This window comes from Streptomyces flavidovirens DSM 40150, assembly GCF_000429085.1.
Lineage (GTDB): Bacteria > Actinomycetota > Actinomycetes > Streptomycetales > Streptomycetaceae > Streptomyces > Streptomyces flavidovirens.
Window position 1 is genome coordinate 346,030 of the sequence record NZ_AUBE01000005.1, and the last position, 57,671, is coordinate 403,700.

45 protein-coding genes and 4 pseudogenes (2 of these 49 only partly in view) are annotated in these 57,671 nt (G+C 71.1%); 32 read left to right on the plus strand and 17 right to left on the minus strand.

Translation table 11 applies throughout. The annotated features are described in order from the left end of the window. Together G412_RS0110770 and G412_RS0110775 are read left to right on the plus strand one after the other, a co-directional pair. On the plus strand, positions 1-2,182 hold the 3' portion of the coding sequence (locus tag G412_RS0110770) for an NHLP family bacteriocin export ABC transporter peptidase/permease/ATPase subunit (protein ID WP_028812107.1). 86 nt of this gene lie to the left of the window's left edge; 2,182 of the gene's 2,268 nt are visible here — the last part of the coding sequence; its start codon lies off the left edge, out of view; the stop codon is at positions 2,180-2,182. Between the two features lies 1 nt (position 2,183). Next, on the plus strand, positions 2,184-5,018 hold the full coding sequence (locus G412_RS0110775) for an NHLP bacteriocin export ABC transporter permease/ATPase subunit (protein WP_028812108.1): 2,835 nt from the start codon (positions 2,184-2,186) through the stop codon (positions 5,016-5,018). A gap of 6 nt (positions 5,019-5,024) precedes the next feature. Here the strand turns inward: G412_RS0110775 and G412_RS0110780 are convergent, their stop codons facing one another. Both G412_RS0110780 and G412_RS0110785 read right to left on the minus strand, forming a co-directional pair. Further along, positions 5,025-5,720, minus strand: a complete 696-nt coding sequence (locus G412_RS0110780; RefSeq protein WP_028812109.1) for a type 1 glutamine amidotransferase domain-containing protein — start codon at positions 5,718-5,720, stop codon at positions 5,025-5,027. A gap of 42 nt (positions 5,721-5,762) precedes the next feature. Then, positions 5,763-6,086 carry a putative quinol monooxygenase gene (locus tag G412_RS0110785; RefSeq protein ID WP_028812110.1) on the minus strand — a complete coding sequence of 108 codons (324 nt, stop codon included), beginning with the start codon at positions 6,084-6,086 and terminating at the stop codon, positions 5,763-5,765. A gap of 313 nt (positions 6,087-6,399) precedes the next feature. Between G412_RS0110785 and G412_RS0110790 the strand changes: the two genes are divergently transcribed. Genes G412_RS0110790 through G412_RS0110810 form a run of 5 tightly spaced genes read left to right on the plus strand, consistent with a single transcriptional unit; the run spans position 6,400 to position 10,641 of the window. Next, positions 6,400-7,974 carry a sensor histidine kinase gene (locus tag G412_RS0110790; protein ID WP_037648319.1) on the plus strand — a complete coding sequence of 525 codons (1,575 nt, stop codon included), beginning with the start codon at positions 6,400-6,402 and terminating at the stop codon, positions 7,972-7,974. A gap of 4 nt (positions 7,975-7,978) precedes the next feature. Further along, positions 7,979-8,389 (plus strand): roadblock/LC7 domain-containing protein, encoded by a 411-nt coding sequence (locus G412_RS0110795; RefSeq protein ID WP_028812112.1) that lies wholly within the window; start codon positions 7,979-7,981, stop codon positions 8,387-8,389. Continuing rightward, positions 8,386-8,754: a DUF742 domain-containing protein gene (locus tag G412_RS0110800; RefSeq protein ID WP_028812113.1), complete on the plus strand. Its 369-nt coding sequence runs from the start codon at positions 8,386-8,388 to the stop codon at positions 8,752-8,754. The genes G412_RS0110795 and G412_RS0110800 overlap by 4 nt, the downstream gene beginning before the upstream one ends. Continuing rightward, the gene (locus G412_RS0110805; RefSeq protein WP_028812114.1) at positions 8,735-9,355 is read left to right on the plus strand and encodes a GTP-binding protein; all 621 of its coding nucleotides are present in this window, start codon (positions 8,735-8,737) and stop codon (positions 9,353-9,355) included. Before G412_RS0110800 ends, G412_RS0110805 begins: the two co-directional genes overlap by 20 nt. Further along, positions 9,352-10,641, plus strand: coding sequence for a cytochrome P450 (locus tag G412_RS0110810; protein WP_028812115.1), 1,290 nt, complete (start codon positions 9,352-9,354; stop codon positions 10,639-10,641). The genes G412_RS0110805 and G412_RS0110810 overlap by 4 nt, the downstream gene beginning before the upstream one ends. A gap of 57 nt (positions 10,642-10,698) precedes the next feature. Here the strand turns inward: G412_RS0110810 and G412_RS0110815 are convergent, their stop codons facing one another. Both G412_RS0110815 and G412_RS0110820 read right to left on the minus strand, forming a co-directional pair. Beyond that, complete coding sequence (locus tag G412_RS0110815; protein ID WP_028812116.1) at positions 10,699-11,724, minus strand: 7-epi-alpha-eudesmol synthase; 1,026 nt, start codon at positions 11,722-11,724, stop codon at positions 10,699-10,701. Positions 11,725-12,003: 279 nt separating this feature from the next. Continuing rightward, complete coding sequence (locus tag G412_RS0110820) at positions 12,004-13,797, minus strand: ABC transporter ATP-binding protein (protein WP_078606912.1); 1,794 nt, start codon at positions 13,795-13,797, stop codon at positions 12,004-12,006. Between the two features lie 595 nt (positions 13,798-14,392). On the opposite strand from G412_RS0110820, the gene G412_RS0110825 reads away from it, so the two are divergent. The 7 genes from G412_RS0110825 (at position 14,393) to G412_RS0110855 (ending at position 22,250) form a co-directional block, all read left to right on the plus strand. Next, complete coding sequence (locus G412_RS0110825) at positions 14,393-14,962, plus strand: TetR/AcrR family transcriptional regulator (protein WP_028812118.1); 570 nt, start codon at positions 14,393-14,395, stop codon at positions 14,960-14,962. A gap of 111 nt (positions 14,963-15,073) precedes the next feature. Beyond that, positions 15,074-16,258 (plus strand): GDSL-type esterase/lipase family protein, encoded by a 1,185-nt coding sequence (locus tag G412_RS0110830; RefSeq protein ID WP_028812119.1) that lies wholly within the window; start codon positions 15,074-15,076, stop codon positions 16,256-16,258. A gap of 149 nt (positions 16,259-16,407) precedes the next feature. Continuing rightward, positions 16,408-17,955, plus strand: a complete 1,548-nt coding sequence (locus tag G412_RS0110835; RefSeq protein ID WP_028812120.1) for an MFS transporter — start codon at positions 16,408-16,410, stop codon at positions 17,953-17,955. A gap of 151 nt (positions 17,956-18,106) precedes the next feature. Beyond that, positions 18,107-19,066, plus strand: a complete 960-nt coding sequence (locus G412_RS0110840) for an alpha/beta hydrolase (RefSeq protein WP_028812121.1) — start codon at positions 18,107-18,109, stop codon at positions 19,064-19,066. Then, positions 19,059-20,225, plus strand: a complete 1,167-nt coding sequence (locus tag G412_RS0110845) for an acyltransferase family protein (protein WP_028812122.1) — start codon at positions 19,059-19,061, stop codon at positions 20,223-20,225. The genes G412_RS0110840 and G412_RS0110845 overlap by 8 nt, the downstream gene beginning before the upstream one ends. A 31-nt stretch (positions 20,226-20,256) precedes the next feature. Beyond that, the gene (locus G412_RS0110850; RefSeq protein WP_028812123.1) at positions 20,257-21,585 is read left to right on the plus strand and encodes a sensor histidine kinase; all 1,329 of its coding nucleotides are present in this window, start codon (positions 20,257-20,259) and stop codon (positions 21,583-21,585) included. Beyond that, complete coding sequence (locus tag G412_RS0110855; RefSeq protein ID WP_028812124.1) at positions 21,582-22,250, plus strand: response regulator; 669 nt, start codon at positions 21,582-21,584, stop codon at positions 22,248-22,250. Before G412_RS0110850 ends, G412_RS0110855 begins: the two co-directional genes overlap by 4 nt. A 9-nt stretch (positions 22,251-22,259) precedes the next feature. Here the strand turns inward: G412_RS0110855 and G412_RS0110860 are convergent, their stop codons facing one another. Beyond that, positions 22,260-22,871 (minus strand): TetR/AcrR family transcriptional regulator, encoded by a 612-nt coding sequence (locus tag G412_RS0110860; RefSeq protein ID WP_028812125.1) that lies wholly within the window; start codon positions 22,869-22,871, stop codon positions 22,260-22,262. Positions 22,872-23,014: 143 nt separating this feature from the next. On the opposite strand from G412_RS0110860, the gene G412_RS0110865 reads away from it, so the two are divergent. Together G412_RS0110865 and G412_RS0110870 are read left to right on the plus strand one after the other, a co-directional pair. Next, a complete protein-coding gene (locus G412_RS0110865) occupies positions 23,015-24,397 on the plus strand; it encodes a purine-cytosine permease family protein (RefSeq protein ID WP_106964066.1) in 1,383 nt (460 codons plus the stop codon). A 184-nt stretch (positions 24,398-24,581) separates the two neighbouring features. After that, positions 24,582-26,234, plus strand: coding sequence for an amidohydrolase (locus G412_RS0110870; RefSeq protein WP_028812127.1), 1,653 nt, complete (start codon positions 24,582-24,584; stop codon positions 26,232-26,234). On the opposite strand, the gene G412_RS0110875 is transcribed toward G412_RS0110870, so the two are convergent. After that, positions 26,229-27,317 carry a magnesium and cobalt transport protein CorA gene (locus tag G412_RS0110875; RefSeq protein WP_028812128.1) on the minus strand — a complete coding sequence of 363 codons (1,089 nt, stop codon included), beginning with the start codon at positions 27,315-27,317 and terminating at the stop codon, positions 26,229-26,231. The genes G412_RS0110870 and G412_RS0110875 overlap by 6 nt on opposite strands. 428 nt (positions 27,318-27,745) lie before the next feature. On the opposite strand from G412_RS0110875, the gene G412_RS0110880 reads away from it, so the two are divergent. Further along, positions 27,746-29,239, plus strand: coding sequence for a UDP-N-acetylmuramoyl-L-alanyl-D-glutamate--2,6-diaminopimelate ligase (locus G412_RS0110880; RefSeq protein WP_028812129.1), 1,494 nt, complete (start codon positions 27,746-27,748; stop codon positions 29,237-29,239). Here G412_RS0110880 and G412_RS33940 read toward each other — a convergent pair. Next, positions 29,226-29,813, minus strand: coding sequence for a hypothetical protein (locus G412_RS33940; protein WP_157839076.1), 588 nt, complete (start codon positions 29,811-29,813; stop codon positions 29,226-29,228). The two genes, G412_RS0110880 and G412_RS33940, sit on opposite strands and share 14 nt — an antisense overlap. On the opposite strand from G412_RS33940, the gene G412_RS0110890 reads away from it, so the two are divergent. Further along, on the plus strand, positions 29,812-30,780 hold the full coding sequence (locus G412_RS0110890) for a DUF4331 family protein (protein WP_028812130.1): 969 nt from the start codon (positions 29,812-29,814) through the stop codon (positions 30,778-30,780). The genes G412_RS33940 and G412_RS0110890 overlap by 2 nt on opposite strands. A gap of 216 nt (positions 30,781-30,996) precedes the next feature. After that, on the plus strand, positions 30,997-32,424 hold the full coding sequence (gene rox / locus G412_RS0110895; RefSeq protein ID WP_028812131.1) for a rifampin monooxygenase: 1,428 nt from the start codon (positions 30,997-30,999) through the stop codon (positions 32,422-32,424). Positions 32,425-32,501: 77 nt separating this feature from the next. Here the strand turns inward: rox and G412_RS0110900 are convergent, their stop codons facing one another. The 4 genes and pseudogenes from G412_RS0110900 to aroQ all read right to left on the minus strand — a co-directional run bounded on the left by G412_RS0110900 (position 32,502) and on the right by aroQ (position 35,811). After that, on the minus strand, positions 32,502-33,173 hold the full coding sequence (locus tag G412_RS0110900) for a TetR family transcriptional regulator (protein ID WP_028812132.1): 672 nt from the start codon (positions 33,171-33,173) through the stop codon (positions 32,502-32,504). Between the two features lie 66 nt (positions 33,174-33,239). Next, positions 33,240-35,054 (minus strand): bifunctional sugar phosphate isomerase/epimerase/4-hydroxyphenylpyruvate dioxygenase family protein, encoded by a 1,815-nt coding sequence (locus tag G412_RS33945; protein ID WP_051338261.1) that lies wholly within the window; start codon positions 35,052-35,054, stop codon positions 33,240-33,242. 33 nt (positions 35,055-35,087) lie between these two features. Beyond that, a pseudogene (locus tag G412_RS41720) lies at positions 35,088-35,208 on the minus strand (shikimate dehydrogenase); the annotation flags it as partial. 147 nt (positions 35,209-35,355) lie between these two features. Beyond that, on the minus strand, positions 35,356-35,811 hold the full coding sequence (gene aroQ / locus G412_RS0110910) for a type II 3-dehydroquinate dehydratase (RefSeq protein ID WP_028812133.1): 456 nt from the start codon (positions 35,809-35,811) through the stop codon (positions 35,356-35,358). Positions 35,812-36,278: 467 nt separating this feature from the next. On the opposite strand from aroQ, the gene G412_RS33950 reads away from it, so the two are divergent. Further along, positions 36,279-39,812 (plus strand): phosphodiester glycosidase family protein, encoded by a 3,534-nt coding sequence (locus tag G412_RS33950; RefSeq protein ID WP_244282901.1) that lies wholly within the window; start codon positions 36,279-36,281, stop codon positions 39,810-39,812. A 140-nt stretch (positions 39,813-39,952) separates the two neighbouring features. Here G412_RS33950 and G412_RS0110920 read toward each other — a convergent pair whose 3' ends face one another. The 3 genes and pseudogenes from G412_RS0110920 to dhaK form a co-directional block, all read right to left on the minus strand. Further along, the gene (locus G412_RS0110920; protein ID WP_028812134.1) at positions 39,953-40,363 is read right to left on the minus strand and encodes a PTS-dependent dihydroxyacetone kinase phosphotransferase subunit DhaM; all 411 of its coding nucleotides are present in this window, start codon (positions 40,361-40,363) and stop codon (positions 39,953-39,955) included. Between the two features lie 191 nt (positions 40,364-40,554). After that, positions 40,555-41,160, minus strand: a pseudogene (gene dhaL, locus G412_RS33955) (dihydroxyacetone kinase subunit DhaL); the annotation flags it as partial. 24 nt (positions 41,161-41,184) lie between these two features. Beyond that, positions 41,185-42,177, minus strand: a complete 993-nt coding sequence (gene dhaK, locus G412_RS0110930) for a dihydroxyacetone kinase subunit DhaK (RefSeq protein WP_028812135.1) — start codon at positions 42,175-42,177, stop codon at positions 41,185-41,187. 297 nt (positions 42,178-42,474) lie between these two features. On the opposite strand from dhaK, the gene G412_RS0110935 reads away from it, so the two are divergent. Further along, positions 42,475-43,278 carry a hypothetical protein gene (locus G412_RS0110935; RefSeq protein ID WP_037648324.1) on the plus strand — a complete coding sequence of 268 codons (804 nt, stop codon included), beginning with the start codon at positions 42,475-42,477 and terminating at the stop codon, positions 43,276-43,278. Between the two features lie 672 nt (positions 43,279-43,950). Continuing rightward, on the plus strand, positions 43,951-46,227 hold the full coding sequence (locus tag G412_RS33960; RefSeq protein ID WP_051338263.1) for an FG-GAP repeat domain-containing protein: 2,277 nt from the start codon (positions 43,951-43,953) through the stop codon (positions 46,225-46,227). Between the two features lie 138 nt (positions 46,228-46,365). On the opposite strand, the pseudogene G412_RS0110945 reads toward G412_RS33960, so the two are convergent. Beyond that, positions 46,366-46,699 (minus strand): annotated as a pseudogene (locus tag G412_RS0110945) (transposase family protein); the annotation flags it as partial. Between the two features lie 184 nt (positions 46,700-46,883). Here G412_RS0110945 and G412_RS0110950 point away from each other — a divergent pair. Then, positions 46,884-47,651, plus strand: a complete 768-nt coding sequence (locus tag G412_RS0110950) for an NPP1 family protein (protein ID WP_028812138.1) — start codon at positions 46,884-46,886, stop codon at positions 47,649-47,651. A gap of 100 nt (positions 47,652-47,751) precedes the next feature. Here the strand turns inward: G412_RS0110950 and G412_RS33965 are convergent, their stop codons facing one another. Further along, the gene (locus tag G412_RS33965; protein WP_037648327.1) at positions 47,752-47,934 is read right to left on the minus strand and encodes a hypothetical protein; all 183 of its coding nucleotides are present in this window, start codon (positions 47,932-47,934) and stop codon (positions 47,752-47,754) included. A 253-nt stretch (positions 47,935-48,187) separates the two neighbouring features. Here G412_RS33965 and G412_RS33970 point away from each other — a divergent pair. The 3 genes and pseudogenes from G412_RS33970 (at position 48,188) to G412_RS0110975 (ending at position 50,052) form a co-directional block, all read left to right on the plus strand. Then, a pseudogene (locus tag G412_RS33970) lies at positions 48,188-49,020 on the plus strand (alpha/beta fold hydrolase). Between the two features lie 245 nt (positions 49,021-49,265). Then, on the plus strand, positions 49,266-49,754 hold the full coding sequence (locus G412_RS0110970) for an isochorismatase family protein (RefSeq protein ID WP_078606907.1): 489 nt from the start codon (positions 49,266-49,268) through the stop codon (positions 49,752-49,754). A 73-nt stretch (positions 49,755-49,827) separates the two neighbouring features. Then, a complete protein-coding gene (locus tag G412_RS0110975; protein WP_028812142.1) occupies positions 49,828-50,052 on the plus strand; it encodes a hypothetical protein in 225 nt (74 codons plus the stop codon). A gap of 22 nt (positions 50,053-50,074) precedes the next feature. Here the strand turns inward: G412_RS0110975 and G412_RS0110980 are convergent, their stop codons facing one another. Continuing rightward, the gene (locus G412_RS0110980) at positions 50,075-50,926 is read right to left on the minus strand and encodes a (2Fe-2S)-binding protein (RefSeq protein WP_028812143.1); all 852 of its coding nucleotides are present in this window, start codon (positions 50,924-50,926) and stop codon (positions 50,075-50,077) included. A gap of 183 nt (positions 50,927-51,109) precedes the next feature. Between G412_RS0110980 and G412_RS0110985 the strand changes: the two genes are divergently transcribed. The 6 genes from G412_RS0110985 to G412_RS0111010 form a co-directional block, all read left to right on the plus strand. Continuing rightward, positions 51,110-52,114: a FecCD family ABC transporter permease gene (locus G412_RS0110985; protein ID WP_028812144.1), complete on the plus strand. Its 1,005-nt coding sequence runs from the start codon at positions 51,110-51,112 to the stop codon at positions 52,112-52,114. Then, the gene (locus G412_RS33975) at positions 52,111-53,184 is read left to right on the plus strand and encodes a FecCD family ABC transporter permease (RefSeq protein WP_425274462.1); all 1,074 of its coding nucleotides are present in this window, start codon (positions 52,111-52,113) and stop codon (positions 53,182-53,184) included. Before G412_RS0110985 ends, G412_RS33975 begins: the two co-directional genes overlap by 4 nt. After that, the gene (locus tag G412_RS0110995) at positions 53,181-54,026 is read left to right on the plus strand and encodes an ABC transporter ATP-binding protein (RefSeq protein WP_051338264.1); all 846 of its coding nucleotides are present in this window, start codon (positions 53,181-53,183) and stop codon (positions 54,024-54,026) included. Before G412_RS33975 ends, G412_RS0110995 begins: the two co-directional genes overlap by 4 nt. Positions 54,027-54,074: 48 nt before the next feature. Continuing rightward, a complete protein-coding gene (locus tag G412_RS0111000) occupies positions 54,075-55,094 on the plus strand; it encodes an ABC transporter substrate-binding protein (protein WP_028812146.1) in 1,020 nt (339 codons plus the stop codon). An 88-nt stretch (positions 55,095-55,182) separates the two neighbouring features. Then, complete coding sequence (locus tag G412_RS0111005; RefSeq protein WP_028812147.1) at positions 55,183-56,373, plus strand: ATP-grasp domain-containing protein; 1,191 nt, start codon at positions 55,183-55,185, stop codon at positions 56,371-56,373. A 47-nt stretch (positions 56,374-56,420) separates the two neighbouring features. After that, positions 56,421-57,671, plus strand: the 5' portion of a protein-coding gene (locus G412_RS0111010; protein ID WP_028812148.1) for an IucA/IucC family protein. It continues 531 nt past the right edge of the window; 1,251 of the gene's 1,782 nt are visible here — the first part of the coding sequence; the start codon lies at positions 56,421-56,423; the stop codon falls past the right edge of the window.

The window sequence follows — 57,671 nt, forward strand, 5'->3', positions numbered from 1 at the left end:
CCGCCGGGCGCGGCCCGTCCAGGTCAAGAAACGCAAGGCCGTCCGCACGCCCACCGTTCTCCAGATGGAGGCCGTGGAGTGCGGCGCCGCCGCGCTGGCCATGGTCCTCGCCCACTACGGCCGCCACGTGCCGCTCGAAGAGCTCCGCATCGCGTGCGGGGTGTCGCGCGACGGCTCGCGGGCCAGCAACCTGCTGAAGGCGGCCCGCAGTTACGGGCTGCAGGCCAAGGGCATGCAGATGGAGGCGACGGCTCTCGCCGAGGTCCAGGCACCCGCCATCCTCTTCTGGGAGTTCAACCACTACGTCGTCTACGACGGCACGGGGCGCAGGTTCGGCCGCCGGGGCGTCCACATCAACGACCCCGACAAGGGCCGCCGTTTCGTACCGGCGGAGGACTTCGACACCAGCTTCACCGGCGTCGTCCTCGTCTTCGAACCCTCCGAGTCCTTCCGCCGCGGCGGCCGCAGACCAGGCGTCATGAGCGCCGTCCCCGCACGCATGCGCGGCACCACGGGCACCCTGCTGGCCGCGCTCCTCGCCAGCCTGCTGCTCGTCGCCGTCGGCGCCGCTGTGCCCGCGCTGAGCCGTACGTACATCGACATGTTCCTGATCGGCAACCAGACGTCGATGCTGGGGCCGCTCTTCGCGTCGATGGCCACCATGGTGGCACTCACCGCCGTGCTGACCGGGCTGCAACAGGCGAACTTGCTGCGCGGCCGCATCATCTCCTCCACGCTGAGCAGCGCCCGGTTCCTGCGGCACCTGCTGAGGCTGCCCGTCACCTTCTTCGCGCAGCGCAGCCCGGCCGATCTCGTGCAGCGGCTGCAGTCCAACGACGCCGTCGCCGAGACGCTGGCGCGCGACCTCGCGGCCGCGGGGGTGGACGGGGTGGTCGTGATCCTCTACGCCTTCCTGATGTGGACGTACGACCCCCAGTTGACGTTCGTCGGAGTGACCGTCGCGCTGCTCAATGTGGTCGCCATGCGCATCGTGATCCGGCTGCGGGCCACGCACACGCAGAAGCTGCGCGCGGACAGCGCCCGGCTGACCAACACCTCGTACACCGGTCTTCAGCTGATCGAGACGATGAAGGCCACCGGAGGCGAGAACGGGTTCTTCCGCCGCTGGGCGGGGCAGCACGCGACCACCCTGGACGTGCAGCAGCGGCTCGGCGTACCGAGCGCGTTCCTCGCCGTCGTCGCACCGACCCTCGCGACGCTCAACAGCGCGCTCATCCTGTGGATCGGCGGTCTGCGGGCCGTCGAGGGCCACATCTCCATCGGCCTGCTCGTCGCCTTCCAGGCGCTGGTGGCGCGCTTCACCGCGCCCATCAGCCGGCTCAACGGAGTGGCGGGCCGCATCCAGGACTTCGCCGCCGATGTGGCCAGGCTGAAGGACGTCGAGAGCTTCCCCGTCGATGTGCTGTACTCGCGCCGCGAGCCGGACGAGAGCACCCGCAGGCTCAAGGGGCACGTGACGCTCGACGACATCACCTTCGGCTACAGCCCCCTCGACAAGCCGCTGCTCAACGGCTTCTCGCTGGCGGTCGGACCCGGGCAGCAGGTCGCCCTCGTCGGCGGCTCCGGCAGCGGCAAGTCGACCGTCTCCCGGCTGATCTCGGGGCTCTACACCCCCTGGGAGGGCACGATCCGTATCGACGGACAGCGCCTGGAGGACATCTCCCGCAGCGCACTGGCCGCCTCCGTCTCCTTCGTCGACCAGGACGTCTTCCTCTTCGAGGGCACGGTCCGGGACAACGTGGCGCTGTGGGACCCCTCGATACCGGACGAGGCCGTCGTCGCCGCCCTCCAGGACGCCGCGCTGTACGACGTGATCGCGCGGCGCCCCGACGGCATCCACAGCCGCGTCGAGCAGGACGGCCGCAACTTCTCCGGCGGCCAGCGGCAGCGCCTGGAGATCGCCCGGGCGCTGGTCAGGCGGCCGAGCATCCTCGTACTCGACGAGGTGACGAGCGCGCTGGACGCCGAGACCGAGCGCGTCATCATCGACAACCTGCGGCGGCGCGGCTGCGCCTGCGTCGTCATCGCCCACCGGCTGAGCACGGTGCGCGACAGCGACGAGATCGTCGTACTCGACCACGGCTCGGTCGTCGAACGCGGCCGCCACGAAGACCTGGTCGCCGCCGGCGGAGCGTACGCCGAGCTGGTCAAGGAGCACTGACATGTCGTCCGTACACCCGAACGCGGTCGAGGACCGTTTCGCCGAAGTCGACGCGGTGACCTACGCGCTGGGCGGACTCGGCGCACCCGTCGACTGCGCCGGTCTGCGCAGTCTGCCGCTGGAGGGGCCGCAGGTGCTGTGGCTCGTCGTGGGCGGCGCCCTCGACCTGTTCGCGGTCGACGCCGCCGAGCAGGGGCACTGGCACTTCCTCGGCCGCCTCGAAGCGGGAGCGCTGCTGCTCGGCCCGGTCGGCGGCCCGCAGCACACCCTGGTCGGCAAGCCGTCGCAGGACTGCCTGCTGCGGCGGATCCCGCTGCGGGAGCTGTACCACCCGCCGGAGTACGCCGATGCCTGCGCGGCGTACGAGAGCCCGCTGGACCACGCCTTCGCCCTCGGCGTCGGACGCGGCCTGGGCGTGCTGTTCCAGGCCCCGCTGGACGGCTGTCCCGACATCGAGGGGGCGGTGGCCGACGACGACGTCCTGTGGATGCCGGTCTCTCCCGGCAGCGTGCAGTACGGCGCCTCCTACAGCCAGGACGCCGCCGGCGACCTGCTGATCGAAACGGCGATGTGGCAGCAGTTGGTGAACCAGCAGTACCGGCTGCTGTCCGCCGTCGACCACTGGATCGAAGAGCTCGAACGCGCCCACGAGGACCGTACGGCGGCCGGCATCAAAGCGGGCGCGGCCGTCCGCGCGCGGGCGGACCAGGCCCTGGTCGCTTCCATCGGCCGCCCCGACCGGTCCGGGCGGGCGACGGCGGGCACCGACCGCGCCACCGACGACGCCACCTTCGCCGTCTGCCGCCGGGTCGGCGAGGCGGCCGGGATCACGCTCACCGAGCCGCCGAAGGGCGGCGCGGTCAACGACCGCGTCACCCCCGTCGAACGCATCGCCCTGGTCTCCCGCGTCCGTACCCGCGCGGTCCGGCTCGACGGGCGCTGGTGGCGGACCGACTCCGGACCCCTGGTCGGGCACCGGGCCAAGTCCGGAGCCCCGGTCGCGCTGCTGTGGCGCCGCGGACGGTACGAGGCGGTGAACCCGGCCTCGGGCATGCGGATACGGATCGGCAAGGACAACGCGGACGACTTCGAGCCCCGCGCGGTCATGTTCTACCGCCCCCTGCCCGAACGCCCCATGACACCGTGGAGCCTGCTGCGCTTCAGCCTCCGCGACACCCGCGTGGACCTGCGCAACCTGCTCCTCAGCGGACTGGTGACGGTCGGCCTCGGCGCACTGGTGCCCATCGCGACCGGCCAGGTGCTCGGCGTGTATGTACCGAACGCCGAGAGCGGCCTCATCGTCCAGGTCTCCCTCGCCGTCATGATCACCAGCATCGTCACCGCGTCTTTCATGCTGCTCCAGAACCTCACCATCCTCCGGATGGAAGGCCGCATCGAGGCCACCCTCCAGCCCGCCGTCTGGGACCGGCTGCTGCGACTGCCGACGAAATTCTTCGCCGCCCGGTCCACCGGCGAGCTGGCGAGCGCCGCCATGGGCATCAGTGCCATCCGCCGGGTGCTGTCCGGGCTCGGCCCGGTGGCCGTACAGGCGAGCACGGTCGGCGCGATGAACGTCGCGCTGCTGTTCTGGTTCAGCGTGCCGCTGGCGCTGGCGGCGATCGCCATGCTGGTCGTCATCGGCGGTGTGTTCCTCGCGATGGGCCTGTGGCAGGTGCGCTGGCAAAGACGCCTGGTGGAGCTCGGCAACAAGCTCAACAACCAGGCGTTCCAGACGCTGCGGGGACTGCCCAAACTGCGGGTCGCGGCCGCCGAGAGTTTCGCGTACGCCGCCTGGGCCCGCGAATTCGCCCGGACCCGCGAACTTCAGCAGCGCGCGGGCCGCATCAAGAACCTCACCACGGTTCTCGACGCCGTCTACCTGCCGCTCTGTTCACTCATCATGTTCATGCTGCTGGCGGGACCGGCCCGTGGCAGCATGTCGGCCGGCGCGTTCCTGACCTTCAGCACGGCCGTGACCATGCTGCTGACGTCGGTCACCCAGCTCACCGGCGCGCTCATCTCGGTCGCCGCGGTGCTGCCCATGTTCGAGCAGATCAAGCCGGTCCTGGACGAGGCTCCGGAGGTACGCGGCGCCAGCGCGCAGCCCGGCACCCTGTCCGGCGCCATCGAAGCCAGGAAGCTCTCGTTCCGCTACACCGACGACGGGCCCCTGGTCCTCGACGACGTGTCGCTCGAAGTACGGCCGGGCGAGTTCGTGGCGATCGTCGGCCCCAGCGGCTGCGGCAAGTCGACCCTGCTGCGGCTGCTCATCGGCTTCGACAAGCCGGTCTCGGGCAGTGTGCTGTACGACGGCCAGGACCTCGCGGCGCTCGACCAGGCCGCCGTACGCCGTCAGTGCGGCGTCGTACTCCAGAACGCGCAGCCGCTCACCGGATCGATCCTGGACTGCATCAGCGGCGCCGAGGTCTTCTCGCAGGAGGAGGTGTGGGAGGCCGCCGAGATGGCCGGGCTGGCCGAGGACATCAGGCGTATGCCGATGGGGCTGCACACGATGATCTCCGGCGGCGGCGCGATCTCGGGCGGGCAGCGGCAGCGTCTGATGATCGCTCAGGCGCTGGTACGCCGCCCGCGCGTCCTCTTCCTCGACGAGGCCACCAGCGCGCTGGACAACGAGACCCAGCGCATCGTCATGGAGAGCACCCGCAGGCTGAGCGCCGGCCGCCTGGTGATCGCCCACCGGCTGTCCACGGTCATGGACGCCGACCGTGTCATCGTCATGGCCGAGGGCAGGATCGTCGAACAGGGGCCGCCCGCCCAGCTACTCGCCGACACGGGCGGCCGCCTGCACGAACTGGTGCGGCGCCAGCTCGCGTGACCGGCCTCAGCGCAGCGCCTTGAGCATCTCCCGCGCCAGCGGGCCGGACGACGCCGGGTTCTGACCGGTGTAGAGATTGCGGTCGACGACCGTGTACGGCGCCCAGGGCTCGCCCTCGCGGAAGTCGGCGCCGAGCTCCACGAGGCGGTCCTGGAGCAGCCACTTCGCCTTGTCCGCGAGACCGGCCAGGGTCTCCTCGGCGTTGGTGAAGCCGGTCAGCCGGTAGCCCGCGAACGGCGAGCTTCCGTCGGGCAGCTTGGCTGCCAGCAGCGCGGCGGGCGCGTGGCACACGACGCCCAGCGGCTTGCCCGACGCCAGCGCGTCGGTCAGTACCCTGCCGGATTCGGCACTGACCGACAGGTCCTCCATCGGGCCGTGGCCGCCGGGGTAGAAGACGGCGTCGTAGTCGGCCGGATCCACCTCCTCCAGCTTCAGCGGCTGCTGAAGCCCGGTGAAGGAGGCGAGGCCTCTGACGACCCGGTCGGCTCCCTCCGGGCCACCGTTGGCCTCCGGGGCGAGGCTGGCCCGGTCCACGGTCGGCACGACGCCGCCCGGAGTGGCGACCACGACCTCGTGGCCCGCGCCGGTGAACGCCTCGTAGGGGGCGACGACCTCCTCGGCCCAGAAGCCGGTGGGGTGGCGCGTGCCGTCGGCCAGGGTCCAGTGGTCGGCGCCGGTCACCACGAAGAGGATTTTCGACATGTTGCACTCCCTTGCCGGTCGGTCAGTCGGTCAGTCAGCCGGTCAGTCGATCTTGAGTTCGCCCATCGCGCTCCACCCGTCGGCGCCTTCGATGCTCGTGCTGACGATGTCGGGCGTACGGCGCACCAGCGGGCGCATCGTGTCCAAGGCGGCCTTGAAGTGGCCGGAGTTGACATGCGCCGCGGCCGCGTCGTCCTGGAACGCCTCGACCAGGACGTACGTATTCGGGTCCTCGACACTGCGCGACCATTCGAACCACAGGTTGCCGGGCTCTGCCCTGGTGGCCTCGGTGAAGGCTTCGACGTGCCGCGGCCACTCGTCGGCGTACTCGGGCTTCACTGGAAACTTAACAACAATGAAGATCATTCGGTCATTCTATGCCGCACTTGCTCAAGCTGCGCCAGTCGATTGCCCCAGCCGCAGGCGTGCCCCCGCGATCCTCCGGGGGTGCCCACCGATGCGGAAGGCAGTTGATCACTTCATTTCCCGACCCGCTAAGCTCCGTTGAAGCGCTGCCAGTTGACGTGACCCTGACCCCGTCGTGTCCTGCTGTGCAGCCACGCCTGTCGCGACGCGGATCACCCCCGTGGACCGGCGAGTGCCGCCACACCGAGGCACCAGCCACGCGACGAGGGCGCCCTTCACTTCCCTGTTCGATCGCGTGGGTTTGAGGATGCAGATGGAACTTGCCACTACGCCGCAGGCGGCCCGGGCCCCGGCCGCCTGGCACACCTGGTGGCTGCTGCCACTCGGATTAGGCGTCGCCTCCGTCGTCGCCGTGGCCGCCGGACCCGAACACGTGCGAATACCCGCCGGCCTGGCGGGGCTCGCGGCCACAGCGGCGACAGCCGCCTGCGTCCGGCTCCTGCTCCGGTCCCAGCTACGACTGCGCCAGTCCGCCGGGGACTTCCTGGCCAGGCAGGCCCAGCACTCCCAGGAGTGGCAGCAGCACATGACCGTCCTGGAAGGGCAGCGGGCCGCCGAGCGCGCCGCACAGGAGGCGCGGCTCGCCGAAGAGGCCCGCGCCTGGCAGGAGCGGCTCGAATACCAGCGGGCGCTCGTCGCCCGGCTCGGGGACGAATTCCTCCCCGACGCGCTGAAGCGGCTGCGCGACGGCGAATCGATCGACGACGTACTCTCTCCCCTCGCCCAGGACCCGGACGTGTCGCCGGAGTTCAGGCGCGAACTGCGCAAGATCCTGCGGACCGCGCTGATCGCCGTCGAGGAGGAGTTCAACCGCAGTACCTCCGCCGAACAGGCCGTCATCAGCATCGGCAACCGCATCCACGTCCTCACCAGCAAGCTGCGCGGCAGGCTGCACGAAATGCAGGGCGAACACGGCCGTCTGCCCGCCGTGGCCCAGGGCCTCATGGACCTGGACCAGGAGATCGGCCCTGCGGACTGTCTGGCCGCGAGCATCGGCGTCCTCGGCGGATCCGACCGCCCCGGCCGTCAGTGGCAGGAGCCGCAGCGGCTGCTCAGCGTGGTCCGCGGCGGCGTCGGACGTATCAAGGACTTCGACCGCGTACAACTGCGCCACCTCCCCGAATTGGGCGTGGACGGCGGTCTCGTGGACCACCTCACGCTGATCTTCGCCCACCTCCTGGACAACGCCACCCGGTACTCACCGCCCACCGAGCCCGTGATCGTGTCGGGCAAGGAGGTGCCCAACGGCGTCGGCATCGAAATCCAGGACGCCGGAAAGGGGCTGACCGAGGAGAAGAAGCGCCAGGCCATGGAGTCACTGGAAGGCGTGGCGGCGGGCCCCGGCCTCGGCGGCCTCTCGGAGGACGCGAACCTGGGCCTGCGCGTCGTGGGCAAGCTCACCCGCAAGTACGGGATCAGGGTGACCTTCGCGGACTCGCCCTGGCTGGGCACCTCCGTGGTCGTGGTCGTTCCGCACAAGTACTTCAGCCCCCTGCCCGCGGGCCGCCTGGCCGACAGCCCGACCGGATCGGTGGCGATACCGGCGCTGAGCGGCCGGCCCGCCCCCGCCGGGCCGGCCGCAGGCCCCCGCCCCGAATCCGCCACCGAGACCACTCCGGGCGGCCTGCCCAGGCGCAGGAGCCGGCGCGGCGAACCGGCGGAGGCGGCAGCACCCGCCGGCGCCTCCACCATCGGACCGACCGCCGCCGGCGCCGCCGCCGACGCCGCGGCCGTGCCACCGGATTCGTCCTTCTCCGGCCTGGCCGCGTTCGCCACCACCGCCGGACGTGACACACACGAGAAGTCCCGCACCGAAGAGAGCGACTAGCCCCATGACGCAGCAGCACACCGACGTGAGCTGGGCGCTCCGCGACCTGACGGAGAGCATCCAGGAGATCCGCTTCGCCCTCGTGGCGTCCAGCGACGGCAAGGCCATCACCTCGTACGGCGCCGAGGACCCCGACGACGTGGACCGCTTCGCCGCCGTCGTCGCCGGTCTCCAGGCACTCGCACAGCCCGTCGCCGCGCAGTTCCCGAAGTACAGCGGGCAGTTGCGCCTGGCGATGATCGAAGTCGACGGCGGACACCTTTTCGTGGTCCGGGCCGGAGTGGAGACGTACCTCGGCGTCCTCGCCAAGGAGGGCCTCGACCAGGGCCTGCTCGGCCACCAGATGAGGGACCTGGCCCGCAGGATGGGCGAACTCCTCGGCACCACACCGCGGCTGGAGGAGCACTCTGAATGAGTGACCCCCACCGGCCCACGGACCCGTCCGGTCTCGAGCGCTACTACGTCCTCACCGGCGGTCGCAGCGGACCGGGCGGGGCCGCACTCGGCCTCGACGTGGCGACTCTCGTCGTGTCCCGCTCCGCGCCCGTCGCGGGCATGCAGCACGAGCACGAGCAGATCGTGCGCTGGTGCCGCGATCCGCTGTCGGTCGCCGAACTCGGCGCCCACCTCGGGCTGCCCTTCAACATTCTCGCGGTGCTGGTGGCCGACCTGCTGGAAGCAGGCCGGGTGGAAGCCCGTGACCCCATCCCGGCATCCGCCGGCCACGGGCCGGACTTCGCGCTCCTCGAGGAGGTACTCAGTGGATTACAAAGGCTTTGACCGCCCGGACTGGCCCAAGTCGTCCGGATCACTGCCGGCCGAAAGCCGTTCGGTCAAGGTGATGATCGCCGGTGGCTTCGGCACCGGTAAGACCACCATGGTGCGCTCGGTGAGCGACATCAAGCCGCTCACCACCGAGGAGACGCTGACCCAGGCCACCGCCGGCGTCGATGACCTGGTCGGCGTGGCGGAGAAGGAGAAGACCACGGTCAGCCTCGACTTCGGCCGGATCGGCCTCAGCGAGCAGCTCGTCCTCTACCTCTTCGGTACGCCCGGCCAGGAACGCTTCTGGTTCCTGTGGAACGGCCTGTTCAAGGGAGCACTCGGCGCCGTCGTCCTGGTGGACACCCGCCGCCTGGAGTCCAGCTTCCGGGCCATCGAGGAGATGGAGCGCCTCGACGTTCCCTTCGTCATCGCCCTCAACGTCTTCCCCGATTCCAGGGACCACCCCGTCGAGGAGATCAGGGACGCCCTGGACATCACCGACCGCATACCGGTCGTCGCGTGCGACGCGCGCGACCGGGGATCGAGCCGTGACGTGCTCATCGCGCTGATACGTCATCTCAAGGAACGCTCTGCCGCCGCTCTGGAGCCCCGATGAACTCCCCGTCCGAATACGGTTCGTACGCCGGCACACCGCCCGAGACCGCGCCGGCCGGCTGCCCCGTACGCTCCGCCGCATCCGGCGGGATCACGCGGCTGTACGGGCCCGAGGCGTCGGTCGACCCGCACGGCATCTACGCCGGGCTGCGTGAGCAGTACGGCGCGGTGGCCCCCGTACTGCTCGAAGGTGACGTCCCCGCCTGGCTGGTGCTCGGCTACCGGGAGAACCGGCGGGTCCTGGACAACCCGCGTCAGTTCACCCGCGACTCCCGGATCTGGCGCGACTGGGAGGAGGGCCGGATCGAGAGCACCTCGCCGCTCATCCAGATGCTGGGCTGGCGCCCCGACTGCGTCTCCCAGGACGGCGAGCCGCACCGGCGGCTGCGCGGGGCGGTCACGGACAACCTCCAGGCGCTGGCCGGGCGCGGCATCCGCCGTCATGTCACGCACTTCGCGAACAAGCAGATCGACGCGTTCGCCGGGTCCGGGCGGGCCGACCTGGTGGCCGAGTACGCCGAGTACCTGCCCATGCTCGTACTCACGCGGCTCTTCGGCCTGGGGGAGGGCGAGGGGCGGCGACTGGCCACCTCCTGCGCGCAGGTCATCAAGGGCGGCGAGGAGGCCCTCCACCACAACGACGTCATCATGCGGGTCCTCGCGGAACTCGCCGAGCGCAAGCGCGACGAGCCGGGGTCCGACTTCACCACCGGCCTGATGCAGCATCAGGCGGGCCTGGACGACGACGAGGTACTGAGCCACCTGCGCCTGGTGCTGATCACCGCGCACACCACGACCAGCAACCTGCTGGCGCGCGTGCTGCAACTGCTCCTCACCCACCGCTCGCACCTGTCAGGACTGGTCAGCGGGCAGCTCAACATCTCCGCGGTGGTGGAGGAAGTCATGTGGAACACGCCGCCGCTGGCCGTGTGTCCGGGGCGGTTCGCCACGGCCGACCTGGAACTGGGAGGCCGGCACATCAAAACCGGAGACCTGCTCGTACTCGGCCTGACGGCCGGGAACCTGGACCCGGAGATCCGGCCCGACGCGGGCGTCTCCGTCCAGGGGAACCAGGCGCATCTCGCGTTCAGCAGCGGTCCGCACGAGTGCCCCGGCCAGAACGTCGGCCAGGCCATCATCGAGACGGCCGTCGACGTCCTGCTGCACCGGCTGCCCGGACTGCGCCTCGCCGCCCCCGCCGAGGAGCTGACCTCCACCGCTTCGACGTGGGAGGCGCGACTGGACCGTATCCCGGTCGAGTTCGTGCCGCAGGCCGCCGGGGTCTGACCGCTGCGCCCGCCGGCCGGACCGCCCCCGGGGCGGGATCCGGCCGGCGGCGGTGCGTCAGACCGTGAGCAGGTCGTCCAGGCAGCCGCGGCCCGCCAGTTCGGCGGCGGCCGCGGGTCCCTTCTTCGCGGCGGCGTAACGGCCGGTGGTCAACGCCCATTCGTAATTGCCGCTGATCCAGTGCCGGATGGCTTCCACGCCCATCCACACCCGGTCGCGTCCGTCGGCGTCCAGGCCGAGTTCGCCGCACATCGCGGGCACCCGCGCCTCCAGCCTCACGTACGTGTCGAGGCTCTCGACGGTCATCCGGAACGCCTCGGCGGCGGCTTTCTCCCACGAGTACCCGCGCTCGCGGTGGAGCACGGCGATCAGGTTGTGGCCGTCGCCCCGGCGTTTCTCCCGCTCGAAGGAGTGGATGTCGTTCATGAAGCCGATGGTGTCCGCGGCGGCGTCCCGCAGCCCCTCCATGACCGGGTGCGCCTGCGCCTGCGCGGGAACCTCGAAGCGGCGGCTGCGCTCGCCCGCGTCGATGCTGTGATGGATGCCCACCGTGCGCCTGCGGAACGCGGTGTACGGGCCGACGCCGAGCAGGGTGCCACGGGCGGCCAGGTCGACCTCCTCGGCGTGCGCGGCGAGAAAGCGTCCCCAGGAGGCGGCGAAACGGGTGCACCAGGTCAGCGACATGCCGTCGGAGAGCTGTTCCCAGACCTCGGCCCAGGCGAGCGTGATCGGGCAGATGACGCGCGGGCGTGTACCGGCGGGGCGCAGCGGGGTCACGATGAGTTCCCTGGCGACCTCCGTCACCCGGTCGGCGCGGTCGGGGCTCGCCGCGTCGAACTGGTCGTCGAAGAGGAAGGCCAGCGAGAACCAGTTCATCAGGACGACCATGTCGTCGGGCGACGCGTGCGGGTAGGTACGTATCGCGGCCTGCGGCAGGTCCCAGGACTGATACTCCTCGAAACCGGCCTGGCTCCTGACGAGTCCCATGTCCCGGACCCATCGCAGATGCTGTTCCCTCGCGTACTCCAGGTGTGCGCTGACCGGGGTGGTGAAGGGGAGATCGAAACGGACGTCCTGCGGCACTCGGGTGCTCCTTGGTGGGGGGAGGCGCGCAGGTCCCCCCGCCTGCGAGCGAAACGGTTTGTCATGCTCATTGATCGAATGGCGCTACCAGCCTGCCCCGCGCGTAAACGATCTATGCCGGAAGGATCGATTCTGCAAGATCCGGCAGGATGGAGTGATGACCACGGGGGAGACTCCCCGGCTGTGGACCAGCCGGGAACGCGCCCGGAACGCGAGTCCGTGGACCCGGCGTGCGGGCGCCGGGTCCACGTTCACGTGATCAGCGGGGGCCGAGTGGGCTCACCGGTCCTGGGACAGGGCGTACAGCTCCGAGAACAGGCCTCCTTCGGCGCGCACCAGCTCATCGAAGCTGCCTTCCTCCCGGATGCGGCCCTTGTCGAGTACGAGGATCCGGTCCGCCATACGGACGTTCTCCAGCCGGTGGGTGACGACGAGGGTGATGCGGTCCGGTGCCATCTCCCGCAGCGCGTTGAAGATCTGGTGTTCGCCGCGGGCGTCCATCTCGCTCGTGGGCTCGTCGAGGATGAGGAATCCCGGCCGCCGGTACAGCGCGCGCCCGCACGCGAGCCGCTGCCACTGCCCGCCGGACAGTTCGTGGCCGCCCCACAGCGACCGGGCGAGCAACGTGTCCAGCCCGTCCGGGAATTCGGCCACAGCCTCGCTCATGCCGACCCGCTCGACGGCCTCCCAGACCAGTTCGTCGCCGTGCCGGCGGGGCTGGCCGAGCGTGATGTTCTCCCTCACCGCGAGCGGCCAGTGCCCGTTCGTCTGGGGTACGAGCCCGATGTGACCCCACACCGATTCGGCGTCCGCCACGGCCAGATCGGTGCCGTCCCACAGCACGCGGCCGCCGGTGGGCAGAGTGAGCCCGGTCAGCAGGCGTACGAGCGTGGACTTGCCGGCGCCGTTCTCCCCGACCAGCGCGACCACCTCTCCGCGGCGGAGGGTGAGCGACACGGGGTGCAGCGCCGGCGCGGTCTTCTTCGGGTAGGTGAACGACGCCTCGTCGAGCCGGATCTCCTGCGGAGCCCGCACGGTGACGCTGCCGCGCCGGGTGGTCGTCTCGCGGGCCTGCGCGAGGAACTGGTGATAGTCGTCGAGATAGAGACCGTGGTGGAACATGGCCGCCCCGTACCTGACGATCGAGTTGAGCGCCCGGCCCGCGGTCTGCGAGGCCACGATCGCCGTGCCGGCGATGGCGAGCCCCATCCGCCCGGACAGCACCAGCCCGGCGAGAGAGGCCCACATGCCCACGATGAACACGCCGCTCAGCGCCGCTGCGGCCAGGTTGACGCGCAGGTACCGCGGCGCCGCCGCGAGCGCCTTGCCCTCGATGCGGTCGCACATCGTGCGGTACCAGAAGTGCAGGTAGGGGCGCATGGTGTTGGCGCGCAGCTCGTCCGCGAGCGTCGGCGTCGTCAGATACCAGCGCATCATCCCCCGGACGTTGCGCGCGGAGACCGACGCGTCGAACACGCGGTAGTCGATACGGGCGGCGATCACGCCGCCAAGACCGCGCGGGACGACCGACAGCATGAGCACCACGAGCAGAAGCGGGTGCAGAACAGTGAGCACGGAGGCGGCGGAGACGAGCTGCACGAAGCCGTTCGTCAGCGTCTTGGCGTCCTCCGCGATGTCGGCGGCCCGCAGCGCACCGATCTCGGCGGCCTGGCTCCGGTCGGTGAAACCCTCCTGGTCGTACGTCGACAGCTCGACCTTCATGTGCAGGTCCACCATCGTCAGATCGGCCGCGGACGCCACCTGGGGGTTGAGGCGGCGCGTCGCCCAGTCGGCCAGGATCCACGACAGCGCTCCCGCCGCCAGCGCGACGGCTGCGACGATCAGCGCCGGACGCGCCTCGTGAAGCCCGACCCTGGCGTCGACGGATCCGAAGAGCGGACCCATGGCCCTGGCGACGGCCGTGAGCATCACGGCCGTACCGATCCCTGACAGTAACTGGCACACCAGAACGGTGACGACCATGCGCCGGTCCACCGACCAGGCGAGCCGGAAGGTCTGGCCGAGTGCTCCAGGAATGCGCCGCGCCATTTCCCACAGCGTGGCTCCCTGCATGGCGTTGCCGTGGACGCGCCCGTTGTAGCTGAGTTCGGGCGGCGCGGGCGGCTGAGGCCTGTCGTGCTGCTGCGCGGGGATCACGGCCTTGGGCGAGCCGGGACCGGCGCCACCGCTGTTGCCGCTTGCGGTGCTGCTCAACGTGGCCTCCTCGGGTGGGCGGTGCTGACGTACGACGCAACGACGACAACGAACCGGCTCAGGACGGCCTTCGCGTCAACCGGGCGCACGCGTCGGATGCGCGGGGTGGGGCCGTACTCGAACACGGAGTGTCCGCCGGCGGCACAGACGGCAGCGGGTACGGGATGCATGGTTCCTCCTGGATCGCGGTGCACGCGGACTGGCGGTCGGACAACGCACCTGATCAAGGCGGCGTAACGGGAGGCGCCGGGCGAACTCTCGCGCGGAGATTCGATTGCGCCGCCCGCTGCCGGTCGGCGTCCGGGATGCGCGGCTGTTATCCGGCGTTCGATCACCCGGAAGGGGCCGGGCACCCGATCAGGCGATTGGCTCGCCAAGCAGCCCAAGCCTGTCGCCATTTGCCTAAAGGCATTAGGCAAATGCATAATCGGTTACGCCGAATGAGAGGACGGGCATGGTACGCGCAGGACTGACCCCGGAACGCCTGGCCCAGGGAGGGGCGGAGCTGGCCGACGAGGTCGGCTTCGACCAGGTGACCGTCTCGGCGCTCGCCCGGCGGTTCGATGTCAAGGTCGCGAGTCTGTACTCGCACCTGAAGAACTCCCAGGACCTCAGGACCCGGATCGCCCTGCTCGCCCTGGAGGAACTCGCCGACCGGGGCGCGGCCGCTCTGGCCGGGCGGGCCGGCAAGGACGCCCTGGCCGCCTTCGCGAACGTCTACCGCGACTACGCCCGCGAGCATCCCGGCCGCTACGCCGCAGCCCGGTTCAGGCTGGACCCGGAGGCGGCGGCCGCCAGCGCCGGCGGGCGGCACGCGCAGATGACGCGGGCGATCCTGCGCGGCTACGACCTGACGGAGCCGGACCAGACCCACGCCGTGCGGATGCTGGGCAGTGTCTTCCACGGCTACGTCAGCCTGGAGATGGGCGGAGGCTTCAGCCACAGCGCCCCCGACTCGCAGGAATCGTGGGCACGGATCCTCGACGCCCTCGACGCCCTGCTGCGGAACTGGCCCGCGCCCTGACCAGGGCCCGCACCAGCAGGAGGCCGTCGACCGGGCGGCCTACCGGCGAGTCAGGGCACCCCCGCCATCGAGTCAGGGCAACCCCACCATTTCGATCAACAGGCTGAGGTCATGGACACCACGCACCACTGGATCACCACGCCCATCACCGCGGAGCTCCTGCGCGGCGCCCTCGACCTGGAGCACACCGCGCACGGTGTGCTGCCGCACCGGCTGCCCGCCCGGGCCCGCGCCCAGTGCGCGGACGGGCAACTGGCCATGGCCGAGGCCCAGCCCTCCGGCGTACGACTGGTCTTCCGCACCCGCGCCACCGCCGTCGAACTGGACACGCTGCCCACCAAGCGCGTCTACGTGGGTGCCCCGCCCCGCCCGGACGGCGTGTACGACCTGCTCGTCGACGGCCGCCTGACCGGCCAGGCGGGCGTGACCGGCGGCAACACCCTGACCATCGACATGACGACCGGCTCCGCCACGCACCGGCCCGGCCCGGCCGGCACCCTCCGCTTCACCGGACTGCCCGACGGCGACAAGGACGTCGAGATCTGGCTGCCGCACAACGAGACCACCGAACTGGTCGAGCTGCGCACCAACGCCCCCATCGAGCCCGTACCGGACCGGGGCCGCAAGGTGTGGCTGCACCACGGCAGTTCGATCAGCCACGGCTCCGACGCCGCAAGCCCCACCACCACCTGGCCCGCACTGGCCGCCTCCCTCGCCGGCGTGGAACTGATCAACCTGGGCCTGGGCGGCAGCGCCCTGCTCGACCCGTTCACCGCCCGCGCCCTTCGGGACACCCCCGCCGACCTCATCAGCATCAAGATCGGCATCAACCTGGTCAACACCGACCTGATGCGCCTGCGCGCGTTCACCCCCGCCGTCCACGGCTTCCTCGACACCATCCGCGAAGGCCACCCCACCGCGCCGCTGCTCGTGGTCTCGCCCATCCTGTGCCCCATCCACGAGGAGACGCCCGGCCCCAGCGTCCCGGACTTCACCGCCCTCAGCGGCGGCCGACTGCGGTTCCGGGCCGCGGGCGATCCGGCGGAGCGGGCGAGCGGGAAGCTGGCCCTGGGTGTGATCCGCGACGAACTGGCCCGGATCGTGCAGCAGCGGGCGGCCGAGGACCCGAACCTGTACCACCTCGACGGCCGTGACCTCTACGGGGAGGCCGACTCCGCCGAGCTGCCGCTGCCCGACGAGCTCCACCCGGACGCCGCCACCCACCGCCGCATCGGCGAACGCTTCGCCACGCTGGCCTTCACCGCCAACGGAGCCTTCACGGACGCCGGCGCCTGAAACCGGTTCGTGCACACCGCTGTCGAAGGGGGTTCAGGGGCCCTCGGGTAATGGATGTGCGCATTGCCGTCTTGTTTGAGACACTGGCGTCTCAAGCGAGACCGTACGGTGTCACCAGGCACCCGCTGCACGACCCGAACAGGAACCCAATGCACCCCGCCCCCGCCCGGCAAGACACCCGGGCTCAGCTCGATCCCCGGCGCTGGGCCGTCCTCACGATCCTCTCCGGCAGCCTGCTGCTGATCGCGATGGACACCACGATCCTCAACGTCGCCTTCCCCTCCCTCGTCGCCGACCTGCAGCCCAGCTCCGTGCAGCAACTGTGGACCATCGACGTGTACGCGCTCGCCCTGTCCGGTGTGCTGGTCACGGCCGGCGCGCTCGGCGACCGCTGGGGACGCAAGCGCATGCTGCTCATCGGCTTCGGCGTCTTCGCGCTCGCCTCGCTGATCGCCGTGTTCGCCACCGCGCCGTGGCAGGTCATCGCCGCCCGCGCACTGCTCGGCGTCGGCGGCGCGGCCATCATGCCGTCGACCCTGTCGATCCTGCGGCACGTCTTCACCGACGCCCGTGAGCGCGCCCTCGCGTACGCCGTCTGGGCCGCGGTCTTCGGCGGCGGCATGGCGCTCGGCCCGGTCGTGGGCGGTCTGCTCGTGGAGAAGAACGGCTGGCAGTCCGCGTTCCTGCTCAACGTGCCGGTCGCACTGGCCGTCATCGCCTTCGGCCTGTGGCTGCTCCCCGAATCCCGTCAGCCGCGCCAGGGCCGCTGGGACTGGTGGGGCGTCGGCCAGTCGGTCGTCGGCATGCTCGCCCTCGCGGGTGGCATCAAGCAGCTCGGCAAGGGCGGCCCCGCCGACCCCCTCGCGTGGACGCTGCTGGCCCTGGCCGCGGTCGCGCTGACCGTGTTTGTGCGCCGCCAGCTCAGGCTTGCCCAGCCGCTGTTGCAGGTACGGCTGTTCGCGAGCCGTTCGTTCAGCATCGCCGCCGCAGCGATCTTCCTCGGGATGATCGCGCTGGGCTCGGCGCTGTTCCTGATCACCCAGTGGTTCCAGTACGGCGAGGGCTACACCCCGCTGGAGGCCGGTATCCGGCTGCTTCCCGCGCCCCTCGGGCTCGTCGTCACCTCGCTCGTGACCCCTGCCCTGATGCACCGGCTCCCGATCCGTCACGTACTCGGCGGCGGCCTGCTGATGATGACCGCGGGCCTCGCGCTGCCCTGGATCTTCCACCGCACCGGCACCCTCGGCTACCCGTCCGTCGCCTTCGCGCTGGCCGTACTCGGCTGCGGCGTCGGCATCGCCACCACGGTCGCCTCGGTGACCCTGATGGCCTCGGCCCCGGCGCGCGACGTCAGCGGCGCCGCCGCCATCGAGGAGACCTGCTACGAACTCGGCGCGGCGATGGGCGTCGCCATCCTGGGCAGCGTGGCCTCCGCCCTGTACCGGGCCCACCTGCCCGAACTCGGCCTGGACGGCGGGCAGACGGCGGCCGTACGCGACTCCGTGGGCGAGGCCGCGCACCTGGCCGGACAGACCGGCGGCCCGGCCGGGGCCGCACTGCTCGCAAAGGTCTCCGAGGCCTTCACCGCAGGCATGACGCCGACGTTCCTGCTCGCCGCGGCGCTGCCCCTCGCGGCGGCGGCCCTCACCTGGGCGAAGATCCCCAAGGACCTCCGCCCGACCGAGAACGCGCACTGACGGCGCACGGCGACACGCGGCCCCTACCCGTAGTACTTCAGAGCTACGCGCAAGGTCCACTCCCTGGTGGGACGCCGACCACAAGGCTTGATCCATAACTTCCGTACCGGAAGCACGCATGTCATCCGGTACGGAAGGACCCCCACCCGCCATGTCGCCCCGCCCGCGCCGCACCCTGATCGCCGCACTCGTCATCGCCTCGGTGGCCGTGCCGGTGTCGGGTGCGGCCCGTCCCTCGGCTGTTCCGGCGCCCGCCCCGGCCGCCCTCGCCCCGCTGCGGACCGCAACCCCGGCGGCCCTCGCCGAGCGGTACGCCACCGGCCGGGACGGCATCCTCGCCGCCGCGCGGACGGCCGCCGGACACGGCGACCGGAAACGGGCAGCCGCGCTGCGCGCCATGGCGGACCCGGCGCGCCACTTCCTCTCCTTCGACGGCCGCGACGGCGGCCGCACCGCCGAGGTCTTCGGCGACCTGTCCCGCGCCGGGCGGATCGCCGTGCTGGTCCCCGGCTCGGACACCAGTCTCGACCGGTACGGACGCCTCCGGGCCGGCGCCGCGGCGCTCCAGCGGGAGCTGGGCGGCAGGTCCGCCGTCATCGCCTGGCTCGGATACCGGACTCCGGCCACGGTGAGCCCACAAGTGCTGACCCCCGGCCGCGCCGACGACGCCGCCCCCGCACTGCGCCGGTTCATGGCGGAGCTGGCGGCGGCAAAGCCCACCGCCCGTACCTCACTCCTCTGCCACTCCTACGGCTCCGTGGTCTGCGGCCGGGCCGCGCGAGGCCTGGAAGTCGCGGACATCGTCCTGTACGGCAGTCCCGGCACCGGCGCCGGCACCGCCGCCGGACTGCGCAGCCGCGCCACCGTGTGGGCCGGCCGGGGCGCCGGTGACTGGATCGCCGACGTACCGCACGCGCGACTTCAACTCCCCTCCACGACCGTCGGGTTAGGGCCTGATCCACTGTCGCCGGAGTTCGGCGCCCGGATCTTCGCGGCGGGCGACGGCGGCCACAGCGACTACCTGAAGCCCGGTTCCGCATCCCTGGAGAACATCGCCCGGATCGTCTCGGGCCGGACCCCTCACGACGCCGGGGAGGGCAGCCATGCGTGACCTCGTCCGCCGGATCGACTCCGCGACCCCGCCGGGCCGTGACCGCGCCGTCGACGCGCTGCGCGCCCTCGCCATCCTCGGCGTGGTCCTCGGCCACTGGCTGGTGACCGCCCTGGTCGCGGACAGCGGCACGGTGCGCGCCGCGAGCCCGCTGCAGTACATGCCCCAACTCGCCCCCGTCTCCTGGATGTTCCAGACCCTGGCGGTCTTCTTCCTGGTGGGCGGGCTGGTGGGGGCGAAGAGTTACGCCGCCGGCCGCGCCCGGGGTGTGACGTACGGGCAGTGGCTCGGCGCCCGTACGGCCCGGCTGAGCCGGCCGGTCGCCGCCGTGCTGGTGGTGTGGGCGGTGGCGGCGGGCGTGATGCTCGCCTCCGGGGCGGGGGTGGAGACCGTACGGGCGCTGCTGAAGCTGGTGCTGTCCCCGCTCTGGTTCCTGCTGGTCTTCGCGGCGCTGACGGCGGCGACCCCGCTGGTGGCGAAGCTGCACCCGCTGTGGCCGCTCGCGGTCGTCCTGCACGTCGATTTGGTCCGGTTCGGCCTGGGCGGTCCCGCCTGGCTCGGCTGGATCAATGTGGCGGCCGGCTGGCTGGTCCCGTACTGCCTGGGCGCGGCCCGGGCGCGGGGCGGCCTGCGGAGCCGTACGACCGGCTGGGTGCTGCTGGCCGGGGGTGCGGCCGCCACCGCGCTCCTTGTCCTGTTCGCCGGCTACCCGGCGTCCATGGTCGGCGTGCCCGGCGCCGACATCTCCAACCTCAACCCGCCCACCCTCGCAGCCGTCACCTTCGGACTCGCCCAGTGCGGCGCGGCACTGCTGCTGCTCGGCCCGCTGCGACGGGCGCTGCGGCGGCCCGCCGCCCGGGCGGCGGTGGCGCTGGTCAACCTGTCAGCGATGACCGTTTTCCTCTGGCACCAGACCGCGCTGATGGCGGTCACCGCGACCGGCCTGCTCGCTGGCGGCGCCCTGCCCGGCCTGCACACCGTCCCGGACGGCTCCGGCTGGATCCTCGCCCGGACGGCCTGGCTGCCGGTGTTCGCGGCCGCGCTGCTCGTGTGCTGGGCCGCCTTCCATACGTACGAACAGGGGCGGTCGCGCAAGAGCGGCAGCCGGGTCGTACGCGAAGGGCATCCCGGCCGGGAGGCGGCGGTGCCGCATGCCTAGGGTGGATCTTGTGGAGGGGGAGGGGGAGGGCATGACGAAACGGCTGGTGGCGGCGGTGCGGGCGGTGCCACGCAACCTGCGCGAGGACCTGTGGACCGGGGCCGCGGCCCCGCTGCCGCGCGACAGACGGCCCGGCTGGATCATCTGGCAGCCGGTCATCGTGCTGGCGCTGGCGGTGTGCGCGGCAGCCCTCCTCCTGTACAGCGTGAACGATCTCGCCTTCGACTGGGGCCACGGGCTGGGCACGAGGTACGCCATCGTGCTCGGCGGGACCCAGTCGGTGGCGCTTGTCGTCGCCGCGTTCCGGCCGGTGCCGGCGTGGTGGGCGGTGACGGCCGTCATGGTCGTCGTCGCGTGCGTCTCGGGGACTCAGGTCCCTGACAGCCCGATGTACCCCTGGACCGGCGCGGGGCCGGGGAATCAGGTCGCCCACGACCTGCTGTTCCCCTGGACCGGCGCCGGGGTCGCCGCGCAGGCCGGCGTGCTGTTCCTGCTGGCGCTGCGGCTGCGCCCCCGCGCCGCGTTCGAGGCGCTGGCGGTCAGTGTCCTGGCGGGAGTCGCCTGCGGCATGCTTGTCGAGCAGGCCCCCTTCACCGGAATCGGCCCCGCCGCCGGGATTCTCACCACGGCGGTCGTGGTCGGCGCCGCGCTGCGCGGCCGCCAGGTGGCCCGTACCCAGCTGGTCGTGCAGGAGGAGCTCACCGCCGAAGAGCGGTCCCGTCGCACCCTCCTGGAGGAGCGCAACCGGATCGCCCGCGAGCTGCACGACGTCGTCGCCCACCACATGTCGGTCATCTCCATCCAGGCGCAGGTCGCCCCGCACCTGGTCGAGAACCCGTCCGACGAACTGAAGGAGAACCTCGCGGGCATACGGGAGAACGCTGTCGAGGCGCTCACCGAACTGCGCCGCGTACTGGGCGTACTGCGCTCCGAGGACGCCCTCTCGGAGGCGGCGCGGCACGCCCCGCAGCCCACCCTCGACCGGCTGGACGAACTGGTCGCCAAGGTGCGCGGCGCCGGGCTCACCGTGACCACCCGGACCACCGGACAGCCGCGGCCGCTGCCGCCCGGCGTCGGGCTTTCGGCGTTCCGTATCGTGCAGGAGGCGCTCAGCAACGTGATACGGCACGCGCCCGGAGGCGAGGCGCGGGTGGAGATCGGGTACCACGCGGCCGGTCTGACCGTACGGGTCACCAACACCGCGCCGGACCGGGCCGCCGCGCCCTCGCGGGACGCGGGCCACGGTCTGCTCGGCATGCGGGAACGCGCCACCATGCTGGGCGGTGAGTTCGCAGGCGGGCCGCTGCCCGCAGGCGGTTACGAAGTACTGGCGACGCTTCCCCTGGAGGGCAGTCCATGACCATCCGAGTGCTGATCGCCGACGACCAGATGATGGTCCGCCAGGGCTTCACGGTACTGCTCAACGCCGAACCCGGCATCGAGGTAGTCGGCCAGGCCGTGGACGGCCTCGACGCCGTCGCCAAGGTCGCCGAACTCGGCCCGGACATTGTCCTGATGGACATCCGGATGCCCGTGCTCGGCGGCATCGACGCGACCCGCCGCATCACCGAACCGGCCGGCGCCACCGTCAAGGTCCTCGTCCTGACCACCTTCGACCTGGACGAGTACGTGTACGAGGCGCTGCGCGCGGGCGCCTCCGGATTCCTCCTGAAGGACGCCTCGGCCGCCGAACTCGCCCAGGCCGTACGGGTGGTGGCCGCCGGTGACGCCCTGCTCGCCCCGAACATCACCAAGCGCCTGATAGCGGAGTTCTCCCGGCTGACCGACGCGCCCCGCGCCCCGCTCATGGACCGCGTCGGCGACCTGACGGAACGCGAGACCGAGGTGCTGTCCCTGATCGCGCAGGGCCTGTCGAACGCGGAGATCGCCACGCAGCTGGTGGTGGCGGAGCAGACCGTGAAGACCCATGTGAGCCGGATCCTGGTCAAGCTGGGCCTGCGCGACCGGACCCAGGCCGCGGTCTTCGCGTACGAGACGGGACTGGTGCGCCCGGCCGGATACTGAGCCGCTGAGCTACTGAGCCGGTCCGGCCGGAATCAGGCGGCGCGCGGCCGATCTCGCCACCGTCAGCGCCTGGCGCCGGTCGCTGCCGCGCTGGCCCAGCACCACCCGCGTGCTCAGCCCGTCCAGCAGTGCCAGCAGCTCGGAGGCGTGCGCCGGTATGTCCATCGGCGCGAAGCGCCGCCGCGTCACACCCTTGGCGAGCAGCGCCTCCAGGTCCTCCTGCCAGGCCCGGTCCATGGCCTCCTGGGCCTGGCGCAGGTCCTCGTTCGCCGGCGTACGGGCCCACAGCTCGATCCACAGCATCCAGCGCGGGTCGCGCGGTCCGCGCGGCAGGTACAGCTCCAGGAACTGGTCGAGCTTGCGCTCCGCCGTCGTCGGGCGGCCCAGCAACGCCCGGCGTTCCCCGGTGAGTTCGGTCTCGCTCCAGCGCAGCGCCTCAAGCAGCAGCCGGTCCTTGCTGCCGAAGTAGTACAGGATGTGGCCGCCGCTGGTGTCCAGCCGCTCGGCCAGTGCCGACATGGTGAGCGCGGCGAGGCCGTGCTCGGCGATGACCGCCATGGCCTCTTCGAGCATCCGCTCCTGGGCGATGTGCCCGTCGCGCCGTCGCGCCGCTCCTGCCACCGGTTTCGCCTCCACCGTCCGTACCCGATGCCACGACCTTAGCCGCGGATTCGCGCCGGGGTCTTGACGGGCGGGGGAGCGGCACCGCATCTTGAATGCCGTTCTAACTATTAGAACGGCATTCAAGATCTGGCGGGAGTGGCATGGCGACGCACATGGCGGAGCAGCAGCGAAGCGACGAGGTGTTCCGGGTCGAGACCCATGGCATCGACCCGATCCCGGACGAGGAGCGGCACGGCAGCGCCAGGGACCTCTTCTGGCTCTGGTTCGGCTCGAACCTGACCTTCACCTACGTCATCAACGGCGCGCTCGCCGTCGCCTTCGGCCTGTCCTTCTGGCAGGCCACCGCCGTCGTGGTCGTCGGCGGCCTGGCCTTCTTCGTCATCAGCGCGGCGGGCCTCAGCGGCGTCCGTACCGGGACGGCCACCCTCGTGATCTCCCGTGCCGCCTTCGGTACGCGCGGCAACTGGCCCGCCGGATTGCTCAACTGGATCGTCAGCATCGGCTACACCATCGTCAACACGGTGGTCGGCGTCCTCGCCCTAGAAGTCTTCTTCGCGGAAATCGGCTGGCAGGGAGGCGACACCGCCCGCGCCCTGGCGCTCGCAATCACCCTCACCCTGACCTTCGCGGTAGCCCTGTGGGGCCACGCCACCGTGCAGTTCGCCGAACGCTGGATGGCGTACGCCCTGGCCGCCGGCTTCGCCGCGCTCCTCGTCTTCGTCCTGCCCGGCGCCGACACCACCGTCCCCGCCGCCGGCCCCGGTGCGGCCGGCTGGAGCCTGGCCTTCGTCGTCATGCTGGCCGGCCCCTTCTCGTACGTCCCGATGCCCGCCGACTACACCCGCTATCTCCCCAGGACCACCTCGCTGCGCTCCCTCACCTGGTGCGGCGCGCTCGGCGGCTTCCTCTCCTCGGTCGCGCTCGGTGTCGCCGGAGTGGCCGCCGCGACCCAGACCGACATGACCGACGCGGTGGCAGGCACCGAGAAGCTCCTGCCCGGCTGGTTCCAGCCGGTCTTCCTGGCGCTCGTCCTGCTCGGCTCCGTCACCAACTCGATCATCACGCTCTACTCGTCCAGCCTGAACCTCCAGGTGCTCGGCATCCCCTGGAGCCGGTCGAGGGCCATCCTCATCAGCGCCGCCGTCACCGCCGCCGGCTCTCTGTGGGCCCTCTTCTTCGCCGACTTCACCGAGTCGCTGCTGTCCTTCCTCTCCCTGCTGATCATCGTCTTCGCGCCGTGGAGCGGGATCTTCCTCACCGACATGCTGCTGCGCCGCTGCCGTTACGACGCCCCGGCCCTGCACGCCGGGCCGGGCGGCGCGTACTGGTACCGGGCCGGCTACCACCCGGCGGGCATGGCCGCCCTCCTCACCGGCATCGTCTTCGCCGGCCTCACCTGCGACTCCGAACTGTGGACCGGCCCCCTGGTCGCACCACTCGGCGGCGCCGACCTCACGCTCCTCGGCTCGGTCGTCTCCGCGCTCACCTACTGGGCGCTGGCCGCCCGTGTCCGTACCGCCTGACCCCGCCTCACGGCCCACGGTGCCAGGAGGGGACGTGCCGGGGCGCTCCCCGCAGGGCGTTGAACGCAACACGCCCGAAGAAACAACGCACTACCCGAACGTTCGACGCCCGAGGAGACGCCCCGGCGCGGCACCGACCCCCCCGCCCCCGCAAAAGCGCACCGCACCTCCAGGAGTAACCCCCATGACCCGCACCGCCCCGGCCGACCTGGTCCTCGTCAACGCCCGCATTCACACCGTCGACCCCCGGCTGCCCGAGGCCAGGGCACTCGCCGTATGCGACGGGCGTATCGCCTGGCTCGGCGCCGACTCCGGAGCCGCGCGGTGGACCGGACCGGACACCGAGATCGTCGACGCGGGCGGCCGCCTCGTGCTGCCCGGCTTCATCGACGCCCACAACCACGTCAGGCTCGGCTCCGACGACGCCTGCGTCCAGCTCGCCGGCGTCCGTACGCTCACCGGCATCCACGAGCGCATCCGCGCCTGGCACACCGCCCACCCCGACGCCGAGTGGATCGAGGCCGAAGCCTTCGACTACTCGGCGATCCCGGACGGCCGGATGCCGCGCGCCGAGGACCTCGACCCCGTCACCGGCGACACCCCCGCCTTCGTCCTCAGCTACGACGTGCACACCGCCTGGCTCAACACGGCGGCCATGCGCCGGCTTGGAATCGACAAGAGCCGTACGGACCTGCCCTTCGGCGAAGCCGAGACCGATCCGCAGACCGGCGAACCCACCGGATTCATCAAGGACTTCGCCGTCAAGGGACTCTCCCACGACGGCCACCGCGCCCTGCGGGCGCTCGGTGTGCCGTGGGCCTCGCCCGACCGGCAGTACGGGCGCCTCGCCCAGAGCCTCGACGCCGCGATCACGTACGGCATCACGACCGTCGTCGAGCCGCAGAACTCCCTCGACGACCTCGCCCTGTACGAGCGGGCCCGCGCCGAGGGGCGGCTGCGCTCCCGGATCGTCGCGGCCCTCTTCCACCCGCGCGGCACCACCGACGCCGACCTCGACGACTTCGCCGCGGCCGCCCGCCGCTTCGACGACGACCGGCTGAACGCCGGCCCGCTCAAGCTCTACATCGACGACGTCGTCGAGCCCCGCACCGCCGCACTCCTGGAGCCCTACACCGGCTGCGGCCACCACCGGGGCGACACTTTCTACCCGCCCGAGGAGTTCGCCGAGCTGCTGACCCGGCTGGACGCGCGCGGCTTCCAGTGCTTCGTCCACGCCACCGGCGACCGGGGCATCCGTACCGTCCTCGACGCCGTCGAGCGGGCCCGCAGCGCCAACGGCCCGCGCGACGCCCGCCACCAGGTCGTCCACGTCGAATGCCTCGACCCCGAGGACACCCCGCGTTTCAAGGAGCTCGGCGTCGTCGCCTGCATGCAGCCGCGCCACAGCGCCCCCGAGATCGCCGGGCCCGGCAAGGACTGGGCGCGGAACGTCGGTGAGGACCGCTGGCACAAGGCGTGGCCGATGCGCAGCCTCCACGAGGCCGGCGCGGTGCTCGCCTTCTCCAGCGACTGGAACGTCGCCGAGATGGACCCGATGGTGGGCATCTACACCGCCGTGACCCGCCGTCCGCTCGGTGGTGGCGAGCCGTGGATGCCCGGCGAGACGGTCGATGTGGAAACCGCCGTGCACGGCTACACCATGGGTTCGGCGTACGCCAACTTCCTTGAGCACGAACGGGGTTCGCTGACCGTCGGCAAGCTCGCCGACTTCGTGGTCCTCTCCCGCGACATCCTTGAGCTCGCGCCCGAGGACATCCCCGGCACCGTCGCGGAGACGGTCGTGGTGGGCGGTGAAATCGTCGTCACGGCGTCATAGCCAGCCGTTGCGGCGAAAGGCCCGGTGGATGGCGAAGCAGGCGCTGGCCATGACGGCGAGGGCGAGGGGATAGCCGTACGTCCAGCGCAGTTCGGGCATGTGGTCGAAGTTCATGCCGTAGACACCGCAGATCATGGTGGGCACGGCGATGATCGCCGCCCACGAGGTGATCTTGCGCATGTCCTCGTTCTGCGTGATCGTCACCTGTGCCAGATGGGCCTGCAGGATCGAGTCGAGCAGCCCCTCGAAGGCGGCGATCTGCTCGGCCGTCCTGGCCAGATGCCCGGCGACATCGCGGAAGTACGCCCGGATCTCCGGACCGACGGTCGGCATCGACTCCGTCGCCAGCAGTTGGAGCGGCCGGGCCAGCGGCGCCACGGCCCGCTTCAGTTCGAGGAGTTCACGCTTGAGCTGGTAGATCCGGCCGGCGTCGCCGCGCCCCGCCGGCTCGCTGAACACGGCGCTCTCGACCGCGTCTATGTCGTTCTGTACGGCCTCGGCCACCACGAGGTAGTCGTCGACGACGTGGTCCGCGACGGCGTGCAGCACGGCGGCCGGACCCATGGCCAGCCGCTCGGGCGCCGACTCCAGGACCTCACGGAGCGGCCCGAGCGAGCCGCGCCCGCCGTGCCGGACCGTGATGACGAAGTCGGGGCCCGTGAAGACCATCAGGTCGCCGGTGTCCACGATCTCGCTGGTGGCGGTCACCTCGGCGTGCTCGACGTAGTGGACGGTCTTGAAGACGGCGAAGAGCACGTCGCCGTACCGCTCCACCTTCGGCCGCTGATGCGCCTGTACGGCGTCCTCCACGGCGAGCGGATGGAGCCCGAACAGCGCGGCGAGACCTGCGAACTCCTCCTCGGACGGCTCGTGCAGCCCGATCCAGACGAAGCCCTGCCCGGCCTTGCGGACCCGCGCGAGGGCCTCCTGCGCCGGGCAGTCACCGGGCCGGCGCGTGCCGTCCTCGTACACCACGCAGTTGACGACCGAGCTGCCGAGCGGCGACCGGGTGGGGTGGCTCAGATCCACGTTCGGACGGTAGGCACGGCGAACCGCCCGGCTGAGACTGCGGATCAACGGCATGAGGAGCTCCTTCGGCGAATCGGCGGCCAGTGTGCCACCGGGGCGTCGGCTCCCCTTCACGGGGGTGCTGCGGGCCGCCGCCGGGGCCGTACACTCCAGAGCATGAGTCGCAGCACATACGGAGTGGGAGAGTGCCTGAGCCGGCCTCCGCACGCCCTGTGCCGGGCCCTGCACGGCCACGGCTAGCGATTCCCCTTCCCGGCAAAACCGGCAAAACCGGCAAGAGCCCGGATGCTGCCCGCCGGTTTCTGATCCGGCTCTCTGTTCGGCACACGTAGCGCTCTCCCCCTCTTTGCCCTCGTTTCCCTTTTTCGTTTCCACGTGCCGTTGCCACAACTCCGCGATCAGGGCGGCCTCCCAGCCCTGCTCGCCGCCTTTGCCGACGCCGGAAGACCGGCCGTCGCCGTACACCCCCCGAGAGGACCCCTGTGAAGTTGAGCGAGTTGCTGGCCGGCCATGACCACGAGGTCCTCGCGGGAGATCCCGAGACGACGATCACCGCGGGCACCTGCTTCGACGCCCACCGGGCATCGCCCGGTTCCCTGTTCATCGCAGTGCCCGGGCACGAGGGTGGCGGCTGCGCAGCGGTCGGCCCCGCGATCGCGCGTGGCGCGGTGGCGGTGCTCGTCCAGGGCGCAGGGGGTACGGGCCAGGACTTGCCCGCGTCGGTTTCCGCGGCCGCCGCGGATGCCTGCGTCGTACGCGTGCCGGACGTCAGGAAGGCAGCCGCGGCCGTCGCTTCCCGCTACTACCGTGAGCCCGGCCGGGCCATGGACATGGTGGCTGTCACCGGCACCAACGGGAAGACGTCCGTCTCGTACATGGTCGAGTCCCTGCTGCGGATCGCCGAGGGCGCGGAGGTCGGCGTCATCGGGACGGGCGGCAGCCGGATCGGGGACGAGGTGATCCCCATGCCGAGGTCGGTGCTGACGACACCGGAGTCGCCGGACTTCCAGTACCTGCTGGGGCGCATGCGGGACCGTGAGGTCTCCACCGTGGTCCTGGAAGCGACGTCAATGGGGCTGCTGACGCACCGGGTGGACGACTCGTTCATCGACGTCGGCATCTTCACCAATCTCACCCAGGACCACCTGGACGACCACGGCACCATGGAGAACTACCGGGACGCCAAACTGCGCCTGTTCGAAGGGCTCTGCCGGCGGGCGGTCGTCAACGTGGACGACGTGGTGGGCGCCTCGATCGTGGCGATGATGCCGGGAGCGGTGACGACGTACGCCCTGGACACCGAGGCGGACTACCGGGCGACCGACCTCAGCATGGACAGCCGGGGCACGCGGTTCACCCTCCACCACGAGGGGCGCAAGTACCCGGCGGCGATTCCCGTGCCCGGCCGGTTCTCGGTCGCCAACGCGCTGGCCACGGTCGCCGCCTGCCACGTGCTGGGCCACGACCTGGCGGGGCTGGTCGCCGCACTGGACCGGATGCCGACGGCGCCGGGCCGCTTCGAGCGGTACCGGACGCCGTCCGGCACGTCCGTGATCGTGGACTACGCGCACTCCCCGGACTCGCTGGACAAGGTCCTCACCACCATCCGCGGCTTCGCCTCGGGCCGGATCGTCACCGTCTTCGGCTGCGGCGGCGACCGTGACATCACCAAGCGTGCCGAGATGGGTGAGATCGCCGGGACGCACTCCGACCTGTGCGTCCTCACCTCGGACAACCCCAGGAACGAGAATCCCGAGGAGATCCTGGACCAGATCACCGCGGGTCTCGTGGCGACCGGCACACCGTTCGAGCGGTACGCCGACCGCCGCGCTGCCATCGCGTACGCACTGTCCGCCGCCGGGCCCGACGACATCGTGCTGGTCGCGGGGAAGGGCAGTGAGCCGTACCAGATCGTCGGCGAGCGACTGATCCCGTTCAGCGACATGGCGACGGTGCGCGAACTCAGCGGGGCGTAGCCGAAGACGTGGGCCGCGCACCGGTTTTCAGGCGTACGTCATTGGACTGCTCGCCGTACGCGATGGCGCGGATGCGGTAGGACGCCTTCTTCTCGTCGGGGAGGGTGATCAGACCGAAGGAATCGACACCGGGGCCGAGCACGGCGGCCGGCCGGAAGGTGCGGCTGCCCGCCGGCCTGATCTCCAGCAGTTGCGCCTCCTCGTCGGCGGCGTGGTCGGTCCAGGTGAAGTGGATGCCGTTCGCATGCTTGACCGTTGCCTTCAGACCTGCGGGCGCGGAGGCGGCGTCCCGCACGGGATGTGTCCGCACGACGCGGCCCCCGGTGGTGCGTGGTGGCGCCCACGCGTGGTCGTTCCGCTGGGCCCGCTCCGACAGGCCGCCCGGCGGCAGGACGACTTCGACCGGCTGCGAGGCCGGTCCGAAGTAGAGAGGACCGCCGTGAAGCGGGGTGCTGGTGGTCGTGGGCGTGGCCTTTTCCCCGGCCGGCCGGGCTGCGCCGTACACCGGTCGGGGCCCACGGATGGCGGGCGCCACCGTGCGTGGAGGGGGCGCGGGGCTGAGGGTGGGTGACATGTCTCATCACCTCAGCGGGCCGAATCTGCGGTCGCCCATGGACGATGCGCGCCTGGATCTGACGGACCTGTTCGCGTTCACGGTGCCGGGCGGGCGCACCGTCCTGATCATGAACGTCCACCCGCTGGCTCCGGCCGCCGGTGCGGCGTTCCACCCGGACGCGGTCTACCGCATCGATGTCGACATGGATGGTGACGACCAGGCCGACGCGGCGTTCAGCTTCGTCTTCTCCCCGGCCGTCGACGGGCGGCAGACCGCGACCGTGTACTGGGCGACAGGCGCCCAGGCCCGCAGTCAGGAGCCCGGCGGCCAGCAGATCTTCACCGACGTGCCGGTGGCCCTCGGCCGTGACCCCCACGTGGCCGAGGTGGGCCCGTACCTGTTCTCCGCCGGTCTGCGCAGCGACCCCTTCTTTGCGGACCTGGACGGCATCCTCAAGGACTTCCAGTGGACCGGTGTGGACTGGGGGGCCGACAAGAACGTCCTCGGCATCGTGCTGGAGATCCCGAGCGACGAGCTCTGCCCCGACCCGGTCATCGGGGTGTGGGCGCGGGTGAGCGTGCGGCAGGACGGGCGGCTGAAGTCGGTCGACCGCGGCGCGCACCCGTCACTGACGGCGTACTTCAACGCCGACGAGGCGAAGGAGACGTACAACGAAGGGGAGCCCGCCGACGACTGGGCCACGTACAGCCGTCCGTGGACGGAGGTGCTCCGGCACACCGGTGGCTACGACGCGCACGCCGCGCAGGAGATCCTGCGCACCGTCCTGCCGGACATCCTGCGCTTCGACCGGAACCAGCCCGCCCGCTACCCCAACGGCCGGTCCCTCACCGACGACGTCACCTCCACCCGGCTGGCGATGATCTCGGGCGGCAAGGTCGCCGGCGACCACATCGGCCCGCACACCGACCTCTTTCTCGACTTCCCCTACCTCGGGACGCCCCACCCCGACCCGGCAGCGGGCTAGTTGCGTGGAGTGTCAGCCGCAGTCGCCGCCTTCTGAGGGTGACAAAAGGCAAAGGCAAGGAGGTTACCCACTCCTTGCCACTCTCAACATATAGCGCACTGGGGGGCTTGCGGCAAGGCCATGGTCGTGCCGCAAAATAGCCGGCCAAGGCCAGAACATGCGGAAATGAAAAATTCGCGGAGTTCATAGGCTTTCGCCAATGTATGGGGGGCTTTCGTGACGGACGTGATCGTGGTCGGCGGTGGACCGACCGGCTTGATGCTGGCCGCTGAGTTGCGGCTGCACGGTGTGCACGTGGTCGTGCTGGAGAAGTTGACCGAGCCGACCGAGCAGTCCCGTGGGCGCGGCCTGCACGCGCGCAGCGTCGAGATGCTGGACCAGCGCGGCCTGCTCGACCGGTTCCTCGCCGTCAGTGAGAAGTTCCAGGTCGGCGGTCTCTTCGGCGGCGTCGTCAAGCCGTGGCCGGACCGGTTGGACACGGCTCACCCGTACGGCCTCGCCACCCCGCAGCCCGTCACCGAGCGCCTGCTCAACGAGCGTGCCCTCGAACTCGGTGCCGATATCCGGCGCGGCTGCGAAGTGGCCGGGCTGAGCCAGGACGAGGACGGGGTGAGCGTCGAGCTGGCGGACGGCACACACCTGCGCTCGCGCTACCTCGTCGGGTGCGACGGCGGCCGCAGTGTGGTGCGCAAGCGGCTCGGCGTCGGTTTCCCCGGCGAGCCCGCCAAGGTCGAGACACTGCTGGGGGATATGGAGGTGACCGAGGATCCGGCGACGATTGCCGCCGTCGTCGCGGAAGTCCGCAAGACCCAACTGCGGTTCGGCGCCATCCCCGAACGGGACGGGGTGTACCGCATCATCGTGCCCGCCGACAAACTGGCCGAGGACCGTACGACCGCGCCGACCCTCGCGGAGTTCAAGCAGCAGCTGCGGGCCTTCGCGGGCACCGACTTCGGCGTGCACTCGCCACGCTGGCTGTCGCGGTTCGGCGATGCCACCCGGCAGGCCGAGCGTTACCGGGTCGGCCGGGTGCTGCTGGCCGGCGACGCGGCGCACATCCACCCGCCGACCGGCGGGCAGGGGCTCAACCTCGGCGTGCAGGACGCGTTCAACCTCGGCTGGAAGCTGGCCGCCGAAGTGGGCGGCTGGGCACCGGAGGGGCTGCTGGACAGCTATCACGCCGAACGGCACCCCGTGGGCGCCCGCGTGCTGGACAACACCCGCGCGCAGATCACGCTGCTGGGGACCGATCCGGGTGCGACCGCGCTGCGGGAGCTGTTCTCCGAGCTGATGGACTTCGAGGAGGTGAACCGGTACGTGACCGGGATCATCACCGCGGTCGGGGTCCGCTACGACTTCGGCGAGGGCCACGAACTGCTCGGCCGGCGGATGCGGGACGTACAACTGAAGCAGGGTCGCCTCTACGAGCTGATGCACGGCGGCCGCGGCCTGCTCCTCGACCGGACCGGCCGGCTCTCGGTCGAGGGCTGGGCAGATCGGGTCGACCACGTCGTCGACGTCAGCGAGGAACTGGACGCACCCGCGGCGCTGCTGCGGCCGGACGGTCACGTGGCGTGGGTCGGTGAGGATCAGCAGGATCTGCTCAGCCGGCTACCCAAGTGGTTCGGCGCCGCCACCGGCTGAGTACGCAGTTGTGGCCCCAGAGGGTGGGGCCTTGATCGAGACGCCGCCCGCCACCATGATCGGCCGGACGGGTCCGGTCACGCGCCTGGGGCCCGCGTCCCCTGGGTGAGGTACGCCGCGATCATGTCGCCGAGCATGCGGCGGTGGCGCGCGCGGTGCTTCGCGGCGGTCAGGTCGCGGCCGAACAGGGCCTCGAAGGTGTGCTGGTTCGCGATCCGGAAGACGCAGAACGCGCTGATCATCATGTGTACGTCGATGGCGTCGGCCGTGGTGACGAACTCACCGCTCGCGTGCCCCGCCTGAAGGATCTTGCCGATCAGGTCGAGCGCGGGCGTACCGAGGCTGGCGAGCGCGGGCGACTTGCGGATGTGCTCGGCCCGGTGGATGTTCTCGATGCTCACCAGGCGGATGAAGTCGGGATGCGCGTCGTGGTGGTCGAAGGTCAGCTCGGCGAGCGTACGGATCGCCTCGACGGGACCGAGGTGGTCGACGTCGAGGGCGCGCTCCGCGGACCGTACTTCGGCGTAGGCCTGTTCGAGGACAGCGGTGTAGAGCTGTTCCTTGCTGCCGAAGTAGTAATAGATCATGCGCTTGGTGGTGCGCATGAGGGACGCGATCTCGTCCACGCGGGCGCCGGTGTAACCCTGCCGCGCGAATTCGCGCGTGGCGACGAGAAGGATCTCCGCCTTGGTGCGGTCGGCGTCCCGCTGACGGTCCTTGTTGGCCTGTGGGGCCGGTCGCGAGGTCATGGGGCTCCACCGGTCGACGCGTTGACGCACCCATCCTATTGCGGGCCGGTCATCGGTCCGGGCCGGTCAGCGGTCCGGGGTGGGGCCGGTGGGGGTGGCGGGCGCGGGGGCGTGCTGGGCGGCGAGCCGTACCGGGGTGTTGGCCATACCGAAGCCGCGGTAGCCGCCCACGCGCTGCACGATCTCGAAGAAGACCCGGCCCACGGTGACCGTGTAGAGGTGCAGGAACTCGCCGTCATCGTCCCTGTCGTACATCAGCCCCAGCTCACGCAGTTCCCGGTGCCGCTCCTCGCCCAGGTCGAAACGGGCTCGCAGGTCGTCGTAGTAGTTGTCGGGAATGGGCAGCAGTACGTCGTCGGGCAGGGCCCGGAGCCGGCGCGCGGTCGCGACGATGTCGTCGTCGGCGAGGGCGATGTGCTGGCCGGGCAGGCCCCGCGCTCCGACGTGCGCGATGTTGAGCGCGAGACGGACCGTACCGGCGGCGTTGGACATGGCGCGGCTGCGCAACAGACCGTACGGATCGGCCACTTCGACGCTCTCGTGCGGCCGCAGCCCGAGAACCGAACGGTAGAACAGGGCCGCCTCGTCAAACTGGTCCCAGGGATGGCTCAGCGCCACATGGTCGATACGGCCGATGTGCCCCACGGGCGGCGTCACGGCATCGAAGGCCTCGCGCCACCCCGCCCGCCGGACGTCGCAGAAGAACAACTCGGTGCCGTCCGGAGCCGCGACGGCTTCGAGAGAAGCTTCCCCGGGGGCGCGGTGGCGGGGAAGTGCGGGCGACAGCAGGGCCTTGGCGCGCTCGGCGGAGAGCGCCGGATCCGGGGATTCCAGACCGATGGCCACCAGGGACGTGTCGGTGGGACTTTCGGGGTGCAAGCGGTCGATGAGAATCCTGGCCAGGCCCTGCTCCCACAGCTCGACCGGCTTGGTCTCGTGCTGTCCCGTACGGGCGAATCCCAGCGCACCGAGCAGCCTGCCCACGCGCTTGTGATCACGGGTCGCGAGCTCGGCGAACGCGAACCCGTCGGGCTGCACGGACCGGGGCAGGGGAGAGCCGGTGCCGAGCACCTGGGCGACGGACTCCTCCAGCGCGATCAGGGACCGCATTCCGTCCACGGCCGTCCGCCCGGTGTCCGCCTGCCGGAAGCTGTCGTTGAAGACCTCCAGCGACAGCGGGCCCGCATAGCCGGTGCGCACGACATGGGCGAGCAGCCCGGCGAGATCGAAGCCGCCCTGGCCGGGGAAGCAGCGGTAGTGGCGGCTCCACTGGAGTACGTCCATGGCGAGCAGCGGTGCGTCGGCGAGCTGGACGAAGAAGATCTTGTCGCCGGGGATCACCTCGATGCCGCCGGGGTCGGAACCGCGCGACAGGATGTGGAAGCTGTCCAGGCAGGCGCCGAGGTTCGGATGGTCGGCCATCCGTACGATCCGCCAGGCATGAAGGTACGTGTCGACGTGCCGGCCCCAGGACAGCGCCTCGTACGCGATCTTGATGCCGTGGTCCGCAGCACGCTCGGCGAGCAGTCGCAGCTGCTCGGCGGCGAGCGCGTCGTCGTCGACGGCGCCGGGGGAGACGTTCGAGCAGACCAGCATCATGTCGGTGCCGAGCCGCTCCATCACCCGGAACTTGTGCTCGGCCCGCCGCAGATTGTCGGCGAGGCGGCCGGGAGTGACCGCCTCGAAGTCGCGGAAGGGCTGATAGAGGTCGATGCCGAGGCCGAGGCTCTCGGCCCGTTCGCGGATCTGCTCCGGCGACAGCGGGCAGCCGAGCAGGTCGTTCTCGAAAATCTCCACGCCGTCGAATCCGGCCCGTGCGACGGCCTCCAGCTTCTCGGTCAGGGAACCGCTGACGGAGACGGTGGCGATGCACTTGCGCATGGGGGAACTCTCCTGTCCTTGGGGCCGCGGCCCTCAGACGGCGACGAGGGCGGCCATGTGGGCGAGCATCCTGGCCGGGTCGGGCTCACGGCCCCGCGAACAGCCGGAACGCGTGTACGGCCTGGAAGACGGCCATGCCGCCACCGTCCAGCGTGCCCCGTGTGCGTGGCGTGCACCAGCCCGTCGGCCCCGGCGAGGAGCGCGCCGAGCTGCGCGCGCGGTGCGGCTTACGCCCGTCCGTCACCGAAGCGTCCGACGAGTCAGGCGGCGCGGGCCCGGTCCCGGTCGGCGTTTCGACAGCTCATGCTGCGTTCTTCCCCAGGAGGTGGGCGACGTGGGTGAGGGCCAGGGCGTATCCATGGACCCCGGCGCCGCAGATCATCGCGTCGGCGACCTCCGCGACGTAGGACCGGTGCCGGTACGGCTCGCGCTGGTGGATGTTGGTGATGTGCACCTCGACGACGGGTGCGTCCACGGTCGCGAGGGCGTCCCGCAGGGCCACCGAGGTGTGCGTGTATCCGGCCGCGTTGACGACGACAGCGGCGGCGCCGGTACGGGCCTCCTGCACCGCGTCGATGAGCTCGCCCTCGTGGTTGCTCTGACGGAAGTCCACGTCCAGGCCGTGACGGGCGGCGACGTCGCGGCACAGCGACTCGACGTCCGCGAGGGTCGCGGAGCCGTACAACTCGGGCTCCCGCAGGCCGAGGAGATTGAGGTTCGGCCCGTTGAGGACGAGCACGCGCGGTGGGGTCGGCATGGGCTCTCCATGGCTTAATGTACTGAATGGTTAATTGTTTATAGCCGATCTTCGTGTTCCGGGGAAGTGGTGACGCACGGTTGAGAGGCGGCGTCCTCGATGATGCCATCGGCGCCCTTGACGCGGCTGGAACGTGGCTGGGGCATGTCGGTATGGCGCTTATGAACTATGTGGTTCGTAACATCACAGCGCCAGACGCGTCGGCCTACCGCGCTCCCGCCTCCGCCCGCCGTAACGTAATCAGGTCCGCAACCGCGCAACCGCTCAACCGCGGCGCTGACCTGATGCCTCGTTACCCCGTGGGCGCCGCATGTTTCCCCCGAGGACCCCGTCAACCCCTGGTGTGCCGGTGCGCGCGCGGCAATGCTGTGGGCGGCAGCGCTTACTGCCCGCTGTCCCGCCCAACCCGCCGTTCACCAGGAGGACTTGTGGGCCTTGGCACAGTTGGCTCCCTCAGGCGGCCCGTCGTGCTCCTCGCGACGGTCACCGCGCTGACGGCCGGGGCGATCGCCCCCGCGTCCGCCGATACGACCCCCGATCCCCACCCCCGTAACTCCGCCGAAATCCTCAGACCCGTCGCACCCCCACCCGCGAGCGCCCCGGCCGGCACGCCCAGATCGGTCGTCGACGGCGACGGCATCGAGACCGCGCGCAGCACCCGCCCCGTCGCCCCCGGCGTCCGCCTCACCTCGTACGACCGCCTCGAATCCGACAAGTGGCTTCGCGTCGACACGCTCTCCGTCGACCTCGGCAACGGCAACGGCAACGGCAACGGTGGTGGCAGTGGCAGCGGCGTACAGGCCGACTACCTCCACTCGGGCAAGGTCTCCGACCGCCGCTCGGTCTCCGCACTCGCCGCGGCGCACGACCCGGGCAAGGGCCGCCGTACCGTCGCCGCCATCAACGCCGACTTCTTCGACATCAACCAGACCGGCGCCCCGCAGGGCCCCGGCATCAAGGACGGCAAACCCGTCCACTCCCCGGCGCCCGGCGCGAACCGCGCCGTCGGTATCGGTCCGGGCAGCGCGGGACGCGTACTCCAGTTGTACTTCGAGGGCACACTCACCCTGCCCACCGGGACGCACCCCCTGGCGTCGTACAACGCGGCCAATGTGCCGGCCGGGGGAGTGGGCGCGTACAACTCCGGCTGGGGCGTGGCCGACCGCGCGCTGACGGTGGACGCCGCGACCCCCGTCGCCGAAGCGGCCGTACGGGACGGAAAGGTCGTCGCGGTCGACGACCGGCCCGGCACCGGGCCCATCCCCGAGGGCACCACGGTCCTCGTCGGCCGGGAGGCCGGGGCAGCGGTCCTCAGCGCGCTCAGGCCGGGCGACCCGGTGGCGATGGAGTACCGGGCGCGCACCGACAGCGGACCCGTGCCGCGCACCGCCGTCGGCGGCCGTGAACTGCTGGTCGTGGACGGCGTACCGCAGAACCACGACGGCCAGGGCAACAACACGGCCGCACCCCGCACCGCCGTCGGTTTCTCCAAGGACGGCAGCGAGATGCAGGTGATGACCGTCGACGGCCGCCAGGCCGACAGCGGCGGCGTAACCCTCACCGAACTCGCGCTCATGATGAAACGCGCCGGATCGCACAGCGCGCTGAACCTCGACGGCGGCGGCTCCTCGACCCTGATCGCCCGCGAACCCGGCAGCGACGCGCTCCAGGTGGAGAACAGCCCGTCCGACGGCAGCGAACGCACCGTACCCAACGGCCTCGCCCTCACCGCCCCCGACGGCAGCGGCCAACTGCGCGGGTACTGGGTGCGGACGCGTACCCCCGCCGGCAGCGCCCCCACCGCCGACCCGGTCAGGGGCGGCCACCCCGAACGGGTCTTCCCCGGCCTGACGCGCCGCCTCACCGCCGCCGGCTACGACGAGACGTACGGTCCGGCGCACAGCCCGGCGCACAGTCCGGCGCACGGCGACCCGCACTGGCAGAGCTCCCGCGCGTCCGTCGGAAGGGTCGACGACGACGGGCTGTTCACGGCACACCGCAGCGGCAGCACACAGGTCCGCGCGCACCGCGGCCCCGCCGACGGCGGCACCCTGCTGACGGTCCTCGACGACCTCGCCCGCATCGAACCGACCACGCGACGCGTCGGGCTCGCGGACGAGGCGGCGAGCGGCACGTTCGGCATCGTCGGTTACGACGCCCATGGCACCAGCGCCCCGGTCGAACCGCGCGACGTGAAGCTCGACTACGACCGTTCGCTGTTCGACATCCGCGACGACGGTCGGGGCAACTTCACTGTCACCTCCCGCACGGGCAGCGGCGCCGGCCGGATCACGGCCACCGTGGACGGCAAGGTCACTTCGCTCGCCGTCAGCGTCGGCCTGACCGAACAGGCGGTGTCCGCGTTCGACGACGCCGCGTCCTGGACCTTCAGCCAGGCCCGCGCGAGCGGATCGGTCGCGGCGACGCCCGAAGGCCACACCGGCACCGGGCTGAAAGTCACGTACGACTTCACGCAGTCGACGGCGACCCGCGCCGCCTACGCCAACCCGCCGCAGCCGCCGGTCACCGTGGCCGGCCAGCCCCAGTCCTTCAAGATGTGGATCAAGGGTGACGGCAAGGGAGCCTGGCCGACCTTGCACCTGAAGGACGCGGCCGGCTCCGACCAGCTCCTGCGCGGTCCGTACGTCACCTGGACCGGCTGGCGGCAGGTCACCTTCGCCGTGCCGCCGGGCGCGGCGACGCCGCTGAAAGTCCATCGCTTCTACCTCGCCGAGACGGCGGCCGCCAAGCAGTACACGGGTGAGATCGTCATAGACACGCTGACCGGGCAGGTGCCACCCACGGTCGCACTCCCCGGCCAGAGCCCGCCGGCCGACCCGCTCATCGATCCGGCGGCCGAAACGGAGGCGAGGGACTGGCGGTTCGCGGTGATGTCCGACGCCCAGTTCGTCGCCCGCGCCCCGGACAGTGCGATCGTGGCGCAGACGCGCCGCACCCTGCGCGAGATCAGGGCGGCGAAGCCGGACTTCCTCGTCATCAACGGCGACCTCGTCGACGAGGGCTCACCGGCCGACCTGGCCTTCGCCCGCCGCGTCCTGACGGAAGAACTCGGGGACGCCCTGCCCTGGTACTACGTGCCGGGCAATCACGAGGTGATGGGCGGCAAGATCGACAACTTCGTCGCCGAATTCGGCCCCGCTCAGCGGACGTTCGACCACGAGGGCACCCGCTTCATCACCCTCGACACGTCGAGCCTGAGCGTGCGGGGCGGTGGCTTCGAACAGATCAAGAACCTGCGCGCGCAGCTGGAAGCGGCGTCGGAGGACGACCGCGTCAGTTCCGTCATGCTGATCCAGCACGTCCCGCCGCGCGACCCGACCGTACAGAAGGGCAGTCAGCTGGGCGACCGCAAGGAGGCGGCGCTGATCGAGGGCTGGCTGGCGAATTTCCGGCGTACGACCGGGAAGGGCGCGGGATTCATCGGCAGCCACGTGGGTGTCTTCCACGCCGCGCGCGTCGACGGTGTGCCCTACCTCGTCAACGGCAACTCGGGGAAGACACCGGCGGGCCCGGCGGACGAGGGCGGCTTCACCGGCTGGTCGCTGGTGGGCGTCGACAAGGTCTCACGCACCGAACAGGCGACGGCCCGCCGAAACCCCTGGGCGGGCGGCCCGGACTGGGTGTCGGTCCAGACCCGCGCCCACGTGGACGCCCTGTCGGTCGACGCCCCGTCGGCGCTGCCTCCCGGCCGGGGCGCGCCGGTGAAGGCAACGGTCACCCAGGGCACACGCCAGGTTCCGGTGGCCTTCCCGCTGAGCGCGGACTGGACGGGCTCCCCGAACCTCCACATCGGCTCGTCGAACGACGCCAGGCCACGGCATACGGCGACTTTCGACCCGGTGACGGGGATCCTGACGGCGCTGCGTCCGGGCACGATCACGCTGGCCGTGACGGTCAACGGCACGACACAGCGGACCGAAGTGCGCATCGCGGCAGAGGGGGAGGGCTCCACTACGGAACCGGTCGCGCGAAGCGCATAAGCCATAGGTCGCGAGTCGCACAGGGTGACAGCTTCACGGTGTCGCGTCGGTGCCCCCAGCGGCCTCAGGCCGGCGGGCCCCGCCTGTCACGCAGGCAGGGCCGGCCGGCCCCCGAGCCGCCCCAGCGAACGCCCGGCGCATCACACCTTGCGGTAGTCGTACGCCTCCTTGGCCGCTGCCTCCACCGCGTCCAGGTCCGCGCCCGCCGACGCGGTCACCACCGCGGCAACCGCCCCCTCCACGAACGGCGCGTCCACCAGCCGTGCCCCGTCCGGCAGTTCGTCGCCCTCGGCGAGCAGCGCCTTGACCGTGAGCACCGCGCTCCCGAGGTCGACCAGCACGGCGACCCCCACGCCCCCGTCGACGGACCTGGCCGCTTCGGCGATCAGCTCCGAACTGGTGCCGAGCCCACCGTCGGGTGTGCCGCCCGCGGCGGCCACCGGCGCCGTCGCCTTGCCGCCGGCGAGGCCCTTCGCCAACTCGGCGACCGAGGCGGCGACCGGCGCGCTGTGCGAGACGAGCACGACCCCGACAAGCTTGTCCCCGCTCACGCGCCCACCTCCGCCGAGCCGGAGCCGGAGCCGGAGTCCGAGCGGGAGCCGGAGTCCGAGCCGGAGTGCGCGCCGGAGTCCGAACCCGCGCCCGAACCCGCGCCCGAACCCGAACCCGTGCCCGCGCCCGAGTCCGCGCCCGAACCCGCGCCCGAGTCCGAACCCGCGCCCGCGCCCGGGTCCGAGCCCCACCCCGAGCCCGCCGTGTCGGCGAGCGTATCGATGAGCAGCGCCGACGACGCCGCCCCCGGATCCTGGTGACCGATGCTCCGTTCGCCCAGGTAACTCGCCCTGCCCTTGCGTGCCTGCAGCGGTACGGTCGCGACCGCCCCCTCGTCGGCGGCGGTCCGCGCCGCGCCGAACGACAGCGACTCGCCGAGCGCGGCGGCCGCCGGGATCAGCGCGTCCAGCATCGTCTTGTCCCCGGCCTTCGCCCCGCCCAGCTGCGCCACCGCGTCGACGCCCGCACGCAGGGCCGCGGCGAGCTGTTCGGGCGTAACCTCTGCGTCGTCGCCGAGCGCCTTGCCCGTACGCCGCAACAGTGTCCCGTACAGCGGCCCGGAAGCTCCGCCCACGGTCGAGATCAACTGGCGCCCCGCGAGCGCCAGTACGGCGCCGGGTGTGGCGGGGGGTTCCTTCTCCAGCGCGGCGGCGACGGCCGCGAAACCGCGTTGCAGGTTGCTGCCGTGATCGGCGTCGCCGATGGCCGAGTCCAGTTCGGTGAGGCGGCCGGCCTCACGGTCCACGGCGGCTGCCATGGCCGACATCCAGCGACGGAAAAATCCGGTGTCAAGCACAGTCACAAGATCTCCTTATACGTCTCAGCGTCCCCAGCGGAGCGCAGGGGTCTCGACCGGCGCGTCCCACAGGCGCAGCAGTTCCTCGTCCACCTGGCAGAGCGTCACCGAGCAGCCCGCCATGTCCAGCGAGGTGACGTAGTTTCCGACGAGCGTACGGGCCACGACGACACCCCGCTCGGACAGGACGCGATGCACCTCGGCGTTGAACCCGTACAGCTCCAGCAGTGGAGTGGCGCCCATGCCGTTGACGAGTACGAGCACGGGCCGCGTCGGCCGCAGGTCGTCCAGCACCGCGTCGACCGCGAAGTCCGCGATCTCGCCCGACGTCATCATCGGCCGCCGCTCGCGTCCCGGCTCACCGTGGATACCGATGCCCAACTCCAGCTCGCCGGGGGGCAGATCAAAGGTCGGCGTGCCTTTCGCGGGTGTGGTGACGGCGCTGAGGGCGACGCCGAAACTCCGGGAGGACTCGTTCACCTGCCGCGCGACGGCCTCCACCCGCTCCAGCGGCGCGCCCTCCTCGGCGGCGGCGCCCGCGATCTTCTCGACGAAGAGCGTCGCCCCCGTACCGCGCCGGCCCGCCGTGAAGAGACTGTCGGTGACGGCGACGTCGTCATTGACGAGGACCTTGGCGACCTGAATGCCCTCGTCCTCCGCGAGCTCGGCGGCCATGTCGAAGTTGAGAACGTCGCCCGTGTAGTTCTTGACGACGAACAGAACGCCCTGCCCACTGTCGACAGCGGCCGCGGCCCGCACCATCTGGTCGGGAACGGGCGACGTGAACACCTCACCGGGACACGCGGCGGACAGCATCCCGGGCCCGACGAACCCGCCGTGCAACGGCTCGTGCCCACTGCCGCCACCCGACACGAGCCCCACATGGCCCGCGACGGGCGCGTCGGAGCGTACGACGACACGGTTCTCCACATCGACAGTGAGCCGCGGATGCGCGGCGGCCATCCCGCGCAACGCATCGGCGACGACCGTCTCGGCCACGTTGATGAGCATCCTCATACGTACCTCCTGGTGAGATGAACAGCTGGGCCCATGATCGGCGTACCCGCAGGTCGGATTGGGGTGGGGTCTGGCGGGGCTGGTGCTGACCCAAGGCCGACTTTGGTGACTGGCCATTAGATCGGGGATCGGCTCGCTGAGCCCAGTATCGAGGGAACGCCATCGAGGAGCACGTACTGCGAGGTACGGGCTACTGGAGGCTGATGTGATCTTGCGACAGTCCGGGGTGATGACAGCTGCGCTTGGTGAGCGGATGGTGCCGGTCCATTGTCAGTGCGGTGCGCTTCACTGTCCGCCATGGAGCTCACGCAAGCGACGGTCAACGACCTGCTGGACCGACTCGGCCCCGGGAACGACTACATGTACCTGCCCAGTGATCTGGGCCCGCATGACCTGACCGACCTGCTCGCCAGCAGGTACGGCGCCCCGCGCACCCTCGTCCTTGACGGCTTCACCGATCCGACGGTCGACGAGTCCAGAGGCGCGGCTCTACTCGTCCCCTTCGAGGGCCGGGCCGTGACGATACGGGCGTGGGCGTCCGGGGATGAGTGGATCGGCACGGGTTCGGCGCGGGACTTCGAGGGGACCGTGCGGCCGGTGCTGGTGGTCGCTCACAGGGAGGTGCCAGAACCCTTGGTGGTGCCTCGGGATGAGGACCAGGACGTCGACTGGATGGAGCGGCTCGTACGGATCACCGGCTGGACACAGCCCGCACAGCGGCCGGACGTGGACTGGGTGAAGGTGGAGTCGAGCCTGGGTACCGCGCTGCCGAGCGACTACAAACGCATGGTCGAGACGTTCGGCGAGGGCGCCTTCGACGGATTCCTGGACCTGAACCAGAAGCCATGGACAGATCTCAGGGAGGACGGCCTGCTCATCTGGGCGGGTACGGAGCACGAGGACCTGTACTGCTGGAGGGCAGACGGCGACGATCCTGACCGTTGGCCGGTCGTGGTCCGGTCCTTCGACGGCGAGGACACCTCCTTCGACTGCCAGGCGGCGGAGTTCGTCTGCCGCATCCTCATCGACCCGCACCACCCGTTCACGATGGCCCGCTATTTCGACACTCACTGGTTCATGCCCTACCGGGACGGCGACTGACCGAACCCCGCCGCCAACGGTGTCGTCGTTGGCGCACAGCCTTCCGAGATCCGTGAACAGCTCGGCGTCGGGTGTCCCAAACTGCATGGCCATGCGGTAGTACCAGTCGACCTCTGCTAGCACTGCAGGGTCGTCGGCCGGCGTATCGGCGACCATGAGCTCGGCCATTCTGACCAAGCGGTCGGCCATCTCCTGCTCCTCGGCCGCCAGGTGTCCCGGCCACCGCTTGCCTGAGTAGGAGCTGACGCGGTCCGCAGAGGCCGGCCGTGGAGCTTGCCGCTGGAGGGCCGGGTGCTGCTGGTCACGGCTTCACCCTGACGTTCGAGCAGAGGGCTGCTCCTGAGGCGCCCTCCGGGGCCGGCGGCCACCGTTGCGCTCATCCTCGTCGCGCACGTCGAGGTCGACTGAGACCTCCCCAAGCCCGCCAAGGCCGTGATGCGTGTCGTCGTTCGCGGTTGTACCCGGGCAAGGGCGACGGCACCTTCGCGTCCCGTATCCGGGGGAAGTCGGTGTGTACTTCGCCGGCAACAAGCGCCGGTACGACCGCTTCGCCTGAGCGACACCTCCGTCGGTTGACGACATCGCCACCCAGTACAACCTTCCGACGTGATCAAGAGTCTGACCGGGCGCGCAGCCCCTGGTGCGCGCCCGGTCACTTGAGAGGAACCCGCCTTGATCCATGTTCGTCCCGCCCGACATCAGCTCGTCTCGGCCGTCACCACCGTTCTGGCCGTGACCGTCGGTGCGAGCCTCGCGACGGCGCCCGCGATCGCCGCGACGCCCACCGCTGCCGTCGCCGCGGACGCCGGACCCGCCGACGCGCAGGCGACCGTCGACGGCGTCATCTCCATCCCCCGCACCGACCAGATCCTCAGTGCCGGCCCGACCGGGTTTCTGTCGGTGGAGCGCCGATGGGACCACACGTACTACCGCTGGACCAGCACCGTCGACGGCACCACCACGGCCCTCACGGAGTGGTACAGCGGGTACCGCGGCGGCGGTTCCGACACCGTCGTCGCCAAGGAGGACGGCACGACCCGGTACCTGCTCCATGACATGTCATCGCCGGGCAGCGACCCCGTGGTCGTCAACCAGACCGACACCCGGCTCTACTGGGAGGGTGTGGTCGGCAGGACTCTCGTCTTCTCGTCCTGGGACAGCCAGAGCAAGGTGGGCCAGCTCCGTCTGATCGGCGAGGGGAACCAGGCGGGCAACGACCGGCAGGTGACCGGCCTCACGCCGAACTCGAGGGTCCAGAGCGTCGAGGCCCTGTCGGACAGCTCGGCGCTCGTCCGGTACGTCTCGTCGGATGCCGGCACCGACCGCTCCTACCTCGCCGTCGTGGACGTCGCCACCGCCTCCGTCGTCGAGAAGCGCGAGGTGGGCGTGTCCGCGTACGCCACCGACACGGCCCTTTCCGGGGACCGCTGGGTCTGGGTCGACGCCCCGACGTCCGCGCACGCCAAGCTCATGTACGCCACCCGCGACGGCTCGGGAAGCACGCCGGCCGTGGAAGCGGCCGACCTGGGCAACTCCGTCCGCCCGCACATCGGCGTCCTGGGCGACTGGGTCACGTACGCGGCTCCGGGCGGCGCCGCCGCGACCGAAGCGTCCCCGCGCTTCGCGCTCAGTGCCGTCAACCTCGTCGACAAATCCACGGTCAAGCTCCTCGACCACGCCTCGTCCTCCGTCCCCACCGCCGACGGCGCGCTCCTGGTGCGCGGCGGTACGGTCGCCCACGGCGAGGGGGTCTACCGGATCGCATCCGGGGCGGACGGCAAGCCCACCGCCACGCTCATCGCGAGCACCGGCGAGCCGACCGTGCTCACGCTGCACACCGCGGCCACTCCCCCGGTCGTCGACCTCGACAAGAACAACGGTCAGGTCCTGCTCCGCTGGGTGCTCTCCCGGCCCAACGCCAAGGGCTCCGTGACGGTGCGTCATGTCGGCACGGGCCGCAGCGTGCGGCACGACTTCGCGCAGGCGGGCACCTACGAGGGCAAGGGATCCGTCGACTTCCGCTGGGACGGGATGCTCCCCAACGCCCAAGGCACGAAGGAGTTCGCGCCCAGCGGCGACTACGTCTGGGACTTCACCGCCTCCCCGCTCAACGGCATCGGTCCGGACGTCGCGCGGACCGGCACCTTCAAGGTCACGCGCATGGCCGGCCTGCACGACTACACGAACAACAGCACACCGGACCTGCTCTCCCGTGACGCCGCGGGCGTGCTGTGGCGCGACGACTCGGCCAAGGTGGCGTCCGCGCCGCAGCCGTACTCGACGGGTCGGGTGAAGGTCGGCGGCGGCTGGCAGATCTACAACCGGCTGGAGGCCGTCGGGAACATCGCCGGCAGCCCGGCCGGCGACCTTGTCGCCCGTGACAAGGCCGGCGTGCTCTGGCTCTACCGGGGTAACGGAAACGGCAACTTCGCCGGCCGTGCGAAGATCGGCGGCGGCTGGCAGATCTACAACAACATAACCGGCGGCAGCGACCTCAACGGCGACAGGAAGTCCGACCTCCTCGCCACCGACGCCGCCGGCGACGTGTGGTTCTACAAGGGCACGGGCAGCACGAGCGCGCCGTTCGCATCCCGCAAGAAGATCGGCCGGGGCTGGGGGATCTACAACCAGCTCACCGCCACCGGTAACATCGCCGGCACCTCGGCCGGAGACCTCGTCGCCCGCGACAAGGCCGGTGTCCTGTGGCTGTACGAGGGCAAGGGCGACGGCACCTACGCCCCGCGTACGAGGGTCGGCGGGGGCTGGGGCGTCTTCACCCACCTCGTCGGCATCGGCGACGCCAACCGCGACGGGCGGGCCGATCTCTACGCGGTCGGAACCTCGGGCGCCAAGTTCTACGCGGGCACCGGCGACAAGGCGGTCCCGTTCAAGCCCGCCGCCCCGGGCAACCTGCTCTCGGACTCGGCACCCGTCAACTCGGTTTTCTGACGACGTCGGCCCGCATCCGGTGACCCTGTCCTGACGGGACGCCGGCACGGTCGTCCAGACGGTCCTTTCGACGTGGCCGTCCTCGGCGCCCGGGCGCCGGTGAGGGCGGATACGGGCAGCAGCCCGCATCCGCCCTCTTCAGGTTCCGTGAGGGACGGGCATCGGCTCCCGGTCGCCCCGCGTGTCCGAGACCCCCGTCCGGACGAGGCCGTCTCGGCCGAGTGCGAGGTTGTGCAGGCGGGCGATTCCCTCATCGCGTGATGGACGCCGTCGCCCTCAAGCGGCAGTCTCGGAGGATCTTCCAGGTCTTCATGTGGGCGGAGGCGTGCTCGACATGGGCGCGGACCTGGCGGTGAGAAGTGTTGTGCTCTTCCTTCCAGTCCGGCAGTTCGCTCTGCCCGCGCTCGCGGCGGTACGGGATGACCAGGCCGGTGCGCCGGTAGCCGCCGTCGGCGATCACGGTGGTGCGGCCGTAGTTGGGGTTCGAGTGCGACCCGCACTCGGTCACGGCGCGCGGCTTGGAGACGCGGGACAGCGAGGCGTACTTGCTCGCCCGCGCACCCAACAACGGCAAGGGCGTGCGTCCGACCGTATTGTTTTGGGCATGACATACAACCGCATCTGTTTCTCGCCGCGCGGTCGATCAGGAGGACGCATTGAAGACGAGTGGGCGAATCCGCCGGGTGATGGTCACGCTGGGCAGCGCCATCGCACTGGTCGTAGCCCTTCCGGGCAGCGCGGTCGCCGCGCCCCCCGCTGCTCTGCCCACCAACGCGGACGGGTTTGAGGAGACGTTCCAACCGGCCTACGACTACGACACCGACGGCTGCTATCCCACGCCAGCCATCGGAACCGACGGCACGATCGCCACCGGTCTCAAGCCGAGCGGGGCCCTCAACGGCCAGTGCCGTGACTCGTGGGACCTCGACAACACCAATGGATATGCGCGATACAAGTGCAACAACGGCTGGTGCGCCGTCATGTACGGCTTGTACTTCGAAAAGGACCAGGCCATCGCCGGCAGCGGGCTGGGCGGGCACCGCCACGACTGGGAGCATGTCGTGGTGTGGGTCCAGAACAACGAGGCCCGGTACGTCTCCACCTCGGCTCACGGCGGCTTCGACACCCATGCGCGTGACCAGATCCGATGGGACGGGACGCATCCCAAGATCGTCTATCACAAGGACGGGGCGAGCACGCACTGCTTCCGCCCGGCGAACCCCAACGACGAACCGCCCGAGAACCACTACCACGGCTGGCAGTTCCCCAGGCTGGTCGGCTGGAACGGTTACCCCGCAGGCTTCCGCGACAAGCTGAGCCAGGCCGACTTCGGGAGCGCTGTCTTCGGCCTCAAGGACGGCAACTTCAACCACCACCTGGAGAAGGCCAAACCGGCGAACATCGCGTTCGACCCCCACGCCTGACCCGCCTGGCCGGGAGGCCCGCAGCGGCGGGGGCACGGTACGTGGCGCGCGGGGGCACGGGCTGTTGTGGGCCTCGCCCTGTGGTGTTGTCGGGTGGTGCTCAGGCGGCGGCCCGGTAGGCCCGCCACCGTGCCGTCTGCTTCAGGTCCACTCGGCTTACTCGTGCGAGGGCTTCCTCCGAACCTGCGAGCAGCAGATAGCCACCGACAGTCGCCAGTTCCAGGTCGCGATAGCCGAACCGCGAGCGTGGCTGCTCTCCGGTGAGCTCGACGGAGGTCGGCAATGCGACGTCCGGATCGTCGACGTAGACGCGAGGGCAAGGGCTCGCCGCCGTGTTGGCCGACGACAGGAGATGAGGGCCACAAGCTGTCGGACGTCAGGCGGGCGCGGCTCGTGGCGACGCGGACCGGTGGGCCGGGGTCCGCAGCGAGAAAGGCATCCGCTGCGGCGGCAAGCCGCTCACGCCCGGCCGCCGCGTGACCAGACGCGGGGTGAATCTCCTGTCCAGGCACGGCGAACCGAGAGGAACCGCACCCGTGAGTGAATGGCAGTTGACCAAGACATTCCGCAGCGCCTTCGGCGATGTTCGCTGGGACAGCCTCGGACAACCCGGCCACGATCCGGTCGTCCTCCTCCACGGCACACCCTTCTCCTCGTACGTCTGGCGCGCCGTCGCCCGCTCACTCGCCCGCCATCACCAGGTGTTCGTATGGGACATGCCCGGTTACGGGGCATCGGAGAAGTCCGCCGGCCAGGATGTCTCCCTGGCTGCCCAGGGCAGGTTCTTCGCCGAACTCATGGAGCACTGGGGCCTGGAGGAACCCCTGGTGGTTGCCCACGACTTCGGCGGGGCCGTCTCCTTGCGGGCACATCTGCTCCACGGCGCCCGCTACCGCGCGCTCGCTCTGGTCGACCCGGTTGCGCTGGCGCCGTGGGGGTCCCCGTTCTCCCGCCTTGTCGGCGAGCACGCCGAGGTCTTCGAGCAACTGCCCCCTGCGCTGCACCACGCCCTGGTACGCGAATATGTCAGTTCGGCCAGCAGCCCCGGCCTGACCCGGCAGTCCTCGACCGGCTCGTCCGGCCCTGGCTCGGTGACCTCGGTCAGGCGGCTTTCTACCGGCAGATCGCCCAGGCCGACATGCGGTACACCGACGAGGTGCAGGACCAGTACAGCGAGATCAGCATCCCGACGCTGGTCTGCTGGGGCCAGGACGACACCTGGATTCCCATGGCGAAGGGACAGGAGCTCGCCACCCGCATCCCAGGTGCGCGACTTGAGCCGATCGCCGGTGCGGGCCATCTCGTCCAGGAAGACGCACCCGCCGAACTCACAGCCGCTCTCATAGCCTTCCTCCAGCACCCGCGCTAACGACCAAGACAGTGGCCTCCGCAGCGGTGAGCACGCGCCGGGCTTTCGGGACCGTGGCAGTCGCCCGGCCGGCCTAATCTGCCGGGCGAAACTGCTGGGCGAAACCGCCGGGCACGTGTGCGTACGGGCAGGCGTGCCGTGCGTGGGGAGTGTCGGCGTCACCGGACGGGCCGGACTGGGTTCGGTCGCGGAAGCGCTCATCGGTGGACCGTCAAGGCCGCCCGCCGGGCCCTACGATCGTATGTGTGACCTCTGCTCTGATTCTGATCGACTTGATGCCGCGTATCGTCGCCCTCCCCCTCGCTCCGCACTCCGGCGAGGAGGTGCTGGCCCGCTGTCGCCGGCTGGCCGAGGTGTTCAGGGCCGGTGGCCGCCCGGTCGTGCTGGTCCGGGTGGAACGGCCGGACGTCGCCGAGCAGCCGCCCGGCAGCGGCTTCGTCGACGGGCTGGTCCAGCCCGGCGACATCGTGGTCGTCAAGCACACCGTCGGGGCGTTCCACCGCACCGGTCTGGACGACCAGCTGCGCAGACACGGCGTGGACACGCTGGTCCTCGCCGGACTGGTCACCACCATGGGGGTGGAGTCCACCGCGCGGGCAGCCTGCGACCACGGCTATCGGGTGGAGTTCGTCGCCGACGCGATGTCAGGCTTCGCCGCCGACGAGCACGACTTCACAGTGGAGAGGATCTTCCCCCGGTTCGGTGAAGTGCGTAACACGGCGGACTACACCTGAACCGGGAGTAGCAGACCGGTTGGCGTGTCGCTGTCCGGATGCGCCGGGGGCGATCCGGGGGGACGCTGGATCCATGTCCGGACACATGCCTGTGATCGTCCATCCGCCGCTCGGCGACAGCGGCCGTCGCGTGACTGTGCGCGGTGAGGACTTCGGCCTCGCGTCGGGCCTGCCCGACCTCGTCGAGTTCCTGAGCCGCGCCGGACTCGACATGGAGGACACCGAAGCCGTGGTGTCCCCGTTGATCGACTGGCGTGGCGGCGGCCCGGACTACTGGGGACCGGAGCCGCGGCTGTGAGGCCCGCGACGAGCCGGCCTTCCTAAGCCCGTCCGGCGAGCCGCTCCAGGCGCTCGCTGTCGCAGACGCGCGGGCAGGTCAGGCAAGCGCTGTCGGGGCGGATCGTGTAGTACAGGCAGCAGCCGAGCCGGGTGCGCGTCGTGTGCGGCACGCCGCCGCTGTCGCGCAGACGACGGAAGTCCGCGCCGCCGGGGAACGGTGCGATCGGGCCGGGGAGCAGTTCGGTTGCGGCGCGGACGGACCGGTCCTCCTCGCCGAGCATCCGGCCGACGTACCAGATCCCGGAGACCAGATCGTCGCCGGTCATGCCCCACAGCACCCTCGGCCCCCGGCGCAGCCAGGGTGCGAGCGCGGTGAGCAGGGGACGTACGAACTCGGCCACGACGGTCCGCAGCTCGGCGCGCAGCGCCTCCTCGTCGGCGACGACACGTACGCCGGGAGACGCGGCCGCGGGATCGTCCGGGAGGCAGGTGAATGCGCCGGGCGCGACGGCGAGGTCTCCGCTGCCGGGCTCGATGTGCACGTCCTGCGGGCGCAGTAGCGGCACCCGCCGCTCCAGGTACCAGGGGCCGCTCATCAGCAGGCAGACCGACCAGAGGTAGTGGTGAAGCGCCCTGGACGCGGCGACGTCAGGGCGGGCGGTGTGGCCGTGCGCGGCTTCGATGCGACGGGACTCCGCGCCGACGAAGTCGTCGAGCTGTCCGGGCTCGGACACCAGGCGCGCGCTGTCGGTCCAGCCGTCGGCGGGACGCGCCGTATGCGTGACCTTCACGTGCAGCGATTCACAGAGGTGCGCGAGGCGTTGATACGTGTCAGCCAGGAGTACGGAGGAACTCTCGGCCGGGGCGGGTGCGGTGGGTGCCGGAACCGGCATCTTCGACTCCCCTCAGAGCATCGCTGGACGACATCGCTAACGTAAGGTCAGCCTTACCTTAGTCCATATCCTCATCCTGGTGATCAGGGGGTGTCCGGAGCGGAGGCGCCGGACACCGAGTTGACAGAATTAGGTACACCTAACCTAACCTGTCGCCTCGTGTCCAAGATCGAGCCGGGGGCCCTGGCAGTTGCTCCGCCCCCCACAACCGTCCGGCGGGTACCGCTACTTGTCGTCGGCGCCTGCGCGCTGACGCTGTGCGCCGCGCTGAGCCTCGCCATGGGTTCGCGGCCGGTACCGATGTCCGTCGTCGCCGACGCGCTGTTCGGCGACGCCGTCGGACGTGACGCGCTCGTGGTCACCGGCCTGCGGCTGCCGCGCACCGTCCTCGGACTCGCCGTCGGCGCGGCGTTGGGGGTCGCCGGAGCCGTCGCCCAGGGCATCACCCGTAACCCGCTCGCCTCACCCACCACCCTCGGCATCAACGCCGGCGCGGGCTTCGCCGTGGTCGTCGCCATCTTCGCCCTGCATCTCACCCGGCCCGCCGAGTACGTCTGGTTCGCCTTCGCCGGAGCGGCGGCCGCGGCCCTGTTCGCCCAGGCACTCGCCCGGCGCGGCGGCGATCTCGATCCGGTGCGGCTCGCGCTCGGCGGCACCGTGCTGCAACTGGTCCTGCTGTCCTGGACCTCGGCGGTGATGCTGGCCAGCCGGCGCACCCTCGACGAGGCCCGGTTCTGGCTGGCGGGCTCGCTGGCCGAGCGTCAGCTCGACGTGCTCTGGCCGGTGCTGCCCACGCTCGTCGTCGGACTGGTGCTCGCCCTGGCCATTTCCCCCGCGCTCAACGCCCTCGCGCTCGGCGACGACGCCGCCCAGTCGCTGGGCGTACCCGTGGCGCGGATCCGGCTGGCCGGCGGCATCGCCGTGATCCTGCTCGCCGGTTCGGCGGTCGCCGCCGCCGGACCCATCGCCTTCATCGGCCTCGCCGCACCGCACCTGGTGCGCCCGCTGCTCGGCGCCGACCACCGGCTGCTCGTGCCCGGCTGCCTGATCGCCGGTCCGCTGCTGCTGCTCGCCGCCGATGTGCTGGGCCGCGTCGTCATACGCCCGTCCGAGCTGGAGGTCGGCATCGTCAGCGCGTTCCTCGGCGCCCCGCTGCTGGCCCTGCTCGCCCGGAAGGTGGCCCGGTGACCGGCACTGTGAAGGCGACGAAGACCGCACCGACCGCCCCGGTCCGGCGCGCCGGCGCATCGCGGGCCCGGCAGCGGCGGCGTTCCGCCCTGTTCGGTGGCGGAGCCGTGGTTCTCCTCCTCGCGCTCGCCACCGTCTCGCTCACCGTCGGCGAACTGCCCATGACTCCGTACGTCGCGCTGCGCGCCCTCGTGGGGGCGGGCGACGAGGGTGATGTGTTCGTGGTCCAGGAGTTCCTGGCGCCCCGGCTGACCGCGGCGGTCGTCGCGGGAGCCGGCCTCGGCGTCGCGGGCTCGCTGCTGCAACGGCTGTTCCGTAACCCGCTCGCCTCCCCGGATGTCATGGGCATCACCGGCGGCGCTTCCTTCGGAGCGGTGTCGATGCTCGCCGTCGGCGCCTCGCAGGCCCTCATCCCGCTCGGCGCGCTGGGCGGCGGACTGCTCGCCGCCCTGCTGCTCGGGGTGTTCGCCTGGCGCTCCGGACTCGACGTCACCCGCATGGTGCTGGTCGGCCTCGCCGTGCAGGCGGGCCTCGCCGCCGCCGTGAACTTCATGGTCGTACGCTTCCCCGCCGAGCTCGCGGGCTCCGCGCTGCAATGGACCACCGGATCGCTGTACGGACGTACCTGGACCGAGGTCTGGGCGGTGGCGGGCGCTGTCGTCCTGGCCCTGGCCGTCGCCTTCACCCTGCACCGGCGGCTGGCCGTACTGGACCTCGGTGACGACTCGGCGGGCGGGCTCGGCCTGAACACCTCCGCCGCCCGTCTCCAGTTGCTCGTCACCGCCATCGTGCTCGCGTCGCTGGCCGCCGCCATCTCCGGACCGGTCGGATTCGTGGCGCTCGCCGTGCCGCACGTCGTGCGGTTCCTCGCGGGGCCGCCGACCCCCGGCACGCTGGCACTGTGCGGCCTGGCCGGCGCCGTACTGCTGCTGGCGTCCGACCTGATCGTGCAGCACGTGCTCCCCGTCGAGGGGCTGCCGGTCGGGGTGGTCACCGCGACCCTCGGGGCCCCGTGGCTACTGGTGCTGATGATCCGTCAGAGCAAGGCCGTCAACAGGAGCTCCCTATGACCACGACCACGCAGCGGCCGCCGGAGCGGCAGTCGAACGAGCTGGCCACCCACGGCCTCGACCTGCGCTACGGCGACCGGTCCGTCATCGAAGGCCTCGACCTGGTCCTGCCCGGCGGCGCCGTCACCGCCATCGTCGGACCCAACGCCTGTGGCAAGTCGACCCTGTTGCGCGGCCTGAACCGGCTGCTCAGCCCGGCCGGCGGCAGCGTCACCCTGGACGGCGCCGACATCCACGGCATGCCGGCCCGCTCCCTCGCGCTGCGGATGGGCCTGCTGCCGCAGCAGCCCGTGACCCCCGAGGCCATCACCGTGGAAGCGCTCGTACGTCTCGGCCGCTACCCGCACCAGCGACTCCTCAGCCCCTGGTCCACCGCCGACCAGGCAGCGGTGGAGGCCGCACTGGAGCGCACCGGCACGGCGGCGCTGCGCGACCAGCCGGTCGACCGGCTCTCCGGCGGCCAGCGGCAGCGCGCCTGGATCGCCCTGGCGCTCGCCCAGGACACCGAGCTGCTGCTGCTCGACGAGCCCACGACCTTCCTCGACCTGCGCCACCAGCTCGACGTACTCGACCTGGTCGCCGAACTGCACTCCGAGGCCGGCCGCACCGTGGTGATGGTGCTGCACGACCTCGGACAGGCCGCCCGCTACGCGGACCACCTCGTGGTGCTCAAAGACGGGCGGCTGGCCGCCGCGGGACCGCCGGCGGCGGTGCTCGACGCCGGACTCGTCAAGTCCGTGTTCGACGTGGACTGCCGGGTGATCCCCGACCCGGAGACCGGCACCCCGCTGGTCGTCCCCAAGAGCACAGCGGCCCGGCACACCGCTGCCGCATCCCTCTGACCGCCTTTCCGTCCCCATCCGCTCACCGCAAGAAGGCGAAACACCCTCATGAACACCAGCACCTCCGGCCGCGGCCTGCGCCGCTTCGGCGCCGCGCTTTCCGCCGTCCTCATCGGCGCCACCGCGCTCACCGCCTGCGGCGACGGCAAGACCGCCGACGACAAGCCCCAGAAGGCGGGCGCCGAGGCGGACGCCGGCTTCCCGCGCACCGTCGAGCACGCCATGGGCAGCACCAAGATCCCCGCCAGGCCGGCACGTGTCGTCGTGCTCGACACCGGTGAACTGGACGACGTGACGATGCTCGGCATCAAGCCGGTCGGCGCGGTCTCCCCGCACATGAAGACCGCGGGCGGCTTCCCGAACTACCTCAAGGGCAAGACCGACGGTGTCAAGGACGTCGGCCCGCTCCTCGAACCGAACCTCCTGAAGATCGCCGCACTCAAGCCCGACCTGATCCTGTCCTCCAAGGTCCGCCACGAGAAGGTGTACAAGAAGCTCTCAGGCATCGCCCCGACCGTCTTCACCGAGACCACCGGCGGGCCCTGGAAGGAGAACCTGGCGGTGCACGCCGAGGCGCTCGGCCTGGAGAAGCAGGCCAAGAACGCGCTGACGGCGTACGAGAACCGCGCCAAGGCCCTCGGCGAGGAGATCAAGAAGAAGTACAAGGGCAAGATGCCCTCCGCCTCCGTCGTCCGCTTCGTCGCCGGACCGACCCGGCTCTACCAGAAGTCGGCGTACAGCGGCATCGTCCTGAACGACATCGGCCTCGCCCGCCCCACGTCGCAGTCCTCCACCGACCCCGAGGTCACGATGCTGGACGTCAGCCCCGAGCAGATCGACAAGGCCGAGGCCGACTTGATCTTCGTCACGCTCGCCGACGACCCGTCCAAGACCAAGCAGAAGGACGTCACGTCCAACCCGGTCTGGAAGGACCTGAACGCGGTCAAGAACGACAAGGTCTTCACCGTTCCCGACGAGACGTGGATGTCCGGCATCGGTGTCCAGGCCGCCGGGCACATGCTCGCCGACGTGGCGAAGGCCGCCGGCGTGGAACTCCCCAAGAAGTAACCCCTGCCGGGGGCGGGCCGCAGGCCGGCCCGCCCCCGCCCGGCGTCACCGTCCCCCCACTTCAGGCCCGGAAGGGGTCCCCCCGCTCATGCGGATGTACCTGCTTGCCCTCAACCCGACCGATTCCGTCTCCGAGGGCTTCCTCCCCGCCGCCCGTCGGCTCGGCATCGACATCACCCTGCTCACCGACCAGCCCGAGCCCCACCGGCGCACCGCCGCGGACATCGAGATCCTGGAGTGCGACGTACGCGACTACCGCGCCGTCATCACCCGGATCGCCACGCACCACCCCGCCGACGCCGTCTTCACCAACAGCGACCACCTCCAGACCCAGGCCGCGCTGGCCGCCGCGTACTTCGGCCTGCCCGCCAAGGACTGGCGGGCCACCCTGCGCGCCAAGGACAAGGCCGAAATGCGCAGGCACCTCGCCGCCGCCGGAGCCGACTGCGTGTGGTCGGCCGAACTCGCCGCCGGGCAGGACGCCGCCGAGCTGGTGTCCCGCCCCGTTCCGTACCCCTGTGTGGTCAAACCACGGGAAGGTGTGGCCAGCGAGGACGTCGTGCTCGCGAGCACGGACGACGAACTGGTGCGGCGCTGCAAGGAAATACAGGCGCGGCGGCCGGAAGCGGCCCTGGTCGTCGAGGAGTACCTCGCCGGGGAGCTGTACACGCTGGAGACCCTCGGTGACGGCCGGCTGCGTCATGTGCTGGGCGGCTTCCACACCGAGCTCTCGCCGCCGCCATACTTCATCGAGACGCGTCTCACGTACGTCCCCGCCCACCCCGAGCCCGTCGTCGCCCAGGTGCTCGCGCAGCTCGACGCGCTCGGCGTCGGATTCGGCGCCTGCCACACCGAGTTCGTGGTGCACGAGGGCCGCGCACGGATCATCGAGGTCAACTACCGGGTGATCGGTGACCAGTGCGACCTGGTGCTGCGAGAGCTGCTCGGCATCCCGCTGTTCGAGCACATCCTGCGTACGCACCTGGGCGAGCCGCTCCCCGACGACCTCGGGGCGCGCTCCGACGGGCGGGCCCGCATGGACTACCCGTGCGCCGAGCGGGCGGGGACACTCACCGCGGCACCGGCGGCCGCCGACCTGACAGTGGACGGCGTACAGCTGACCTACCGCCCGCTGCGCGAGGTCGGCGAGCGGCACGAGATCCACCACACCAACCGGGACTACGTCGGAGTGGTCCGGGCCGTCGGAACCGATCAGGGGGCCGTCGACCGAGCCGTGGAGGGCTTCCTCGCCGAGCAGCGCTGGGAGTTCACGCCGTGACGACCGCCGACGTGACGACCGCCGGGGTGACGACCGACGCTGAGGCGGTGACCGAAACCGCAGCGCCCGACGCCGCCGAGGCCGGACTGCTCCTGCGGGTCCTCAGCGCGCTGCTGCGCGAAGACGTCGTCGGCCTGCGGACGCGCGGCACCCCCCTGGAGCTGGCGGACGGCCGCTGGCTGCGGCTGGCCTGCGGCGACGTGGGCACCCCCGACGCGCTACTGCTCCCGGTCGCCGCCGACGGCTTCCAGTGCGCCGACGCTGCCCGGCTGCCCCTGTTGCGACGGGAGTCCGACGGCGCCGAACTGACCACCACCGACGAGGTCGTCGCGGCGCTGCGCGCCCTGGCCGACCCCGCCGACCGGGGCGGCTTCGACGACTTCGCCGAGGAGTGCCGGCAGACCCTCGACACCGTCCGCCTGCACACCGAGGCGCACCACGAGGTCACCGAGGCACTCACCGCCCGGTACGGCGCCACACCCGCCGACTGGACCGGTCTGGCCGCCGGCCTCGCCCACGACACCCTCGCCGCCCACCTGGACCACCCCGTCTACCCGACCGCACGCGGCCGGTCCGGGCTCGGCCGTGACCAACTGCGCGCGTACGCACCGGAGTTCCACCCGCGCTTTGCGCTGCGCTGGATCGCCGTACCCCAGGACGCGGTCACCCTGCCGGGCGGCCCTGCGGCACTGCCCGACTGCTGGCCCACCCCGGCGGACCTCGGCCTGCCCCAGCTCGGCCGAAGCCATCTCGCGCTCCCCGTGCACCCCCTGTCGGCCGGCGCGCCATTGCGCGAAGCCCTGCGGGAGAGCGGGCTCACGGACCGTGCGGTCCTGGCCGACCGGCCGTGCCTGGAAGCCGTACCGACGCTTTCGATGCGTACGGTCGCCCTCACCGGGGACCCCACCCTCCACCTCAAGGTGCCGCTCGCCACCGCGTCCCTGGGCCTGCGCAACCGCCGCACCATCAAGCCCGGCACGCTCGTCGACGGCGCGGCCGGTCAGCGGCTGCTGGAGTGCGTGATCGCCCGCGAGGAGCGGTTCGCGCAAACGGTCCTGCTCGCGGACGAGACGACGTACGCCCACGCGGGTCACGAACTCCTCGCCGTACTCTGCCGCCGCTACCCGGCGGGCCTCGACGCGTCGGCCGTCGTCCCCATGGCCGCGCTGCTGAGCGAAGCACCCGGCGGCGGGCTCGTGATCGACCACCTCGCCGACCGGTTCTACGGCGGCGACCCCGTCGCCCTGCTCGACGCCTGCCTGACCCTCCTCTTCGACTGGCAGACCACGCTCTTCCGG

Bases quoted from the DNA above. Each gene is read 5' to 3' on its own strand.
- G412_RS0110775 (WP_028812108.1), top strand. From the start codon at position 2,184: ATGTCGTCCGTACACCCGAACGCGGTCGAGGACCGTTTCGCCGAAGTC.
- G412_RS0110795 (WP_028812112.1), top strand. From the start codon at position 7,979: ATGACGCAGCAGCACACCGACGTGAGCTGGGCGCTCCGCGACCTGACG.
- dhaK (WP_028812135.1), bottom strand. From the start codon at position 42,177: ATGAGGATGCTCATCAACGTGGCCGAGACGGTCGTCGCCGATGCGTTG.
- G412_RS0110935 (WP_037648324.1), top strand. From the start codon at position 42,475: ATGGAGCTCACGCAAGCGACGGTCAACGACCTGCTGGACCGACTCGGC.
- G412_RS33940 (WP_157839076.1), bottom strand. From the start codon at position 29,813: ATGTCACCCACCCTCAGCCCCGCGCCCCCTCCACGCACGGTGGCGCCC.
- G412_RS0110825 (WP_028812118.1), top strand. From the start codon at position 14,393: ATGGTACGCGCAGGACTGACCCCGGAACGCCTGGCCCAGGGAGGGGCG.
- aroQ (WP_028812133.1), bottom strand. From the start codon at position 35,811: ATGCCGACCCCACCGCGCGTGCTCGTCCTCAACGGGCCGAACCTCAAT.
- G412_RS0110995 (WP_051338264.1), top strand. From the start codon at position 53,181: ATGACCACGACCACGCAGCGGCCGCCGGAGCGGCAGTCGAACGAGCTG.
- G412_RS0111000 (WP_028812146.1), top strand. From the start codon at position 54,075: ATGAACACCAGCACCTCCGGCCGCGGCCTGCGCCGCTTCGGCGCCGCG.
- G412_RS0110820 (WP_078606912.1), bottom strand. From the start codon at position 13,797: ATGCAGGGAGCCACGCTGTGGGAAATGGCGCGGCGCATTCCTGGAGCA.
- G412_RS0110980 (WP_028812143.1), bottom strand. From the start codon at position 50,926: ATGCCGGTTCCGGCACCCACCGCACCCGCCCCGGCCGAGAGTTCCTCC.
- G412_RS33945 (WP_051338261.1), bottom strand. From the start codon at position 35,054: ATGCGCAAGTGCATCGCCACCGTCTCCGTCAGCGGTTCCCTGACCGAG.
- G412_RS0110865 (WP_106964066.1), top strand. From the start codon at position 23,015: ATGGCGACGCACATGGCGGAGCAGCAGCGAAGCGACGAGGTGTTCCGG.
- G412_RS0110810 (WP_028812115.1), top strand. From the start codon at position 9,352: ATGAACTCCCCGTCCGAATACGGTTCGTACGCCGGCACACCGCCCGAG.
- G412_RS0110870 (WP_028812127.1), top strand. From the start codon at position 24,582: ATGACCCGCACCGCCCCGGCCGACCTGGTCCTCGTCAACGCCCGCATT.
- G412_RS0110785 (WP_028812110.1), bottom strand. From the start codon at position 6,086: ATGATCTTCATTGTTGTTAAGTTTCCAGTGAAGCCCGAGTACGCCGAC.
- G412_RS0110845 (WP_028812122.1), top strand. From the start codon at position 19,059: ATGCGTGACCTCGTCCGCCGGATCGACTCCGCGACCCCGCCGGGCCGT.
- G412_RS0110840 (WP_028812121.1), top strand. From the start codon at position 18,107: ATGTCGCCCCGCCCGCGCCGCACCCTGATCGCCGCACTCGTCATCGCC.
- G412_RS0110855 (WP_028812124.1), top strand. From the start codon at position 21,582: ATGACCATCCGAGTGCTGATCGCCGACGACCAGATGATGGTCCGCCAG.
- G412_RS0111005 (WP_028812147.1), top strand. From the start codon at position 55,183: ATGCGGATGTACCTGCTTGCCCTCAACCCGACCGATTCCGTCTCCGAG.
- G412_RS0110835 (WP_028812120.1), top strand. From the start codon at position 16,408: ATGCACCCCGCCCCCGCCCGGCAAGACACCCGGGCTCAGCTCGATCCC.
- G412_RS0110780 (WP_028812109.1), bottom strand. From the start codon at position 5,720: ATGTCGAAAATCCTCTTCGTGGTGACCGGCGCCGACCACTGGACCCTG.
- G412_RS0110800 (WP_028812113.1), top strand. From the start codon at position 8,386: ATGAGTGACCCCCACCGGCCCACGGACCCGTCCGGTCTCGAGCGCTAC.
- G412_RS0110875 (WP_028812128.1), bottom strand. From the start codon at position 27,317: ATGCCGTTGATCCGCAGTCTCAGCCGGGCGGTTCGCCGTGCCTACCGT.
- G412_RS0110790 (WP_037648319.1), top strand. From the start codon at position 6,400: ATGGAACTTGCCACTACGCCGCAGGCGGCCCGGGCCCCGGCCGCCTGG.
- G412_RS0110830 (WP_028812119.1), top strand. From the start codon at position 15,074: ATGGACACCACGCACCACTGGATCACCACGCCCATCACCGCGGAGCTC.
- G412_RS0110900 (WP_028812132.1), bottom strand. From the start codon at position 33,173: ATGACCTCGCGACCGGCCCCACAGGCCAACAAGGACCGTCAGCGGGAC.
- G412_RS0110975 (WP_028812142.1), top strand. From the start codon at position 49,828: ATGTCCGGACACATGCCTGTGATCGTCCATCCGCCGCTCGGCGACAGC.
- G412_RS0110850 (WP_028812123.1), top strand. From the start codon at position 20,257: ATGACGAAACGGCTGGTGGCGGCGGTGCGGGCGGTGCCACGCAACCTG.
- G412_RS0110890 (WP_028812130.1), top strand. From the start codon at position 29,812: ATGTCTCATCACCTCAGCGGGCCGAATCTGCGGTCGCCCATGGACGAT.